The sequence below is a fragment of the Paraburkholderia fungorum genome, from assembly GCF_902833645.1.
Taxonomy (GTDB): domain Bacteria; phylum Pseudomonadota; class Gammaproteobacteria; order Burkholderiales; family Burkholderiaceae; genus Paraburkholderia; species Paraburkholderia fungorum.
The window spans coordinates 230,129-287,573 of the sequence record NZ_CADFGE010000011.1; the positions used below are offsets into that span (position 1 = coordinate 230,129).

The window sequence follows — 57,445 nt, forward strand, 5'->3', positions numbered from 1 at the left end:
CGGATTAGTTCGCTATGTCGTATCGCGCGCCGCTTCCGTGAATCTGCCGCGCACTACCGCCGACATGAGCGGTCGCGGCGAATCGATCGAACCGGATCAAATCGCACCGGGCGATCTGATTTTCTTCAACACGACCGGGCGGGCGCATTCGCACGTCGGTATTTATGTGGGCAAGCTGCGCTTTGTCAACGCGCCGTCGACGGGCGGCACCGTGCGGCTCGACTATCTGACCAATCCTTATTGGGCCAAACGCTTCGACGGCATTCGCCGCGTGGCGGCACCGGCTGTGACGCCTGCGCCGTTCGATACACCGAGCTATCAGGCGGCGGCGCCTCAGCCTGAACGTGTTGCGCCGGTGGCTCAGGCGGCGCCGGCTTATGCGGGCACTGCCCCGTTGGCGATGCAATCTGCGGCCGCTGTGCCGGCACCTCAGGCTGATCCATTCGAACCGCCACCGCCCGGCATGAGCGCCGCACAGATACAGGCGCGTGCCGCAGGCGCAGTGTCGCCGGTGCCGCAGCCGGCCGCGCAGGCGAGTACGTACGACGCCACAGCGAACGTAACCAGTCAGCAAACGGCAGCGGCGCGCACCCAATCGCCGGCAGTCGCAGCGCGAGCGCCGGATCCGATCGACGCCGCCGCCGATGCATTCGAGCCGCCTCCGCCGTCCGCTTCAATCGCCGCCCGCCAGGCGCGGCAGGCCCAGCAAGCCGACGGGAATGCAGAAGGTGTGCGGATCATGCGCGCTTCGACCGCATCGCGTGGCGTCCCCGCCCCCACGCAAACCACCGACGACCCGATCGCGCGCTTCGCCAACGGCAATTTCTAGGAGCGCTGGCGCCGGCTAATCGTCGCTCATGACGCGGGCCTCGATTTGTTGCTCCATGGCTCGCACCCACGACGAAGCCCAAACAGCGCACCTCAGCCCGGTCCATCCCCTCCTTGCTGCCGATCTGCTATCGTCATCGATATTCTTCCGACAGCAGGTGATGACGATGGATCTCGGGCTGAAAGACAAGGTGGTACTGATCACGGGCGGCAGCAAAGGGATCGGGTTCGCCTGCGCCCGGGCCTTCGCACTCGAGGGAGCGAAGGTGGCGATCGTTTCGCGCGACCCCGCCAATCTCGCGCGCGCTTACGAACAGTTGAAACAGGAAGGCCTGAACGTGCATCGGACCCGCGCCGATCTGCATGAACCGCACAGCGCGGCGGACGTCGTCGAGGAAGTCAGCACGGCGGTCGGCCCGATCGATGTGCTGATCAACAGCGCCGGCGCCGCCCGCCGCTACGACCCGGAAACGCTGGACGCCGACGCGTTCCGCGCGACCATGGAAGCCAAGTATTTCCCGTACATCTACCCTCAGCAGGAAGTACTGCGGCGCATGGCCGAGCGCGTCAAGGCGGGCGACGGTGCCGCACCCGGCACGATCGTCAACATCATCGGCATGGGCGGCAAGATCGCGAGCGACATCCATATCGCCGGGGGTGCCGCGAATGCCGCGCTGATGCTCGCCACCGTCGGCCTCGCCCACTACTACGCGCGCTACGGCATCCGCATCAACGCAATCAATCCGGGCTCGACGCTGACCGAGCGCGTCGAGGAAGCCGTCAAACTCGAAGCGTCGCAGCAAGGCATCGAAAGCGCGGAGGCGTTAGCGCGCGGGCAGGCTAAAGTGCCGCTCGGCCGTTATGCAAAACCGGAAGAAATCGCTGATGTCGCGCTGTTTCTGGCGAGCCGCCGCGCGAGCTATGTAACGGGCGCAATCGTCCCGATGGATGGAGGTAGCGCGCCGTTGATCTGAGCGATGCGCTTTGTCGACAGCTTTAGTTGCTTTGCCGCGCGCGGGCAGCCTCGCCGTCCGCGCGCCGCCTGCTTACAGGAACCGGTGGCCGAGCCACCAGGCAGCTGCGGAGAGCGCCGCCGAGGCTGGAATCGTCAGAATCCAGGCCCAGACGATGTTGCCGGCCACACCCCAGCGCACCGCGCTCAACTTCTGCGTGGCGCCCACCCCGACGATCGCGCCGGTAATCGTGTGCGTGGTGGACACCGGAATGCCGAGCCACGAAGCGGTAAACAGCGTAATCGCCCCACCCGTCTCGGCGCAAAAACCGCCGACCGGCTTCAGCTTGGTGATCTTCTGACCCATCGTGCGAACGATCCGCCAGCCGCCGAACAACGTGCCGACACCCATCGACAGATAGCAGCCGCCGATTACCCACAGCGGCGGAGCGTCCGCGATCGATGAGGCATAGCCTGTCGCGATCAGCAGCATCCAGATGATGCCGATGGTTTTCTGCGCGTCGTTACCGCCGTGACCCAGGCTGTACAAACCCGCGGAGACCAGTTGCAGACGCCGGAAACGCCGGTCGACCTTGCTCGGTGGCGTGCGGAAATAGATCCACGACACCGCCAGCATGAAGAACGAACCGAGTATGAAACCGAGCAGCGGGGAGATGAAAATGAAGGCAACCGTCTTCATCAAGCCGTCGATATTGAGCGACCCCCAGCCCGACTTGGCCAGCGCCGCGCCCACCAGGCCGCCGATCAGTGCATGCGACGAACTGGATGGAATGCCGTAATGCCACGTGATGATGTTCCAGCCGATCGCCCCGACCAGCGCACCAAAAATGACGTAATGATCGACGATATCCGGATCGATCGTGCCCTTGCCGACCGTCTGCGCCACTTTCAGGTGGAACACAAAATACGCGATGACGTTGAAAGCCGCCGCGAAGGCCACCGCCTGTTGCGGCTTCAGTACGCCGGTCGACACGACCGTGGCGATCGAATTCGCCGCGTCGTGAAAGCCGTTCATGAAGTCGAAAATCAGCGCGACGGCAACCAGGCCGGCGACGACCCAGATAGCGAGTTGTATCGATTGCATTATGCGTTTTCCAGCACGATGCCTTCGATGATGTTCGCCACGTCCTCACACTTGTCGGTGATCGTTTCGAGCAATTCGTAAATCGCCTTCAGCTTGATGAGCGTCTTGACGTTGTCTTCTTCGCGGAAAAGTTTCGACATGGCCGAGCGCAGCACGCGGTCGGCTTCCGATTCCAAACGGTCGATGTCCTCGCACGCCTTCAGAATCTGGCTCGCCTGCTTCATGTCCGACAGCAGGCTGACAGCGAACTGCACGCGCTCCGAGGTGGCCGTGCAGATGTGCGCCAACTGGCTCGCCTCGGAAGTCACTGCCTGCACGTCGTACAGCGAGATAGCGGTGGCGACGTCCTCCATCAGGTCGAGGATGTCGTCCATCGTGGTGATCAGCTTGTGGATTTCGTCGCGGTCGAGCGGCGTAATGAAAGTCTTGTGCAGCAGGTCGATCGCTTCGTGCGTGAGCTTGTCAGCGGCCTTTTCCGCCTTCTGCACATTCTGCTTATGAGTCTCGGCGTCCTGCAGGTTGTCGATCAGCAGCTCGAGTTCGCGGCTTGCCGAGACGATGCACGTTGCGTGTGCATTGAAAATTTCAAAGAACTTGCCCTCGGTGGGCATGAATCGACCGAACATTGGGATCCTGGAAATGGGTCACATTATGGCTGACATAAAACCGCCACATTGTACCGTTCCAGGATCGATGCCGCACTTTTGAAAGCGTCGTTACAACAGGCCGGACAGTTAGCCCTTTACTCGCTGTAAAAATTCTGCGCGCCGGCAAAATTATCGAACTTCGTGAATTGGCCGTGGAATGTGAGCCGAACAGGCCCGATCGGACCATTCCGCTGCTTACCAATGATGATCTCCGCAGTGCCCTTGTCCGGACTGTCCGGGTTGTACACCTCGTCGCGATAGATGAACAGAATCACGTCCGCGTCCTGTTCGATAGCGCCGGACTCCCGCAAGTCGGACATGATCGGCCGCTTGTTCGGGCGCTGTTCGAGACCACGGTTAAGCTGTGACAACGCGATCACCGGTACGTCCAGTTCCTTCGCGAGACTCTTCAGCGAACGTGAGATTTCCGAAATTTCGGTCGCGCGGTTTTCGCCCGACGACGAACCGCTCATCAGTTGCAAATAGTCGATGATGATGAGGCCAAGCTTGCCGCACTGACGCGACAGCCGACGCGCGCGCGAGCGCAATTCCATCGGATTCAAGCCGCCAGTTTCGTCGATGAAAATCTGCGCCTCGCTCATTTTCTGCACCGCGTGCGTGAGCTTCGGCCAATCCTCGTCCGTCAGACGCCCCGTGCGCATGCGGTGCTGGTCGAGCCGGCCGACCGACCCCAGCATACGCATGGTGAGTTGCGAGCCCGGCATTTCCATCGAGAACACGGCCACCGGCAAACCATACTCGACCGCCACGTATTCGCCGATGTTCATCGAAAACGCCGTTTTACCCATCGACGGGCGGCCCGCCACGATGATCAGCTCACCGCCGTGCATACCGGAGGTCATGCGATCCAGATCGACGAAGCCGGTCGGCGTACCGGTCACGTCGCTCGGATTGGCGGTGTGATACAGCGTATCGATCCGCTCGACCACCTCGGTCAGGAGGGGGCCGATTTCCAGGAAACCCTGCGTGCCACGCGCGCCGTCTTCAGCGATCGAAAACACCTTCGACTCGGCCTCGTCCAGCAACTGGCGGACTTCCTTACCTTGCGGATTAAACGCGTCGGCGGAAATCTCGTCGGCGACGGACACGAGGCGGCGCAATACCGCGCGATCGCGCACGATTTCCGCATAGCGGCGGATATTGGCGGCGCTCGGCGTGTTCTGCGCCAGCGCGTTCAGATACGCAAGACCACCGACCTCTTCCGCCTTGCCCGAGGTGCCGAGCGCCTCGTACACGGTAATCACGTCGGCCGGACGCGTCGCCGCGATCAGCTTGCCGATGTGCTCGAAGATGATACGGTGGTCGTATCGGTAAAAATCGCTTTGCGACAGGAAGTCGGCGATGCGGTCCCATGCCGCGTTGTCAAGCAGCAGGCCGCCCAGCACCGACTGCTCGGCTTCGATCGAATGCGGCGGGACTTTCAGCGACTCGATTTGGGGATCTTTGGACGGTGCGTTCATGGAGAGGAATTATCGGGGTAAATGCGCGCGGAGGGAAATCAAAAACCGATACTTCGATACATGGAAAACGAGCAATAAAAAAGGCAGGGGCCGGTCACCCGGCCCCTGCCTTTTGCCAGAAACGTCCTGGCAGATACGGCTAAATGCTTAGACGTGTTCGCCGATCACAGCGACCGTCACATCGACGAGAACGTCGGTGTGCAGCGAGATCTGAACAGCGTGCTCGCCAACCAGCTTCAGCGGGCCTTCCGGCAGACGCACTTGCGCCTTTTCCACTGCGAAGCCTTGTTTGACCAAAGCGTCAGCGATGTCGGCGTTCGTCACCGAGCCGAACAGACGACCGTCAACGCCGGCCTTCTGATTGATCTGAACCGTCGAGCCTGCCAGCTTTTCGCCTTGAGCTTGAGCGGCAGCCAGCTTTTCAGCGGCGATCTTTTCGAGTTCAGCGCGGCGAACTTCGAATTCAGCCAAAGCTTCCTTCGTTGCACGGCGAGCTTGCTTGTTCGGGATCAGGAAGTTACGTGCGTAACCGTCCTTGACCTTCACGATATCGCCCAGGTTACCCAGATTGACGACTTTTTCCAGAAGAATGATTTGCATTCGGATGCTCCTTATCGCGTCGTCGGGTTAGGCCTTGTGCTGGTCGGTGTACGGCACCAGCGCGAGGAAACGTGCGCGCTTGATTGCCGTATCCAGCTGGCGTTGATAGTGCGACTTCGTACCCGTGAGACGCGCCGGCGTGATCTTGCCGTTTTCGCCGATGAAGTCCTTCAGCGTTTCGAGGTCCTTGTAGTCGATGTGATCGACGCCAGCGGCCGTGAAACGGCAGAACTTCTTGCGCTTGAAGAGCGGATTTTGTTGCTGACGACGCTTGTCGAATTTCTTACCAGTCGGGCGGGGCATGTTCAGTCCTTTCCAATGTCCTGCAATTCTGTGATGTGAAATACCAGTGTTCTTGCGTTGCGGTGCTTTTTTGCCAGAAAGCCTGTGAAGAGCGTTTCCACGCCCATCTGACAGCCTTCGAGCTTACCGCTCGCCTCACCTGCGGCTACCGCCTGCATGGTCAGTTCGACTTGCCGGGCAATGCCGGCTTCGACGACTTCCGTGCGGTGGTGCAACGTGCAGCCTGCAATCGGAACGCCGGCGGGGGTATACCGCACCGGTTCGCGTTCGACGACGCTGGCCGTAAGTTGCAGCCGATTCATGTAACCTTTGGCGAGAGCGACGCTTTCGTCTGGTAGCTTAAATAGTGTGTCTTAAGCCTGCGCTTCGGACGGTTGCGTAGCAGCCGACTTCTTGGCTTCTTCGCGCTGCACTTCCTTCATCATCGGCGACGGGCCGGTTTCGGCCTTCTTCATCTTGACGATCAGGTGACGCAGAACCGCGTCATTGAACTTGAATGCGTGTTCCAGCTCGTCGAGCGTGGTCTGGTCGCATTCGATGTTCATGCAGACGTAGTGAGCCTTCGCGAGTTTCTCGATCATGTAGGCCAGTTGGCGACGGCCCCAGTCTTCGATACGGTGGATCTGGCCACCGTGCGAGGTGATCGTGGACTTGTAACGCTCGATCATTGCGGGCACTTGCTCGCTTTGATCCGGGTGCACGATAAATACGATTTCGTAATGACGCATATTCACTCCTTGTGGATTAAAGCCACCCGGGCGTCGGAACCGGTGCGGCAAGTGAGAAGCCAAAGAGTGTAACCCGATTAGGGCCGGGTTGCAAGATATCCCGTTAATCCGGCGCGTGAATCGGGTGTGTTTTCAAGGGTTTAGGGCTAGGCGGACCGACCGCCCTAGCCCATACACGCCCGGCAAGTTCGCCACCGGATGGCCCCCGAGAAACCCGCTCAGCCTCCCTCGGTCTGCTCGCTGCCGCCCGCCAGACGGGCTTTCAGCGCCGCTTCGAGGCCGCCGAGCGCATCCGGCGCGGCGTCGGTCACGGCCCACCAGGTCATCCCCTGCGCGTTCCAGTGCGCGAGCGAGTAACCCTCGCGGGTCTGCGTCATCGCAGCGCCAGCGGCCGCTGAGCGTGCCTCCGGAAACACGTAGACGTCGATGACGTGCTTCTGATACCGGTACACCAACACCGCCACCCGCTGATGCCCGATGTAATCCAGCCGGCCGCCTTCGAGCGGAAAACCGTTCGCCGCGAGATCCTCGACCGGTGGCGAATAATCGATCCGGCCGTTGAACCACGGCTTGACCGTGTGCCGATCAGTCGAAATGACGTCGATGTCGTGACCGGACATTTGCGCCCGCACATGGCTTTCGACCAGTTCATCGGCGAACAGGCCGGCTTGCGCGGGACGCTGCAGGTTCATCGTCACACCCACGGCCACCGCGCCGAGCGCGACCACCAGCGCGACGAGCCAACCCTGTCCGATCGTCGCGCCCGTGCCTGCGCCCCCGCCAGATAGCCCCAGCGTGCCTTGCGGACGCCACCAGCCGTTCAGCCAGGCACGCAGTCCGCCGCGCTTCGCCTTGGGCCGCGACTGAGACTCCGGCTGCTGAGTGCTCCGAGGGGTTTCAAGCGGTCCGTCGGACACGGTGTCGGCAGCCGGCAGTGCCGCAAGAATCCGCGCCCGCAGGGCATCCGGCGCCCGGTGATAAGGCTGCGCGCGCAGCGACTTGCTCAGCGCGTGCAGGTTTTCGCTTTCGCGCCGGCAAGCGTCGCACGTCTCGATATGCTGCTGGATGCGTTGGGCGTCCGGCGCGGACAATTCGTGGTCGGCGTTCGCATCGAGGAGCGGCCGCGCTTCGTTACAGTCCATCTGGCGTCTCCTGAGCGAGGCCGGCGGCACTTGCGCCGGGGTTGTTGGACGGACGGCCGTTGGCGGCTGCCCGCAGGGGTGTGACCGAAGCCGTGGGTGTCGTGCATGCGCCCGGCATCGTGGCGCGTGGCGAACCGCCTCCTCCTTGCATTTCGCCCAGAAGCGCGGCCAGCTTGCGCCTGCCGCGCGCGAGCCGCGACATCACGGTGCCGATCGGCACATCGGCCACCATCGCGATCTCGCGATAACCCATTTCTTCAAGCTCCCGCAGGATCAGCACCTCGCGGTACTCCACCGGCAACTTCGCGAGTGCGTCGTGCACCAGCCTCGTATCCTCGTCGCGGATCAGGAGCGTCTGCGGATCCGCGCCACCCGTGCTCCAGCCGTCGAAGGTCGCGTCGTCCATGGTGTCGTCGAACTCGACCATTTCATGCGAGGACGCGCGCCGCCGCCACTCCGTGTACCAGGTGCGGCGCACGATCGCGAGCAGCCACGGCCGCGCCGAATCGCCACGGAAGGTGTCGAAAAAACGGAACGCGCGCATAAACGCTTCCTGCACGACGTCGTCGGCGTCGTTGGTGTTGCCGCACAACCAGCGCGCAAGGTTGTATGCGGCGTCGAGGTGCGGCAAAGCCAGCTGCTGAAAGCGGCGGCTCCTTGCTGCATCGGCGTCGGCATTGACGTGCGCGCGGGCGGCGTCGGAATCGGTTTGGACCACCTGGGCCCTCCAGGGCATTGCGGCTAGGCTGTGTGACTCGTTTTCACTCGCATTCACTCGCTCATCACGCATAACCGGTCACACGCCGAGTTTATTCCCGCCTCCCCCCTGCATTCGACTATTTAAATGCGCAGGGCTCGCAGGGTTAATACGTCGGGCGATTCCAGTAATCCTCGCTGGCATACACCTCTTTCAGATAATCGATGAAGTAACGCACCTTGGCCGGCACATAACGCTGCTGCGGATAGACCGCCAGAATGTCGTAGTCGGGCAGCGCGAATTCATCCAGCACGGTTTCCAGTTCGCCGCGCGCCAGTTGCTGCTGGATTTCCCATGTTGAACGCCAGCCGAGCCCGAGCCCTTCGGACACCCAGCGGTGCAGCAATTCGCCGTCGTTGCAGTCGAGCGTGCCACCTACCCGCACCGTCGCCAGCTTGCCGTTGCGGCGGAAATACCAGCCGCGGTTCTGGCCGCCTTGCAGGTTGAACGCGAGGCAGTTGTGCTGCGGCAGATCTTCGAGCGTTTTCGGCTTGCCGTGCTTGCGGAAATATTCCGGCGTCCCGCAGACCACGCGCCGGTTCGACGCCAGCTTCACCGCGACGAAATTCGGATCGACCGCACCGCCGATCCGGATCGACAGGTCGTAGCCCTCGCGCACCAGGTCCACCACCCGGTCGGTCAGATTGAACGACACCTGCAATTCCGGCTTGTCGGCAAGAAAGACCGGCGCGAGCGGCGCGACGTGCTTGCGCCCGAACGCGGCCGGCGCCGACACGATCAGATGGCCGTTCACCGCGCGCCGCCCGGCGCTCAGTTCGTTTTCCGCCTGGTCCCATTCGGTGAGCAGGCCGCGGCAGCGCTCGAGAAACGCCGCGCCGTCTTCGCTGACCACGAGGCGCCGCGTCGAGCGGTACATCAGCTTCACGCCGAGACGCTTTTCCAGCGCGTCGATGCGGCGCCCGAGAATCACCGGCGACACGCCCTCTTCCAGCGCGGCCGCCGCGAGACTGCCCGCGTCGGCGACGCGCACGAAGGTTTCGATCTGTTTGAAGCGGTCCATGTTTGTCTCCTCTCCCATGCATCGCCGCGGCCCATGCGCCGCTCCGCAGGCTGCCGCGCCATGAAACCGGCGCATTCCATACTTTTTGTCTCGAAATAAGCGACCCGGACTGATCTTATCAAACCTTTAGGTGAAGCCTACAGTTCGATCAACACCTTTTGGTTTGCACATTCCGTCAGCGGATTCGTTACCCCAGCGATTCGCCCACCTCAGACATTCAGGAGACATTCATGGCCAAGATGAGAGCCGTCGACGCAGCCGTGCTGGTGCTCGAAAAAGAAGGCATCAACACCGCTTTCGGCGTTCCGGGCGCAGCCATCAACCCGTTCTACTCGGCCATGCGCAAGGCAGGCAGCATCAGCCACGTGCTGGCGCGTCACGTCGAAGGCGCATCGCATATGGCCGAAGGCTATACGCGTGCCCAACCGGGCAACATCGGCGTGTGTATCGGCACGTCGGGCCCTGCCGGCACCGACATGATCACCGGTTTGTACTCCGCTCAGGCCGACTCGATTCCTATTCTGGCTATCACGGGCCAGGCGCCGCGCGCCCGTCTGTACAAGGAAGACTTCCAGGCCGTCGATATCGAATCGATCGCCAAGCCGGTCACCAAGTGGGCCGTCACCGTGCGCGAACCGGCACTGGTGCCGCGCGTGTTCCAGCAGGCTTTCCACCTGATGCGCTCGGGCCGTCCGGGTCCGGTGCTGGTCGACCTGCCGATCGACGTGCAACTCGCCGAAATCGAATTCGACATCGACACCTACGAGCCGCTGCCGGTCTACAAGCCGAAGGCAACCCGCAAGCAGATCGAAGCCGCGCTCACGCTGCTGAACAACTCGGACAAGCCGTTGATCGTCTCGGGCGGCGGCGTGCTGAACGCGGCCGCTGAAGACCTGCTGGTCGAATTCGCCGAAACCGTCGGCGTGCCGGTGATCCCGACGCTGATGTCGTGGGGCGCGATTCCCGACGACCATCCGCTGATGGCCGGCATGGTCGGCTTGCAGACTTCGCACCGCTACGGCAACGCGACGATGCTCGCCTCCGACTTCGTGCTCGGCATCGGCAATCGTTGGGCGAACCGCCACACGGGCAGCGTCGAGGTTTATACGAAAGGCCGTAAGTTCGTGCACGTGGACATCGAGCCGACCCAGATCGGCCGCGTGTTCGGACCGGACCTCGGCATCGTGTCGGACGCGAAAGCCGCGCTCGAACTGTTCGTTGAAGTGGCGAAGGAATGGAAAGCCGCCGGCAAGCTGAAGGACCGCGGCGCATGGGTCGCCGATTGCCAGCAACGCAAGCAGACGATGCACCGCAAGACGCACTTCGACAACGTGCCGATGAAGCCGCAGCGCGTGTACGAAGAGATGAACCAGGTGTTCGGCCGCGATACGTGCTACGTGAGCACGATCGGTTTGTCGCAGATCGCCGGCGCGCAATTCCTGCACGTCTATAAGGCGCGCAACTGGATCAACTGCGGCCAGGCAGGCCCGCTCGGCTGGACGATTCCGGCGGCGCTCGGTGTGCGCGCAGCCGATCCGCAACGTCCGATCGTCGCACTCTCGGGCGACTACGACTTCCAGTTCATGATCGAAGAACTGGCAGCCGGCGCGCAATTCAAGCTGCCGTACGTGCACGTGGTGGTGAACAACTCGTACCTCGGCCTGATCCGTCAGGCACAGCGCGCGTTCGATATGGACTTCTGCGTGCAGCTCGGTTTCGAGAACATCAATTCGCCGGAAACGAACGGCTATGGCGTGGACCACGTCGCGGTTGCCGAAGGTCTGGGCTGCAAGGCGATCCGCGTATTCAAGCCGGAAGAACTGAAGCCCGCACTGTTGAAAGCGCAATCGATGCTCTCCGAGTTCAACGTGCCGGTGATCGTCGAGGTGATCCTCGAACGTGTGACCAACATTTCGATGGGCACCGAAATCGACGCGATCAACGAGTTCGAAGAGCTCGCCGAGAAGCGCGAAGACGCGCCGACGGCAATCAGCATGCTCGACTGAGCTTGCTGATGGTTCGACCCGCGCTCAACCCGCCCTGACCGGTGCGTTGCAGCGCGCCTCGAACCGATGAGCATCACCTGAGCGCGGTGCGGCACCCCGATGCCGCCTCATGAAGTTATTTCACTGACCGACCAGCGAGACACAAGCACCATGCCGAAATTTGCAGCGAATCTCACCATGCTGTTCAACGAAGTCCCGTTCCTCGACCGCTTCGCGGCAGCAGCGGACGCGGGCTTCAACGCCGTCGAATTCCTGTTTCCGTATCCGTACCAGATTGCCGAGTTGAGCGAACGTCTGCAGCAGAACCGTTTGAAACTCGTGTTGCACAACCTCCCCGCGGGCAACTGGGAAGCGGGTGAGCGCGGTATCGCGTGCCTGCCGGATCGCGTGAGCGAGTTTCAGGAAGGCGTCGGCCGCGCGATCGAATACGCAACGGCTTTGAAAGTGCCGCAACTGAACTGCCTCGTCGGCATTCCGACGGCGGGCGTCGATGCGGACAAGGCGCGCTCGACGATCGTCGACAACCTGCGCTTCGCCGCGGGCGAGTTGAAGAAAGCCGGCATCAGGCTGCTGGTCGAGCCGTGCAATTCGTACGACATCCCGGGCTTCGCGCTGAACCGTTCGGGCGAAGGCCTCGACGTGATTCGCGCAGTGGGTTCGGACAATCTGTTCCTGCAATACGACATCTATCACATGCAACGGATGGAAGGCGAACTCGCGGCGACCATCAAGAAGAATCTGCCGCAGATCGCGCACATCCAGCTCGCCGACAACCCGGGCCGCAACGAACCGGGCACTGGCGAAATCAACTACCCGTTCCTGTTCGACCTGCTCGATTCGCTCGGCTACGAAGGCTACGTCGGTTGCGAGTACAAGCCGCGCACGACCACCGCCGCCGGCCTCGGCTGGGTGCAAAGCGTGGCCGGGCAAACCCGCGGTGCAGCCCACGCCGCAGCCTGACCGATCCGTCGATCGCATCAGGCACACCACCCCAAACAACACTGGAGATTCAGACACATGGCAAAGATCGGTTTTATCGGCCTCGGCATCATGGGCGCGCACATGGCGCGCAACCTCATCAAGGGCGGCCACACGCTGTTCGTGAATGGCGCGTATCCGGTGCCGGAAGATCTGAGCAAGAGCGCGAGCGTGGTCGCCAATTCGACCGCCGTCGCGCAAGCTGCCGACATCGTCATCATCATGGTGCCGGACACGCCTGACGTCGCCAACGTGCTGTTCGCCGACGACGGCGTTGCCGCCGGCCTCACGCAAGGCAAGCTCGTGATCGACATGAGCTCGATCTCGCCGCTCGACACGCAGGCGTTCGCGAAGAAGATCAACGCGCTGGGCGTCGACTACCTCGATGCGCCGGTGTCCGGTGGTGAAGTCGGCGCGCGTGAAGCGTCGCTGACGATCATGGTCGGCGGCCCGGAAAAGGCTTTTGCGCTTGCCAAGCCGCTGTTCGAACTGATGGGCAAGAACATCTCGCTGATCGGCGATAACGGCGCGGGTCAAACCTGCAAGGTCGCGAACCAGATCATCGTCGCGCTGAACATCGAAGCCGTGGCCGAAGCCCTGCTGTTCGCTTCGCGCTCGGGCGCCGATCCGGAACGTGTGCGCAAGGCGCTGATGGGCGGCTTCGCTTCGTCGCGAATTCTCGAAGTGCATGGCGAGCGCATGACCAAGCGCACCTTCGATCCGGGCTTCCGCATCGAACTGCACCAGAAGGATCTGAACCTCGCCCTGGACGGCGCGCGCAAGCTCGGCATCGCCCTGCCGCATACGGCCAGCGCCCAGCAACTGTTCAGCGTGTGCGCAGCCAACGGCGGCAAGGCATGGGATCACTCGGCGATGGTGCGCGCACTGGAAATCATGGCGAACTACGAAGTCGCGCAAGCGCCGGGTAGCGAAGCCAAGGCGGCCTGATACATCTCCTGCGAAGGCCGGTTGCACGGGTCACGCACCAGTTCACACGCGTGACCCGCCGTATCGGAGCGAATTGCGACGGGCCAATCAGGGAGCAGGCAGCGGGCGTCAAACGCTGCACATAAAAACAACATCAAGCATGTCATACGGATTGCCGTGATGGTTGCATCGTCATCGTCATGGCAATCGCAGGTGGGGCGCCCGGTCCGTCGTGCTGTAACGGCGGCGGAACGGGCAAATCGTGCCGCTCTGGGCTGAGAGCGGCAAGTGGGGTCCGCAGCGGCACCCGGCGGCGCCGGGGAAGCCTTGGTCGGTCAGACGTCGTCGTCGGGTGTCCGGCTGTCGGATTTCAAACTTATGCGTTTTCCGCCATTCTCTCGCAGCGGCTGCATCATGCATGCCGCCTGCCAGTCCCTCTCTCTGCAAGTCTCCTCGCAGGTGTGCTCGCAAGTCCGCTTGCATTTGCTTGCAACTCTGCGTCCGCGGCACGACCTTTTTTGACACATCCCCAGGTACTTTTCTCCTACACTCTTTGAGTCTGGTTGCAGGCATATCAGCGATCACGTGTGGCTTGCCGATCACCGCAACGCATGTGCTCTGCGTCATTCGCCCGATTCGCAGCCAGTGTTCAACCCGTGAGCGGAATGTGCTTGCGCCGGTAACCCATCTTGCAAAGGATTCAGAATGAGCATCTTTGGTGACATCGTAAACAAGCTCTTCGGCAAAGCGAAGCCCGACCAGCCCGCACCTGCGGTCGAGCCGACACCGGATCCGGCAGCGGCACAAGCCGCCGCACCCGACGCGACACCGGCGCCCGCGCCGCTGGCCGATGTCGACGTTGCTGTTGTCATGGACCAGTTCGTGAGTGAGAGCGGGCAAACGTTGAACTGGCGCACGTCGATCGTTGACACGCTGAAAGCGCTCGGCGTCGACAGCAGCCTCGAGCATCGCAAGCAACTCGCCCAGGAACTGAAGTACAGCGGCGACACGAACGATTCGGCAAGCATGAACATCTGGCTGCACAAGCAGGTGATGCAAGCGCTGGCGGCGAACGGCGGGAAGTTGCCTCCGGATCTGGCGGGCTAACGGCTTGCCGGCGTCGACCGTTTTACATTGGTATCGGCATCGGTATCGGTAGCGACAACCCTTAAGCTGAAACGACAACGCGGCGCCCGGGTCGATGACCGGGGCGCCGCGTTGTCATTCAAGCTTCATGCGCGGGACACGGTTCTGACTTTGAACCGGACCACCCGCGCTAATTCAGTTAGTACGTGTCGAAAGTTTTCTGCAACGCAACCGGCCCCGTGCCGCCCGCGGCCAGTGCGAGCATCAGCAGGACCCGCGCCTTGTACGGATTCAGCGAGCCCGCGCTGACGAAACCGAGCGCGTCATCAGCGGCCGCGCCATTGCGCATGACATGGCCTGAGCCCACCCGCGACGAACGCACCACCGCCACACCCTGCGAGGCCGCATCCGCCAATGCCTGTTGCATCGAGGCGTGAATCGAGCCATTGCCCGTGCCCGCCACCACGATGCCGCGTACACCCGCTGCCACCAGCGCGTCCACAGCGATCCGCGAGACACCGGCATAGCTCGCGACAACTTCCACATGCGGCCACTTCGCGCCGATCACGAATTCGGTTGCAAGCGTATGCCCACGCACCACGCTGCGCTGGAACTCGACGCGGCCGTCCTGCACCCAGCCGAGCGCGCCGATCTCCGGAGACTGGAAAGCATCGACCGCATACGTGCTTGTCTTGACCACATCACGTGCGCTGTGAATCTTATTGTTGAATGCCACCAGCACGCCCTGCCCGCGCGACTGTGCGTTCGCCGCAACCGTCACGGCATTCAGCAGATTCAACGGACCGTCTGCCGACAACGCCGACGCCGGGCGCATAGCCGCGGTGAGCACGACCGGTTTATCCGACTTGATCGTCAGATGCAGCAGGTAAGCGGTTTCTTCAAGCGTATCGGTGCCATGCGTAATCACCACGCCGTCGACGTCATCGCCGGCGAGCAACGTGTTGATGCGCTGCGCGAGCGTGCTCCACAGCGACATTTCCATGTCTTTACTGTCGACGCTGGCAATCTGCTCGGGCGCGATCCGCGCGACCGTGGACAAAGCCGGCACCACGGCCAACAATTGATCGACGCCGACCACGCCCGCCTGGTAGCCGGACGTATTGGTGGCGTCCGCGGCCGCCCCGGCGATCGTGCCGCCCGTTGCCAGCACGGCGATGCGCGGCAGTTGGGGCGCTGCGCCCTGGTTGGAAGGCGTAGCGGAAGAAGAGGTCTGAGTATTCATGGCGGCGATTGTAAGCGATGTGCCGCGCGCCGCCATGCGTCAAAAAAACGGCTGCCCGTTCGCCTTGGGTGCAACGGCTTGCGCCCTCGCCTCAAACCGCTTCACGCAATTGTGCGGCGATTTCCGCTTCGTTCAGTTGCGGCGCGAACATTTCGATCAGCCGGTATGCATACGCGCGCAGGAACGCGCCCTTGCGCAAGCCGACCCGCGTGGTGCTCGCCTCGAACAGATGCTGCGTATCCAGCGCGACCAGTTCCGTGTCGCGCTTCGGATCGTAGGCCATGGCCGCGACCACGCCGATGCCCATGCCGAGTTCGACGTAAGTCTTGATCACGTCGGCATCGATGGCGGTCAGCACGACGTCCGGCAACGCACCCGCTTTCGCAAACGCCTGGTCGATATGCGAGCGGCCCGTGAAGTCCTGGTCATACGTGACGATCGGGAATTCGGCGATCTCATCGAGCGTCAGGTTTTCGCGGCCCACCAAGGGGTGATCCTTCGGCACCACCACGATGTGATGCCACGAATAGCACGGGAACGTGACGATATCCGGGAACCGGTCGAGCGCCTCGGTCGAGATGCCGATGTCCGCTTCGCCGTTGATGATCATCTGGGCGATCTGTTGCGGGCTGCCCTGGCGCAACGCCAGATGCACCTTCGGGAACACCTCGGTGAATTGACGAATCACCTTCGGCAGCGCATAACGCGCCTGCGTGTGGGTGGTCGCCACGACGAGGTGGCCACTGTCCTGATCGGCATACTGGCGCGCGACGCGGCGCAGATTCTCCGCATCGAGCAGCATCCTCTCGATCAACTGATGCACCGCCTTGCCCGGCTCGGTGAGGCCCGTGAGGCGTTTGCCGCGCCGGATGAAGATATCCACGCCGAGTTCGTCTTCCAGATCCTTGATCTGTTTCGATACGCCAGACTGCGACGTGTACAACACGTTCGCGACTTCGGTCAGATTCATGTTCTGACGGACGGCCTCGCGCACAAAGCGCAATTGCTGAAAATTCATCTGTATGTCTCCGGTTGAGCCAGAGTTGAGTTATTAGAGTTTGATTGAAACGCCGAGTGTTGTTGTGCTGCCAGCAGTACCGCTTATTGCGCCGGAAATACGCGCAACGCGCGCGGCACGGCGGTCACGCCGTCGCCGATCGCCAGTTGCAGATCGCGCCACGATTCGCGATCGAGTTCCGCCTCGAGCAGGTTGCCTTCACGACCCGCCAGTTCCACCCGCACCGAGCCGCCGAGCGTCACCACGCGCCGCACGTCGACCACGATGCCTTCGCGATGGCCGGACGCTTGCGGGTACAACTGCAGATCGTGCGGCCGCACATACGCGAATGCCGGCCCGCTGAAATCGGCTTTGATCGCGACCGGCAACGCCGCGCCGTCGACCACGAAGCCACTCGCATCCACGTTGCCATGCAGACGGTTCGCCGCGCCGAGAAACTCGTAGACGAACGAGGTTTGCGGATGGTCGTACACGTCCTGTGGACTGCCCACCTGCTCCACGTGCCCGCGATTGAGCACGACGATCCGGTCGGCCACTTCGAGCGCTTCTTCCTGATCGTGCGTGACGAAAATCGTCGAGATATGCAGATCGTCATGCAGACGACGCAGCCAGCTACGCAATTCCTTGCGCACCTTGGCATCCAGCGCGCCGAACGGTTCGTCGAGCAGCAAGACTTTCGGTTCGACCGCCAGCGCGCGCGCCAACGCAATCCGCTGCCGCTGGCCGCCAGATAATTCCGACGGATACCGTTGCGCGAGCCAGTCGAGTTGCACGAGCTTGAGCAGCTCATGCACCTTCTCGCGAATCACCGCTTCGGAAGGCCGCTCCTTACGGGGCTTCACACGCAAGCCGAACGCGACGTTCTCGAACACCGTCATATGGCGGAACAACGCGTAATGCTGGAACACAAAGCCGACTTCGCGTTCGCGTGCGCCGACCGTCGCGACGTCCTGGCCTTGCAGCACCACCTGCCCGCCGTCCGCGTATTCGAGACCGGCAATCACCCGCAGCAAGGTGGTCTTGCCACACCCCGAAGGCCCGAGCAGCGCAACCAGTTCGCCCGGCGGAAAGTCGAGCGAAACGTTATCGAGCGCGACGAAATCGCCGAAGCGCTTTTGCAGGTTACGAACGGTGATACCCATTACAGCTCTCCTTGCTTGAGCGGGTGCTTGACTACATTGTTCGGCGAACGGGCCGCCTTGACGGACGGTGCAGCGGCGCCCGGCGCGAGCGGCCCGGCATGGGCCGGCACGTCGCGCGCGGCGGACAGTTCCGCCGACATGTGGCGCTCGGCGAGCAGTTTCAAGCCGAGCGTCACGAGCGCCAGCAAGGCCAGCACCGATGCCACGGCGAACGCTGCCGAGAAGTTGTATTCGTTATAGAGAATTTCGACGTGCAAGGGCATCGTGTCGGTCTGACCGCGAATGTGGCCGGACACCACCGACACCGCGCCGAACTCGCCCATCGCCCGCGCATTACACAGAATCACGCCGTACAGCAGACCCCATTTGACGTTCGGCAGCGTGACCCGGCGGAAGATCTGCCATCCGGACGCGCCGAGCACGTGCGCGGCCTCTTCTTCGTCGTTGCCTTGCGCCTGCATCAGCGGAATCAGTTCACGCGCGACGAACGGGAACGTGACGAAAATCGTTGCCAGCACGATGCCCGGCACCGCGAAGATGATCTGCACGTTGTGGTCCTGCAACCACGGCCCGAACCAGCCCTGCGCGCCGAACATCAGCACGTAGATCAAACCGGAAATCACCGGCGAGACCGAGAACGGCAGATCAATCAACGTGGTCAGCAAGGCCTTGCCGCGAAACTCGAACTTGGCGATACACCAGGACGCGGCGAGGCCGAACACGAGATTCAACGGCACCGCGATCGCGGCTGTAATCACGGTGAGCTTGATGGCCGATAGCGCATCCGGATCGGCCAGGGATTCCAGATAGAAGCCCAGGCCCTTGTTCAGGGCCTGATAGAACACCGCGACGAGCGGCACGACCAGGAACAGCGCAAGAAACAGCAACGCGACGCTGGTCAGAATCCAGCGCACGACAGGCGATTCGGTGACCGGATCGGGCCGGCGCGCGACATTAAGCGGCGCGCGCGGCGCCACGGCAACAACCGCGGCATCCGCGTCATTCACGGAGTTGCGGCTCATTGCACACCTCCGCCAAGCGCCACGCTCGCGGCAGCAGGTGCCGGACCTGCGCCGCCACGGCTGGTGCGACGCTGCAAATACCATTGCAAGGTGTTGATGAGCAGCAGCATCAGGAACGACACCACCAGCATGACCACGGCCAGCGCGGTCGCGCCGGCGTAGTCGTATTGTTCGAGCTTGGTAATGATCAGCAGCGACGTGATTTCCGATTTCATCGGCACATTACCGGCGATGAAAATCACCGAACCGTATTCGCCGAGCGCCCGCGCGAATGCCAGCGCGAAACCCGTCAGCAAGGCTGGGAACACGGCCGGCAGCACGACGCGGCGAAACGTCAGCCAGCGCGAGGCGCCGAGGCAGGCAGCCGCTTCTTCCTGCTCGCGTTCGAACTCTTCGAGCACCGGCTGCACGGTCCGCACGACGAACGGCAAACCGATGAAGGTCAGCGCGACCAGCACACCGGCCGGCGTGAAAGCGATCTTGATGCCGAGCGGTTCGAGAAACTGGCCGATCCAGCCGTTGCCCGCGTACACCGCCGCGAGCGAAATGCCGGCCACGGAGGTCGGCAATGCAAACGGCAGATCGACCACCGCATCGACGATGCGCTTGAACGGGAACGTATAGCGCACCAGCACCCACGCGACCAGAAAACCGAACACCGCGTTGATCAGCGCGCCGCCGAGGGCCGAGAAAAACGTCAGGCGATACGACGCGAGCACGCGCGGCGACGTGACCGCGCGCACGAACTGAGGCCAGTCGAGCGTCGCGGTCTTGAGAAAGGTCGCCGCAAGCGGAATCAGCACCACGAGGCTCAGATAAGCCACCGTGATGCCGAGTGTCAGGCCAAAACCGGGCAACGCGCTCGGTTTTCGGAAGGTCAACGTCGTCATGCTCAGTACTCTTTCAGGGTTGAAACCGGCGGCTCTTTTCGGCCGCCTGGCTGGCCAGAAAGCGCGCCTTGCGGGCGCGCTTTCTGGCGAGGTGTCACTACGCGTTCAACCGCGCATGTCGTTGTGCCGGGTGCCCCTTACTGCGGCGAGTAAATCGAATCGAACACACCGCCGTCGGCAAAGTGCGTCTTCTGGGCATTGGCCCAACCGCCGAACGAATCGTCCACCGTGTACAGCTTCAGCTTCGGAAACTTCGAGGTCAGCTCGGCCGGCACCTTGCTCGAACGCGGACGGTAGAAGTTCTTCGCCGCGATTTCCTGACCCTGCTCGCTGTACAGGAAGTTCAGATACGCTTCGGCCAGCTTGCGCGTGCCGTGCTTGTCGACCACCTTGTCCACCACCGCAACCGGCGGCTCGGCCAGAATGCTCACCGACGGCACGACGATCTCGAACTTGTCCGGACCGAATTCCTTCAACGAAAGGAAGGCTTCGTTTTCCCACGCGATCAGCACGTCGCCGATGCCGCGTTGCACGAAGCTGGTGGTCGCGCCGCGCGCGCCCGAATCCAGCACGCCGGCATTCTTATAGAGCTTGCCGACGAATTCCTTCGCTTTCTGGTCGTTGCCGCCCGGCTGATGTTCGGCGTAAGCCCATGCAGCCAGATAGTTCCAGCGCGCGCCGCCCGAAGTCTTCGGATTCGGCGTGACGATCGACACGCCTGGCTTGATCAGATCGTCCCAATCCTTGATGTGCTTCGGGTTGCCCTTGCGCACCAGAAACACGATCGTCGACGTGTACGGCGACGCGTTGTCCGGCAGGCGCTTTTGCCAACCCTTGTCGATCAACCCCTTGTTGGCCAGCGCGTCGATGTCGTAGGCGAGCGCCAGCGTCACCACGTCCGCCTGCAAACCGTCCAGCACCGAACGCGCCTGCGCACCCGAGCCGCCGTGCGACTGCTTGAAGGTGATCGTCTCGCCCGTTTTCGCCTTCCATTCCTTGCCGAATGCCTGGTTGACGTCCTGGTACAACTCGCGTGTCGGGTCGTACGACACGTTCAGCAGCGTCGTGTCAGCTGCATGCGCCTGCGTCACGACGCCGGCCGCGGTCATCGTGCCGATTACGCCGAAAGCGAGCGCCGCAATCAATTTTCTGGTTTTGCCTGCCAGCCCCGTGCCTTGATGGTTCATGCCAACTTTCTCCGCGTGGTGGTCCGCTGAAACAGCGTGTGGTGTTGTTTTGCGTCGCGGTCACGTGCACATGAGCCCCAACTCGAAGGGCAGTCTATCGAAGAGCTTTCATCATTAAAAATAATGTTTCTTCATTCTTTAATACGCAAAAGTGGTAATGACGGCCGGATAAGGCGTTGCGGCACGAAAACGGGTGTTGTGGCGTCCGTTTGCGGCGCTGGAGCGGCAGCCCAGGGCACGAACTTAAAGTAAAGCTTGAATTGCGCGGAATACTGTATAAAAATACAGGCACCTGTTCATACATACAGTGGCGCCATGACCAAACTTACCGCACGTCAGCAGCAGGTTTTCGATTTGATCCGCCGGGCTATCGAACGCACCGGCTTCCCGCCCACACGGGCGGAAATCGCCGCCGAGCTGGGTTTCAGTTCGGCCAATTCGGCAGAAGAACATTTACGGGCGCTGGCTCGCAAGGGCGTGATCGAACTGGCGGCCGGCGCATCGCGGGGCATTCGCCTGCTGGGGGGCGCCGAAGATTCGCCGTACCAGTTCACGCTGCCGCACGCCAGCATCATGCAACTGTCGCTGCCGCTGATCGGTCGCGTTGCGGCGGGTAGCCCGATCCTCGCGCAGGAACATATCTCGCAGCATTACGCGTGCGACCCGGCACTGTTCTCGAGCAAGCCGGACTACCTGCTGAAAGTACGCGGGCTGTCCATGCGCGACGCGGGCATCTTCGACGGCGACCTGCTCGCGGTACAGAAGAAAAGCGAAGCCAAAGACGGTCAGATCATCATCGCGCGCCTTGGCGACGACGTAACGGTCAAGCGCCTGAAGCGCCGGCCGAACGGTATCGAGTTGATCGCCGAGAACCCCGATTACGACAACATCTTCGTTGAAACCGGCAGTGCGGAATTCGCGCTCGAGGGTATTGCCGTCGGGCTGATCCGCCCGGGCGAGTTCTAAGCCCTGCGCGTGCGCCAACCCAAAGCTGCCCCAACGTTGAATCGCCTGGAGAGACTCATGGAACGCCTTGCCCGCCTGCTGCCTTTTCGCCAGTTCGGTCGTCTGCGCCATCTGCGCAAGCTGGTGCCCTGTTCGCTAATCGATGCGTCCCCGGCCGGCACTCCATCGCTATCGCTGTTCGACGCACCGGGCGGAGAAGCAGGTTTGCCGTCCTCGTTGCCGGCTTTTGCGCGCGTGTCACTGAATTCCGGGCTGAATACGGCTGAACCCGCGCGCCGTGCGCCGGTGCGCGTCTATCATGGGCCGTCGCGGCTGATCATGGTCGGCACGGTAGACGCCGTGTGCCGCATGATCGATCGTTGCATCGCCGACGAAGCTAACGTGCACGGCGCGGTGTTCGAGGCATAAGCTGCACGGCGGGTGGGCTGCAACCGGCTGCCTCCATGCATCGCATGGGATCGTTTTTACGTGGCCGCGGTCCACGTTAGATGACACCTGATAGAGAGTCCCGCTCGATGGCAGTTTCAACTCGCACCAAACGTAGCGCCACCCGGCCGCTGATCGTCACTTTGATTGTGATTGTGGTGATCGCCGCATTGGGGTTCGGATATGCGTCGCCCTACATAGCGCTAAATAATCTCAAGCGCGCGGCGGACGCACGTGATGCGCAAACCGTCAATCAATACGTCGATTTTCCCGCGTTGCGCGAGAGCCTGAAACAGCAGGTCACCGGCCTGCTCACGCGCAGGCTCGACGGGCATGGCAACGGTAATCCGTTCGCAGCGATTGGCGCCATGATCGGCGTGGCCTTGATCGGTCCACTGGTCGACGCTTATGCGACACCCGACGGCGTGGCGGCCTTGCTGAACGGCATTCCGCCGCGCGGTAACCCGGGCGAACGGCCGCCGGTTCCTCCTGCCGCGTCTGGGTCTGCACCGGAACCAGCCCCGCCTGTTGCGGGTAGTACGGGCAACGACGCGGCCAACAGCACAACCAACGGCGCAACCCATAGCGAGAACAACGCGACGCCACCGCAACCGCCGCAAACCACGGCGGGCTATCGCGGCCTCAACGAGTTCGTCGTCACTTATCAGCATGGTGCCGGCGATGCGCGTTACTCGGCGATCTTGCAACGCGAAGGTTTATTCACCTGGAAGCTGGCCGCGGTCGATCTGAACGAGTGATCGTCCGGAGGGGGCGTCCGGCGAACGCAACCGGGCCGAACGAATCACAATCTGGCTGATGCGCTCGCCCTGAACAAGCGAGCGCTCGGCTCAAATGACCCGTTTGCCCCGCTCAGCCAGATTCACGGGCCTTACGTCATAATCCCGTCCTGCTTCAAGCCGCCTCTGCTTGCTGCTGCTCCTGTGCGGAAGAGCACGCCACCAGAATGCTGCACGAGATCCGATCGAGCAACGGCGTATTGCCCGCGCCCATCCACCATCGTGACAGACCGGTTCGGCAACGATGGCCGACCACCACGAGATCGACATGCAGTTCGTTGGCGAGGTTGGCGATCTCGTCGATCGGATGGCCAAACGCAAAATGCCCTTGCGCGGCCACGCCGCGTTCGGTGAGCCAGTCCACGCCTTCCTGCAGAATGTCGCGGGCCGTTTTCTCGAAACTGCCGCAGGCCACATCGGTCAGCAGGCCGGCGCTTTGCGCAATGCTCGAGCGCATGTCGACCACCGACAGCAAGTGCGTTTCCGCTTTCAGATCCAACGCCAGGTCGGCGCCGCAACGTAACGCTTTGCGGCCTTCGCGCGAGCCGTCGTAGCACAACAGGATTTTTCGGTAGCTCGCCATGATTTATCTCCCATCCCGCGAGGAACGCGGTCTGAATGAATCATGGTGCGCCGCAATTCAGGTTGCAAGGGATGGAAAACGCTAAGTGCGCCCTAAACCGGTGCGTGCTGGATTCGGGCCCGATCCGGGGCGCTCGCGCCCCTATGCGGCAGCGCAAGAAACACCATCGGGCCCATTCTGCGGCCGCCAACACCTCGCTGCCGATGCCATAGAATGGGCGGCCTTACCGGCTATTTGCCTCTTTTCCCGGAGCCTTGATCGATCCATGTCTGAAGCCGCCATTGAGTTCCACCAGGTCAAAAAAAGCTACGGCGAAAAGAGGGTCGTCGACGGACTGTCGTTTCATGTCAACAGAGGCGAATGTTTCGGCCTGCTGGGCCCGAACGGCGCGGGCAAGACCACCACGTTGCGCATGCTGCTCGGCATTGCCACACCGGACGCCGGCACGATTCGCCTGTGCGGCGAGCCGATTCCCGGCCGTGCGCGGATCGCGCGAGCGCGTGTTGGGGTCGTCCCACAGTTCGACAATCTCGATCCCGATTTCACGGTCCGCGAAAATCTGCTGGTATTTGGCCGTTACTTCGGTTTGAGCGCCGCGCAATGTCGCGCGATGGTGCCGTCGCTGCTTGAATTCGCGCGCCTCGAGAGCAAGGCGGATGCCCGCGTGAGCGAACTGTCGGGCGGCATGAAGCGGCGCCTCACGCTGGCGCGCGCGCTCGTCAACGATCCCGACGTGCTGATCATGGATGAGCCGACCACCGGCCTCGATCCGCAGGCGCGCCATCTGATCTGGGAACGGTTGCGTTCGCTGCTGGTACGCGGCAAGACCATCCTGCTGACCACGCACTTCATGGAAGAAGCCGAACGGCTGTGTCATCGCCTGTGCGTGATCGAGGAAGGACGCAAGATCGCCGAAGGCGCGCCGCGCGAGCTGATCGCATCCGAGATCGGCTGTGATGTGATCGAAATCTTCGGCCCCGATCCGGTGGCGTTGCGCGAAGAGCTGGCGCCGTTGGTGGAGCGCACCGAGATCAGTGGCGAGACGCTCTTCTGCTATGTGAACGACCCTCAGCCCGTGCATGCCCGCCTCAAGCAACGTGCCGATCTGCGCTATCTGCATCGTCCGGCGAATCTGGAAGATGTATTCCTGCGGCTGACCGGACGCGAGATGCAGGATTGACGCGCAGCTTGACGCCAGACGGCACCGGCCCGGCTCGCAACCTTCTACCGCTATAACGACACGGCAAGAGACACGCAATGGACGCACGCACTTACGAACCGCACGGCGAGACGCCGCCAGAACAGGACACCTTCGCCGCTTTCCCGGCCAACGCGGTCAACTGGATTGCGGTATGGCGGCGCAACTATCTGGTCTGGAAGAAGCTCGCGATTGCCTCGATGTTCGGCAATCTTGCCGACCCGATGATCTATCTGTTCGGCCTGGGTTTCGGGCTTGGACTGATGGTCGGCCATGTCGACGGCGTGTCGTATATCGCATTTCTCGCCGCGGGCACGGTCGCGTCGAGCGTGATGATGTCGGCCAGTTTCGAGTCGATGTATTCGGGTTTTTCGCGCATGCACGTACAGCGCACGTGGGAGGCGATCATGCATACGCCGCTGACGCTGGGCGACATCGTGCTTGGCGAGGTGGTGTGGGCGGGCAGCAAGTCGATGCTATCGGGCGCGGCGATCATGCTGGTCGCCGGGGCGTTGGGATACGCGAATTTTCCGTCGATGTTGCTGGCGTTGCCGGTGATTGTGCTGACGGGGTTGGCATTCGCGAGTATCGCGATGGTGGTGACGGCGCTTGCTCCGTCGTATGACTTTTTTATGTTTTATCAGACGTTGGTGTTGACGCCGATGTTGCTGTTGTCCGGGGTGTTTTTTCCTGCTTCGCAGTTGCCTGCCGCGGCGCGGGTTGTGACTGAGGTTTTGCCCCTGGCGCATGCTGTTGATCTGATTCGGCCGGCTATGCTGGGGCGGCCGGTTGAGGGGGTGGTGTTGCATGTTGCCGTGCTGGCGGCTTATGCGGTGAGTGGGTTTGTTGTTTCGGCGGTTTTGTTTCGGCGCAGGATGATGAAATAAGGGGGTGGGGTTTTGCCTGCTCGGCGGTTCTTGGTGTTTTTTTTGGCTTTGCCATGCTGGGGGGTTCGTGTTCTGTTCTGTTTGGTGGTCCTTTGGCCTTTCCTTGCTTTGTTAGTGGTCTATTGGCGTTGCCCCTGTGCGGGGCGGCACTTACTTTCTTTGCCGCCGCAAAGAAAGATAAGCAAAGAAAGCGGCTCAAACCGCTAATTCTTAAGCGGGTCCCCCCGCACAGTCGCGGTAGTGGTGCATCTGGAATCTGTCGCCTCGCACATTCCGCTTTAGTGACAAGGCAGTCATACCTCCGGCGGCGCTGCGCGCGCCGATACCCGGCTCATAGAACCGGCCGCCGAATTTTCGCTTCCGCGGTTTCGTCCATTCCCCGTCGCCGTTATATCGCTGTGACCTGGCTGCGGTTTGCTTCTCCCGTTTGCTCCGTTTCGTGATTCGCCGTTGCCTCGCTGCTCCCTCGATGCCGTTTCGCTCCCGCATTTGCCCCCGCGTCCTGACTCGCCGTTGCGTCGCTGCGGCAAGCACAACCGCGGCAGCGATCGGGATTGCACCGCGAATGCGACGCACAGACATCTTCTTTGAACTGGGTGTCGCCGATCATGGCGGGAGCGCCGCGCCGAGGCGAAGCCGACGGCCCCCGCTGCGCGAAACGAAGCCCCAGGTTTCCCAAGCAGACCCGTCCGCGACGCACGCAGTGCGGAGTGGGAGCTGATGAGCGCCTTGTCACTAGCGGGGAGTGTGCGGGGGCACGGATTCCAGATGCACCACTACCGTGGCTGTGCGGGGGACCCGCTTAAGAATTAGCGGTTTGAGCCGCTTTCTTTTGCCTACTTTTCTTTGCGGCAGGCAAAGAAAAGTAGGTGCCGCCCCGCACAGGGGCAACGCTAATAGACCACTAACACAACAAGGAAAGGCCAAACGACCAACAACAACCCAAGAAAATCCCACCACCAAAGGCAAAACAGATAAACCAACCGCCGCGCAAGCAAAAAAGAACCAGAACCTCAAACAACAACCTCCCTCAGCAATTCCCGAACAACCCTCCGGGCCTCCCCCCCTAACTCCTTGATATCAACCCCTTCAATCAGATCATCAACAACCACCCGCTTCCCAGCAGAAAAAAGCGCCATCACCGAAGGCCTCCCTCCAGAAGCAACCGGCCCGATCGCCGGATCATGCAACCCAAAATACCTCGGATCATCGAGCCGATAAACCGCAATATCCGCGGCATACCCCACAGCCACTTTCCCAACCTCATCAAGCCCCATCACCCGGGCGCCGCCCGCCGTCCCCCAATGAATCACCTCGGCAATGCTCGCCGCGCCCGCCCCGCCTTCGAAACTGCCGCCCCGATACGCCGGCTGCGCCAGCATCCCGAGGCGTGCCCGCTGCGCAAGCCAAGTCATGTGCACCTCGGAAATCATATCGGCCGCTTCGTTCGAGGCCGCGCCGTCGACGCCAATCGATACCGGCACCCCCGCGTCAGCCATTTCCCGCACCGGGCAAATACCGCTGCCCAGCCGCCCATTGCTCTGCGGACAATGCGCGACACCGGTGCCCGTCTGCGCAAGCAACGCGATTTCGTCGGCGTCGACCTTGACCAGATGCGCGTACCACACATCGCTGCCAAGCCAGTCGTGCTCGCCGCAAAAAGCCACCGGCGATTTCCCGTACATCGAATACGCACTGTCCTGATAGCCGACCGTCTCCGACAGGTGACTGTGCATGCGCAATCCAAGGCGGCGCGCAACCGCCGCCGTCTCACGCATCTCCCGAGGGGAAATCGAATACAACACCGTGGTCGGCGCCATCACGACCCGCCGCATCGCTCGCGGTGAAGCGTCGTGGTATCTGGCCGCGAGCCGCTCGATATCGGCGACGTAAGCGTCCAGCGTTTCAGGTCGCAACGCCGTCGGCAAGTCGGCCTCGAGTTGCCGTGTTTGCGTCGCGCCGCCGCGCAGCAACACGAAACGCAACCCGAGTTTCTCCGCCTCCTCGAACAGAATCGCCGAACTGTCGAACGGCATGCCCGGGTAGTACACGTAGTTGTGATCGGCCACGGTCGCACAGCCGGAGCGCGCGAGTTCGATCAGCCCAATGCGCGCGGCGAGCCGGAAGCGCCGCTCGTCGAATAGCGCACGAAACCGATAAGGCGTCGCGGCAAGCCACGGCGTAAGCGTGGCGTCGAGTCCGGCCGTGTCTCCCTTGAGCAGCGACTGGAACAGATGATGATGTGTATTGACCCACGCCGGATAAATCACGCAGTCAGTAGCGTCCACGATCGTCTCGCCAGGTCGCGGCGCGAGCGCACCGATCTCGTCGATCGTATCGCCCACAATGCGAATGTCGGGACCCGGCACGCGCGATGGATCGTCCGCGGTACCACGGCCACCTGTCATGATCGCGGCCGCGTTGCGGATCAGCGTGGAGGGTTGAGTGTCGTATGTCGTCATAAGCCTGAGCGCAAAGAATCAAAGTTGGCTATCGTGCCAGCCGCGCAAACCGATGCGCGACACCCACGCCGTGATGGCGAACAGTACGACGCCCGTCACGGTGATCAGCAGCAGCGCCGCAAAGAGCCGGGGAATATTCAGCTGAAAACCCGCTTGCAGAATCTGATAGGCCAGCCCCGCGCCGCTGCCGCCCGTTCCCGCGACGAACTCGGCGACCACCGCACCGATCAACGACAGCCCGCTTGAAATCCGCAGTCCGCCGAAGAAATACGGCAACGCGCTCGGAATGCGCAGGCGCACCAGCGTCTGCCAACGGGTTGCGCGATTGATCCTGAAAAGGTTGATCAATCCCGGATTCACACTGCGCAAGCCGAGCGCCGTGTTCGAGATGATCGGGAACAGGGCTACCAACGTCGCGCACAACACCAGCGCGACATTCATATCCTTGACCCAGATGATGATCAGCGGCGCGATCGCCACCACGGGGGTTACCTGCAACAGAATCGCATACGGAAACAGGCTCGCTTCGATCAGCGGACTCTGCACGAACAGCAACGCGATAATCACGCCAAGCACGGTGGCAAGCGCAAACGCCAGCAGCGTGATTTTCAGCGTCGCCAGCAAACTGCCGAACAATAGCGGTGCGTCCTGCACCAGTTCGGCCACGATCGCCAACGGCGACGGCACCAGATACGCCGGCACCTTCATCAGCACGCACCAGCCCTGCCACAACGCCAGCATCACCATGCCAACGACCCACGGCGCGATTGCCTTCGCCACGCCGGGACGATGCAGCCACGGACGGCGCGCGGCTTTCGCGGCCGCCGGGTTGCGCGCCGCGTTATGGTTGGCCGAATGACCCGCAAGCACTTCGCCCGTCATGATTGCACTCCTGTTTCTTCGTTCGCGAACGACGCGCGATGCGCATCGGTAATCAGCTCGGAAAGTGTCTTGCAGTGCTGCATGAACGGCTCGCTGACACGGAACGCATCGTCGCGTTCGAGCGGACCGTCAATCGGCACCTCGGCGATGATGCGGCCCGGCCGCGCCTGCATCACCACCACGCGGCTCGACAGATACACGGCTTCGTAAATGCTGTGCGTGACGAACACCACCGTCATGCCGCGCCGCTGCCACAGCGCGCGCAAATCGCCGTCGAGGCGGTTGCGGGTAAATTCGTCGAGCGCGCCGAACGGTTCGTCAAGCAACAGGAGGTCCGGCTCGGTGACGAGCGCACGCGCGAGCGACGCGCGCATCTGCATGCCGCCCGACAATTCGCGCGGCAGCACCTTGCCGAACTTCGCCAGCCCCACGCCATCGAGCGCTTCGGCAACACGCGCGTCGGCTTCGCGGCGCGGCACGCGTGCAAGATCGAGCGGCAGACGCACGTTATCGGCAACGGTCGCCCACGGCATCAAGGTCGCTTCCTGAAACACCATCGACATGCGCCGCCCCGGCGAGCCGACCGTCTCGAACGGTTGCCCCCACCAGCGCAGATGACCGTGCGTCGGCGTCTCGATGCCGGCGAACATTTTCAGCAAGGTGCTCTTGCCGCAGCCGGACGGCCCAAGTAAGGAAATGAACTCGCCGGATTCGATCGCGAGGCGCACGTCTTCGAGCGCGACCGTGCCGTTCGGATAGCGCTTGTCGACACGCTGCACCGAGAGCAGCGGCACAGGCGGGTTCGGGGAATAGGGTTCGGTCGAGGCCATGATCATTCCTCCACGTTGATGGGGAATACTTCGCGAAAGACTTCGGATTCACCGTTATCGTTCAGCAGCTTCAGCAACATGCGGCGCATCAGCAAACCGGGCTGGTCCGATTCCATGTGGCATTCCTGCTGACGGCGTACGTCGATACAGGCGTCGTAGTCGGTCGCTTCGAGAATGTCGCGGTCTTCGTCTGTAATCGGACGGTCCCAGTCGATCAGTTCCTGCGTCGAGCAGGCGTCCTCAGTATCGTTGCGATAGAGCCATTGCGAGAGCATCAGCGTGCGGTCGTCGATCGGCGTCGCGCAGTTATAGATGATGTGATGGATGCCGCTCGCCGGATACACGCAGCCGAAGCGGCGCGCGAACGGCATGTACCAGCGGTTGATCAGATGACGCTCGGTGACTTCCTCGGTCGTGCCCGTGATGCGATAGCTCGCTGGCGGATTGCGCACCGGCACATGCGTCTCCGCTTCGAAGCCCCACTCGTTCGGCCGGAATTCGTACTTCGACGGCTTCGGATTGTCGAACAGACCGAAGTTGCCTTTATGCACGAAACTGAAATGCGAGTTGTCGAACGAGTTCTCCATCATGCGCAGCGGGCTCGTTTCCCAGCGCTCGTAGAACTGCAGAATGCGGCGGTAACCGGCTGCGCCTTCTTCAGGAAACTCGGGAATCGGCTGCAGCGGATCTTCGAGCGCGACCCACGCGTAGCCGTAACGTTCTTCGCAATGGTACGACGGCACGATCGCGCGCGACGGAATCGCGCCGCCGTTGTTCTGCGGAATCTTCACGCATTGGCCGCTGCAATCGTAGGTCCAGCCGTGATATCCGCAAGCGATGTTGCCGTCGCCGTCGATGAAACCCTTCGACAGTTTCGCGGTGCGATGACAGCAGCGATCGCGCAAGGCGTGCGGCTTGCCGCCTGCGCCCTTCCACAACACGATGGGCTCACCCAGCAGGGTGAACGGCTGCGGACCGGCATCGAGTTGCGCCATCGGCATGATTGCGTACCAGAAGCGGCGCAAGACTTTTTGACGGGTGACCAGCATGGGAAAAACTCCTTCTTCGAGCGTTCAGGCGTATACGCGGTGCATGTACCTGGGATACCTCAGGGCATGACCTTCGCGTTCTGGATGTATTGCAGCGTGTAGGCCGAGTGATAGTCGGTCGAGGGCTTGAGCAGCTTCGCGTCGACCATGTATTCGAAGGTCTTCTTCCACCGCGCGTCGGTCATCGTGCCGATGCCTTGCGTCGCTGCGTCGCCGCCCGTCACGAGCTTGAGTTTCTTCAGTTGCGCCACGCCGTACGCGAGTTGACCATCGCTCATCTGCGGGTTGTCTTTCTTGATCAGTGCATTGGCGGGCGCCGGATCGTTCAGATAGCTCTTCCAGCCTTCCATTGAAGCCTTCACGAAACGCGCCACCACATCCGGCTTGTTCTTCAACGTATCGCGCATCGTGACGATCGTCGTGTTGTAGGGCGGATAGCCATCGTCGGCGAACAGGAAGAAGTGCGCGTTTGCGTGGGCCTGTTCGGCCTGATAGGTTTCGGACGACGGATACGCCTGCATCGCCACGTTCGGGTCGGCAAAGAACGGTTGCAGGTTGAAGGTGTACGGACGCGCTTGCGCCTCGGTGTAGCCGTACTTCGCCTTCAGCCACGGCCACCAGGTCGTGCGGCCCGAACCGGCGACGAGAATCGTCTTGTTCTTCAGTCCGCCGAGACTGGTCACGTCGGCATGCGTCATCATGCCTTGCGGGTCGTACTGGAACGCCGCGGCAACCGTGGTGACAGGAATGCCGGCTTCGACGCTCGAGAGCACCTGGAAGTCGTAGCCGAGCAGGAAGTCGGCCTGGCCGCCGGCGAGCAACTGCATGCTGTTGACTTGCGGCCCACCCATTTTGATCGTGACATCCAGACCGTACTTCTTGTAGATGCCGGTGGCGATCGCCTGATAGAAGCCGCCGTGCTCGGCTTGCGCATACCAGTTGGTCAGCAAGGTCACGTGATCTTCCGCGTGGACCAGCGGCGCGGCAAGTGCGGCACCGGCGAGCGCGGCGGCGCTGACGGTGCGTGCCACGAATGAGCGGACGCACGAGCCAATTCGTGCATAAGCTGAGAGAAGACGCGGAACGCGCATAGCTGAACTCCGTGTGAACGTAGGGATAGTTGTGAGAATGGGAAAGCCGGACGATAAGGAACGGGCGACGCGGCCCATGCGGCGCCAGCGCACGAGATCAGGCAGACGCGCACAGGTATGCACATGAGCGAACGCATGCGGCTCGCCGCGCGTGGCCGCACGACTCGCACTGACGCCTGACTGTTGGATGAAAATTTGGGGCAACTGCATCGCACGCTCCTTGTTGGCGGAACCGGACGGTTCCGTTCAAACGCCGAATTGCTTCGACGTGGGCGCACGATGCGCCCCAAGAGCAATGCCCCACGGTGACCGGCACTCGCGTGCCGGCTCGCTAGCCGCTTCTACTCTGGTTTTCCATTAAGCGAATGTTGTGCCAGTTGTTGAGAAACGCCCCGATGACGCGCGCCCATCGAACGTTTGGGTATCTCGCGCCCTGCGGTTGCGGTGGTGACTTTGCACTCGCGCGAAGCGGCGCGGCACCGCGTGGGTGCATGCGGTGCCCCTTTGGCGCACCCCACGCGGTGAGCGACGCGGGGCAAACTGCAGCCGCGCGAAGACGCCGATCAAGGGTGCAATCAGTCTCCGCCTAACTGCCCGCACAAAAAAATCGGCCGGGGCGGGTCTCGGTCAAGGGCTGACGCCAGACGCCAGCCCAAGCGGCTTTGCTGCGATTTGCCCGCAAAAGACGCATAGATTTTCCCCTTCGAACCGCTTTCACAGCGTGGACATTTTTTCCGATTTATTACTGATTATTTTTTTCCTGTAATCACCTATTTTGCTGCATGCAGCAAAGTGTGCGCAAAGCGAACCGGCTGCCGCCCCTTAACGGATAAGAAAGGAGACACCTGTGTTCACCTTCTCCACCCCCTCCCCCACAGCCCAGTCCGCTCCCAAAGTTTCCATTTGCCTGCCGACCTGCAATCGGCCTGAGTTGATCGCGGAGTGCATCGATTCGTGCCTCGCGCAAACCTATGGCGATCTGGAGATCGTTATCGGCGACGATTCAAAGGACGGCCGCACCCAGCAGTTGATCGAGCAACGCTATCCGAACGAACCGCGCATCCGCTATGTGATGAATCAGCCGCCGCTCGGTCAGGCGCGCAATGTCGCAAGCCTGTTCGAGCGTGCTCGCGGCGACAAGATTCTGCTGATTCACGACGACGATCTGCTCACCACCGACGGCATCGAAAAACTCGTGTCGCTATGGGCACTTCATCCACACCTGGAAGTGGCGTTCGCCAATCAGTACGAGGCCGATCACAATGGCATAGTCGACCTCGACGCGAGCATGCGCCTGAACATCGCGTTTCATCGCACGAGAGACGCCGAAGGCCTGCAGCCTTTGCCCGGCAGAACCGGCTTGATCCAGATGTTCCCGAACAACGGCTGGATGGCCAACGCGGACCTGGTCAAGCGGATCGGTTACACGGATCAGTACGGCACGTGCTGCGATTTCGTGTTCGGCACCGAACTCTGTCTCGCCGCGCGCGAGGTGTTCTATCTGCACGAATACGTGTCGGTCTACCGGAAGACGGCGACCTCGATCTCGCATAGCACGCGCGGCACGACAAGCTCCGCGCCCGTTAGTGCGTATGCGTTCGTCAAGGCGCTGAGGCTGCCGCCGCAACTGGAACCGTCACGCAAGCTGGCATTGCGCCGGCTCGCGCCGATTGTCGTCTCGGTTCACGCGAAGAACCAGCAGGTGGCGCCTGGCTTGAAGATCCTGTTCACGCATCTGTTTGCCTACAACTACGGTTTGAGTATGCGGTTCTGTTACCACCTGCTGATGCTCTCACGCGCGGCTGTGAACCTGCGGCAGCACGCAGCGGTGACGAGCGTAGCCGCGGCAGCGTCAGGCGTGGCCGCGGCAGCGTCGGGGGTAGCCGCAGCAGCATCGGCTGTCGTTGCCGAGCCGGGGGCCGCTGTGACCGAACTCGTTACCGACATCGTGACCGATCGATCCGAACTGATCTGACCAATGCCGCTCTAGCCAGGCGCGGCCGTTAGTCGCCAGACAATGCCTGTGTGGTGGCCGGCGTGAGCGGCTGTACGATGCGCTTGCGCCGCGTCAACGCATACGTCGCGATGCGGTCTAGCGCCGTGCACAGCACCAGATAGATGAAGCCGACGAACAGGAATATCTGTGCGGGATACACCATCAGCCGGTTGCTGACCTGCGTCGCGACGAACGACAACTCGCCGACGCCGACGATGTACGCGAGCGAAGTGTCTTTCACCAGCGACACCCATTGATTGACGAACGAAGGCGCCATGATGCGCATCGCCTGAGGCAGCAACACGTAGCGCAGTGCTTGCATCCGTGTGAGGCCGAGCGACAGGCCGGCTTGCCACTGACCGTCGCCGACAGCGCGAATGCCTGCGTGCACCGAGTGCGCAAGGTACGCACCGCCGATCAGCGAGAGCGCGCAAACGACCGTCGCAAGTCCCGGCACGTCGACATGAAAAACCATCGGCAGCAGGAAATAAGTCCAGAAGATCAGCATCAGCACCGGAATCGCGCGAAAGAAACCGATCACGAGCAGCAAGGGCACACGGGCGATGCGCCCCGCCATCGCCAGCGCAATCCCGCCCGCGAGCCCGAGCACCGCCGAAGCCAGCGCGGAACACACTGCCAGCACCAGCGTAAGCGCCGCGCCGCCGAGCGGCCCTTGCGGAAATGCACCGACCAGCAAATACGGCAAATTATTGGCGAACAATGACCATGTCATGCTAAGCGCCTCGCGAATGAGCGCTCGCGCGCATGTGCAAGCGTGTGCGAAACAGCTTCGATCAACGCGACGGCGGCGATATACAACACGGTGGCCACACCAAATGCCTCGAAAGTTTTAAAGGTTTCCGTCTCGACCTGACGCGACGCGTACGACAATTCGGCAAGACCGATTGCCATAGTCAGCGATGAATTTTTCACGAGATTCATGTATTGGCCGAACAGCGGCGGCAGCGAAATGCGTACGGCTTGCGGCAATACGACGTAGCGGAACGCCTGCAGCGGCGTGAGACCCAGAGCCGCGGCCGCGGCATGCTGACCTGCCGGCACGCCGCGCAAACCCGCCTGGAATTCCTCGGCGATGAAAGCCGCCGTATAGCACGTGAGTCCGACCCACCCGGCGACAAATTCGAACGACGGCCAACGCAGCGCATACGCGCCGAGCTGCACGCCATGCGGTGTGTTCAGCCACTGCATCAGTGCGTCCGGCATCAGCGTGGCCGCGCCGAAGTACCAGAAGAACAGTTGCACCAGCAACGGTGTATTGCGAAACACCAGCACATACGCGGCCGTTGCACGACGCAGCCAGCCGTAGCGGGCATGACGCGCGATGGCCAGCACGAGGCCGGCCACGGTGGCCGCGAGCGCCACCGTCAACGCGAGACCGACGGTGACGCCGAAGCCTTGCCACAGCCACGTCAGATACTTTGGAGCGAGCCACGCTTGCATCGTTAAACCTGCTTCTTTGAATCCGCTCTTGCGAAAACGCCGACGGGCACGCTGCGAGCGTGCCCGTTCATTCCTGAGTACTAAAGCAGCATGGAACTCAGGTCTTGTCGCCGATCTTGAAGATGCGCGCAAGCGGCGTCTTCGTTTGCGGACCGAACCAGCGGTTGTAGATCTTCGCGGCCGAGCCGTCGGCTTCCAGTCCCTTCAGCGTGTCGTTCACGAAACCGACCAGACGCGTCTCGCCCTTGGGAATGCCCACGCCCATGTAGTCGTTCGAAATCGTGAACGCCGGAATCTCGTAGTTCTGCTTGTCCGGTACGTTGGCGAGCAGACCGACCAGCTTCGGACCGTCCTGCGTGATCGCCTGTACATTGCCCGCGCGCAAAGCCGCGAATGCGAACGGCGTGTCGTCGTACGCGACGATCGTGGCTTGCGGGAATTTCTCGCGCAGTGTGATTTCGTTGGTGGTGCCCTTGTCGGCGCCCACGCGCAGGCTGTTGATCTGATCCGGCGATTTCAGCACGCCCTTCTTCGCCAGAAACTGCTGGCCTGATGAGAAATACGGAATGCTGAAGTCGACCTGTTTGGCGCGCTCGTCGGTGATCGTGAAGTTGGCGAGTACCAGGTCCACTTTCTTCGACGTGAGGAACGGAATGCGGTTAGCCGGATTGGTCGGCTGCAGTTCGAGCTTCACGCCGAGTTTGTCGGCAAGCGCCTTCGCGTAGTCGACATCGAGGCCGACGATGTGATTGCTGCTTGCGTCGACGTAACCGAACGGCGGATTGCTGTCGAAGGTCGCGACGCGTAGCACGCCCGCCTTCTTGATGTCGTCGAGACGATCGGCGTGGGCAAGGCCCGGCACCGTCATCGTCAGCCCCGTCATGGTCACTAGCCAGGCAGCGAGTAATTTCGATTTCATTTTTATGGATCTCTTTGTTTGTGTGCGACGCAGATGCGATGTTTCTGAAAACAGATGCGGGTCGGCACGATCCGTCGCAAATCCGCTGCGAATCCGCTGGGAAGCTCTCGCCAGCGCGAAGTGCAACCGACGGCCACGCATGGGCGTCACCTTAGCAGCGCCGCCGCGCGCACCGAACCAAGAAATGCTCCTGTAATAAGCGTGTTTTCTGCTAAGCATCCGCTCATTAGCAAACGCGTATTTGTCGCTTGGTCTCACGCGTGCGGCTGATTAGGATGGGTCTTGAACCGTCATCCGCCTCGAGGTGATTTGCCATGTCCGACAGTGCCTGTTTCAAGCCGCGTGTGATCGAGCCGGTCGTCGTCAATCAGCCGGAAGGATTGGGCTTGGCCGTGGAGTTATGGCTTGCGCATCCGGTCGATGGCATTGCAGGACGAGCCGTGCAGATTCATTTGCGCAGCGATGCGAAGATGGCGCAAGCCGAGACGCTGCGCGATCTGCTGCACGCGCTGGGAACGGAGATCGTGGTGGCTTGAGCATGGGCATCGACGTGGGCCGGGGCGCCGCTTGCCGTGCCTGCCGATGGGATAAAAAAACGGCGGCCGGGTTCCCCCTGGCCGCCGTTTTCAAAGAGCACTTACGCGCACTGTTTGCGCGTGTCGTCCTCGTTCAAGGCTCGTGACGCAAGTACCCTTCTTTCGAAGGATCGCGCATGCGCAGCGACACGATGCCGGCGATCGCGCACAGTGCGGTGACATACCAGTAGAACGTCGACTCGCTGCCCACGGACTTCAGCCACAGCGCGACGTATTCCGCCGAACCGCCGAAGATCGCATTGGCCACCGCATACGACAGCCCCACGCCAAGCGCGCGCACTTCCGGCGGGAACATTTCGGCCTTGATCAGGCCGCTGATCGACGTATAGAAGCTAACGATCGCCAGCGCCACGACCACGAGGCCGAAGGCCGCGTACGGGCTCGTTACGTCTTTCAACGCGTGCAGCAGCGGCACGGTGCCGATGGTCGCGAAAAAGCCGAAGAAAATCATCGAACGACGACGTCCGATACGATCCGACAAAGCGCCGAACGCCGGCTGCATGATCATGTAGACGAACAGCGCCGCGGTCATCACGTTGCTTGCCGTCTTGGCGTGCATACCGGCTGTGTTGACCAGGTACTTCTGCATATACGTGGTGAACGTGTAGAAAATCAGCGAGCCGCCTGCCGTGAAGCCGAGCACGGTCAGAAACGCGCCCTTGTGCTGCCACAAGCCGCGCAGCGTGCCGGCTTCCTTGCGTTGACGCGTTTCAGCCGTGGTCGTTTCTTCAAGCGATTTACGCAGATACAGCGCGACGAGTGCCGCCAGCGCGCCGATCACGAACGGCACGCGCCAGCCCCACGCTTTCAGTTCTTCGGTGGAGAGGGTTTGCTGGAGGATCACCAGCACGAGCAGCGCGCACAACTGACCGCCGATCAGCGTGACGTACTGGAACGACGCGAAGAAGCCGCGGCGGCCCTTCAGCGCGACTTCACTCATATAGGTCGCGCTGGTGCCGTACTCGCCGCCCACCGACAGGCCCTGGAACAGGCGTGCGACCAGCAGCAGCGCCGGCGCCAGTGCGCCGATCTGCGCGTACGTGGGGAGCACCGCGATCACCAGCGAGCCGCCGCACATCATGAACACCGATACCATCATCGCGGTCTTGCGGCCGTGTTTGTCGGCAAGCCGGCCGAAGAACCAGCCGCCGATCGGGCGCATCAGGAAGCCCGCGGCGAAGACGCCCGCCGTGTTAAGCAATTGCGTGGTGGTATTGCCGCTCGGGAAGAAGGCCGGCGCGAAATAGAGCGCGCAGAACGAATACACGTAAAAGTCGAACCATTCGACTAGGTTGCCTGATGAAGCGCCAACGATCGCGAAGATGCGGCGCCGGGTGTCGCGTGCGTCGTGAACCGTGGCCACGGTTTGGTCGGTTAGGTCGGTCATGCTGTTGTCTTTCCTTGTCTTTAAACGGAGGTGGCGGTCGTGGCGCCGCCTTCCTGGCGCGCGCATCGCGGTGGGAGGGTTCGGAGTGCCTCCGGGGTGCCCCGCGGGGTGCCCGTTGCGCGCGTGCGCGAATTTTACAGAATTGCAAGGAGGAGATGGGGGTTTGTTAGGGATCAACGCAAGGTTTTTGCCTGCCCGGCAGATGCAGGCCCTTCGCGGCGCTTTTCGTTGTTGATCCGGGGCGCTGGCCTTTTCTTGCTGGGTTCGGGGTTGGGGCTTTTGGTTTGTTGTTGGTCTTCTGGTCTTTCGATCTCTTGCTGGGCTTTTGGCCTTTCCTTGATTTGTTAGTGGTCTATTAGCGTTGCCCCTGTGCGGGGCGGCACCTACTTTTCTTTGCCTGCCGCAAAGAAAAGTAGGCAAAAGAAAGCGGCTCACACCGCTAATTTTTAAGCGGGTCCCCTGGCTTGGAGGGGGTAGTGGTGCATCTGGAATCTGTGCCCCCGCACACTCCGCGCTAGTGACAAGGCGCTCATCAGCTCCCACTCCGCACTGCGTGCGTCGCGGACGGGTCTGCAAGGGAAACCGTCGGGTTTGCTTCGCGCAGCGGGAGCCTTCGGCTTCGCCTCGGCGAGACGCACCCGCTCTGGTCGGCCCCCCCCGAATTCAGAGGAAATGTCTGTGCATTGCATTGGCGATCGCGACCACGGCCGCGGTTGTGCTTGTGCTTGTGCTTGTGCTTGTGCTTGTGCTTGTGCTTGTGCTTGTGCTTGTGCTTGTGCTTGTGCTTGTGCTTGTGCTTGCAGCAGCGAGGCAACGGCGAACCGGACACGGGATAAATCGGGGCAGCAAAAACTTGGCGGGCGGTGTTATGAACTGGGTATCAGCGCGCGCAGCGCCGCCGGAGGTATGACTGCCTTGTCACTAGAGCGGAATGTGCGAGGCCACAGATTCCAGATGCACCACTACCGTGGCTGCGCGGGGGACCCGCTTATGAGCTGGCGGTGTAAAGCCGCTTTCTTTTGCCTACTTTTCTTTGCGGCAGGCAAAGAAAAGTAGGTGCCGCCCCGCACAGGGGCAACGCTAATACACCACTAACAAAGCAAGGAAAGGCCAAAGGACCAACCCAAACAAACCAAACCCCAAAAGCACCAAACTCAACAACAAAAAAGCGCCGCAAAGGCCCTGCACCTGCCGGGCAGGCAAAAAAAACCAAACCCTCAAACCCTCACAGCCGGAGGCACATACTTACATTCATACCGCTTCCTGACAGTGCCATTCTCATCAACGCTTTCCAGATAAACATCAAACTGCCACAACCGCGCCATGTGCTTAAGCACCTCATCGCTATCATTAGACAGATGCCGGTTATCGCTCATGAAATGCCGCAACGTCAGACTCCGGTCCCCACGCGTATTCACAGCCCAAACCTGAATGTTCGGCTCCCGGTGATGCATGTCGTACTGCCGCGACAACGCCTGCCGCACATACTGATACCCGCTGTCATCATGAATCGCGGACACTTCCAGCGCATCGCGCATATCGTCATCGAGCACGGAAAATAGACGCATCTCGCGGATCAGATGCGGCGACAGATACTGCGCGACAAAACTCTCGTCCTTGAAATTGCGCATCGCGTAGTGCATCGCCGGCAGCCACGGGCTGCCCGCCAGCTCAGGGAACCACTTGCGATCTTCCTCCGTCGGCGATTCGCAAATCCGGCGGATATCGCTCATCATCGAAAAACCCAGCGCGTAAGGGTTAATGCCGCTGTAGTAAGGCTTCGTGACCGGCGGCTGGTAGACCACATTGCTGTGCGAATGGAGAAACTCCATCATGAAGCCGTCTTCCAGCTTGCCCTGGTTGTACATCGTGTTGAGCAAGGTGTAGTGCCAGAACGTGGCCCAGCCCTCATTCATGACCTGGGTTTGCCGCTGTGGATAGAAATACTGCCCGACCTTGCGCACAATGCGGATCACTTCCCGCTCCCACGGCTCCAGCAACGGCGCATTCTTCTCCGCGAAATACAACAGGTTTTCTTGTGGCTCCGGCGGGTAACGCTCCTCGATTTCCTCGGGCAACGGCGTGTGCCGGCTCGGCAAGGTGCGCCACAACTCATTCACCTGCGATTGCAAATAAGCCTCGCGTTCGCGGCGCGCCGCAAACTCCTTTTCCAGCGACAGCTTCTGCGGACGTTTGTAACGGTCCACACCGTAATTCATCAATGCATGGCACGAGTCGAGCAATTCCTCCACCCGGTCGAGCCCGAAGCGCTCCTCGCACTCCGCGATGTAATTCTTCGCGTAGACGAGGTAATCGATGATCGCGTGCGCATCCGTCCAGAGCCGGAACAGATAATTGCCCTTGAAGAACGAGTTGTGGCCATAGGCCGCGTGCGCGATGACGAGCGCCTGCATCGTCATCGTGTTCTCTTCCATCAGATACGCGATGCAAGGGTTTGAATTGATGACGATTTCGTACGCCAGCCCCATCTGCCCGCGGCGATAGCTCTTCTCGGTGGAAAGAAAGTGTTTGCCGAACGACCAGTGACGGTAGTTCACCGGCATGCCGACGGACGCGTAAGCGTCCATCATCTGTTCGGCGCTGATGAGTTCGAGCTGGATCGGATACACGTCGAGTTCATATTGCTCTGCAACACGGGCAATATGCGTGTCGTACTCTTCGATCAATTCGAAGGTCCAGTCGGACGGGCACGGCAAAGGCCGCCTATCTGCTACGTTCATACGGACTTCCCTTTGCCCCACAGTGGGCGTTCCGGTGTGTCCCCGTGCTGCAGCGGTGTCGACTGCTCCGGCTGCGGCGGCTCCCGTATCGTCCGCCTTCGCCTCGGCATGCCCGGCTTGACCCTGCTGCGGCACGCCTTTCCCGCGCTCCGGCTGGTAGCCGCGCGCTTCGTTGTGCAGGTGTTTTGTCATGAAGACGCCACCTGCTTTTCAAACAGTTCCCGGAACACCGGATAGATATCCGCCGCGGTCTCGACCTTCTTCATCGCCATATGCGGCTGGCTCAGCGCCAGCTGTGCATACTCGAGCCACAGGTTCTGCTCTTCCGGCGTAACCTGGATATACGCAAAATAGCGCACCTTCTCCAGGATGTCATCCGAAAGTATCTTGCGGCACTTGGGCGAATCGTCGGTCCAATTGTCGCCGTCAGACGCCTGAGCGCCATAAATGTTCCATTCAGTCGGCGAGTAGCGCTCTTCCATCACCTTACGCATCAGCTCCAGCGCGCTCGACACCACCGTGCCGCCGCTTTCCGTCGAATGAAAGAACGTATCTTCGTCGACTTCCTCGGCGCGCGTATGGTGACGGATAAACACCACCTCGATCTTTTCGTAGTTACGCTTGAGGAACAGGTACAGCAGGATGAAAAAGCGCTTGGCGAGATCCTTGCGCTGCTCGTCCATCGAACCGGACACATCCATCAGACAGAACATGACCGCCTGGCTCGACGGCGTGGGCTGCTTCACCCGGTTCACGTAGCGCAGATCGAACGGGTCGATAAACGGAATGCGCCAGATGCGCCCGCGCAAATGGTGAATCTCCTCTTCGAGCAGCTTGATTTCCTCGCGACGGTCGGCCGGATCGGCCTTGATCTCTTCCAGTTGCCGTTCCATCTCGTGCAACTGATTGACGAGCGGCGCGCCGAGCGCAATACGGCGGCCAAGCGCGCTTCTGAGCGAGCGGACCACGTCGATATTGTTCGGGGTGCCTTCGGCCGCCCAGCCGGCGCGGATGCTCTTCCACGTAGGCACGGCCATCAGATGGGTTTTGACGAGACGCGGGAGTTCGAGGTCGTCGAAGAAGTACTGCATGAATTCTTCACGGCTGAGTTCGAACACAAAGTCGTCCTGACCCTCGCCTTCGTTGCTCGCCTGGTTGCCCCCGCCTCCGCCGCCGCCCCCTTGCGGGCGCTGAATCTTGTCGCCGCGGATGTAGTCCGAGTTGCCCGGATGCACCATTTCCCGCTTACCGCCGGGGCCGTGCCGGAACGACGGCTCGGCAATGTCCTTGCGCGGAATCGTGATGCTCTGGGTGTTCTGGATATCCTTGATGCTGCGATCGCGTACCGCTTCCGAAACGGCGCGACGAATGTAGTTCTTGACGCGACGCAAAAAACGCTCGCGATTCGCAATACTCTTGTTCTTACCAGCTAACCTGCGGTCGATGATTTGATGAAGCACGCCCGGTCTCCCGTGTCCCATGCAACTGCACTAATTCGAGTGCGCGAGACGCAAACTGCATAGGCATGTCCGCAAACGCAACGCTATGTCCATGCAACTTGCGCTTCGCAAGGTGCCCGCGCGGCCGGACCGCGCGGGCGGCACGCAATGCGTATCATGACGACTTGCGCACGCGCAGATACCAGTCACACAGCAAGCGCACCTGCTTTGGCGTATAGCCCTTCGTCACCATCCGGTTGACGAAGTCTTCGTGCTTGCGTTGCTCTTCCGCCGAGCCCTTGGCGTTGAACGAGATCACCGGCAACAGTTCCTCCGTATTCGAGAACATCTTCTTTTCGATCACGACGCGCAGCTTCTCGTAGCTGATCCATGCGGGATTCTTCCCCGCATTCGCAGCCCGCGCACGCAGCACGAAGTTGACGATCTCGTTGCGGAAGTCCTTCGGGTTGCTGATGCCCGCAGGTTTCTCGATCTTTTCCAGTTCGGCGTTCAGCGCCGCGCGGTCGAAACTCTCGCCGGTGTCGTGGTCGCGGAATTCCTGGTCCTGAATCCAGAAGTCCGCATACGTCACATAGCGATCGAAAATATTCTGGCCATACTCGGAATACGACTCCAGATACGCGGTCTGAATCTCCTTGCCGATGAACTCGGCATAGCGCGAGGCGAGCACGTCCTTGATGAACGACAGGTACTTCTGTTCGGTTTCCGGCGGGAACTGCTCGCGCTCGATCTGCTGTTCGAGCACATACATCAGGTGGACCGGGTTCGCGGCGACTTCGGTCGAATCGAAGTTGAATACACGCGACAGGATCTTGAACGCGAAGCGGGTCGACACGCCGGTCATCCCTTCATCCACGCCCGCGAAATCGCGATACTCCTGATACGACTTGGCCTTCGGATCGGTGTCCTTGAGGTTTTCGCCGTCGTACACCTGCATCTTCGAGAACAGGCTGGAGTTTTCCGGCTCCTGCAAGCGCGTGAGCACCGACATCTGCGCCATCATCTTCAGCGTACCCGGCGCGCATACCGCGTTGGCGAGCGACGAATTACGCAGCAGCTTCTCGTAGATCTTGATCTCTTCGCCATAGCGCAGGCAATACGGCACCTTCACGACGAAGATGCGGTCGAGCAGTGCCTCGTTGTTGCGATTATTGCGGAAGGCCTTCCATTCCGACTCGTTCGAGTGGGCGAGAATCACGCCGTCGAACGGGATCGCGCCGAAACCTTCGGTGCCTTTGAAGTTGCCTTCCTGAGTCGCGGTGAGCAACGGGTGCAAGACCTTGATCGGCGCCTTGAACATTTCGACGAACTCGAGCAAGCCCTGATTCGCGAGGCACAGGCCACCGGAGTAGCTGTATGCGTCCGCATCGTCCTGGGCGTACTGCTCGAGCTTGCGGATGTCGACCTTACCGACCAGCGACGAAATATCCTGATTGTTTTCGTCACCCGGCTCGGTCTTGGCGATACCGATCTGACGAAGGATCGACGGGTAGCGGCGCACCACGCGAAACTTGCGGATGTCGCCGTTGTATTCGTGGAGGCGCTTGACCGCCCACGGACTCAGAATATTTTTCAGGTAGCGGCGTGGAATCCCGTATTGCTCTTCGAGGATCGGACCGTCCTCGTCGTAATCGAACAGACCCAGTGGCGACTCGTTGACGGGCGAACCCTTGATCGCATAGAACGGCACCCGTTCCATGAGTTGCTTCAGACGCTCCGCGATCGACGATTTACCGCCGCCGACCGGTCCCAACAGATACAGAATCTGCTTCTTTTCCTCAAGCCCCTGGGCCGAGTGCCGGAAGTAGGCGACCACCTGCTCGATCACTTCTTCCATTCCGTAGAACTCACGGAATGCGGGGTATACCTTGATGACCTTGTTCGCAAAGATACGCGACAGGCGCGGATCGTTGCGAGTGTCGATCTGTTCTGGTTCACCGATTGCCGTCAACATGCGTTCGCCGGCTGTAGCGTACGCGGCGGGATTGTCTTTGCAGAGCGCGAGATACTCCTCGAGCGAGAGTTCATCTTCTCGCGTTTTCTCGAAGCGGGTCGCGAAACTGCTGTAGATATCCATGCTACCTCCTCGCCAAAGTCTAGACCGATGTCGTGCGCGGCGCGCTATTCGGAAACGACATCGCTCGAATTCATCCTAAACCCTTTTAAATTTTTTTTCACGGACTACGTGATGAAAATCGTGCCGTGTTGCCCCTCCTGCAATCCTCACTTGGAAACACAGATTCGGTCACCTACAATCTTCCGCTCATCTCGCACTCATCCCGCACTCACGCACAACGACTGCCGGACCGCATTACTGCCTCTCCAACACCTCTGCTCGCCGTGCTGATCAACACCGCTGGCGGTGTGCCATGGCACGAATCGTCCTGTTCATCGAACAATCCCACTGCTGCGCCGGACAGCCTGTCTGCATGCGCACACTTTGTCGTCTCTAACGCGGACGTCATGCCATTTCCAGTGCCCGGTACTTTTTTTCATAACGCATCGCATCGCGATTCGGTCTACAGCGAAGAGCACTGTGTTACATGTTCGTTCGCGATGCCGACCAGCAGCGCCGTTCATCGGCGCATCGTGTAACGGTTCGTCAACGCACTGAAGGTTTCGTTCCACGCAATCGCGCATGGCGTGCGGCAGTCTTCGTGCGCTTGCCGCTTTTACCTGGCCCTCGTATTAACCGCGTTGGCGACATGGTTAGCCGTGTGTATAACTGGATCACGGCCATGCGATGGCTTGCTTCATAGGTGTATACGGCAAAACGTTCGATGCGGATGCTGTAAATGTAAAACGGCCGCCCGCGGGCAGCCGTTGTTTTGATGCTTCGTCTTTGTAATGGGTATCACAAGCCGCCGGTTACAAATACACCGTGCCACGCTCAGGTCAGTTCAATCTCCACTTCGCCGAGACCGTCGATGTGGCCGCGCACAATGCCCGGTTTGCCCACATTGTGCGCACCTACATACGAACCGGTGGTGATCGTCCATTCGGGCTCGATCGTAATGCCCATAGCGGCGCAATGGTTGACGAACCACACCAGCAGTTCGCGCGGATCGCCAGCCGGATTGCCGGTGGCGTCCGGCACCAGCGAGTCGCCGTCGAACGTCAATTCCAGTTCGGGCGACACGAAGTCGAAGCCCCGCGCGAGGCCCGCATAGGCAACCGGATGACCGGTAATCAACGCGCCGTTGTTCTGCGCATCCGCCAACTGTGCAAGCGGCGCGACATTGGGCCACTCGGAAAAGCGGCTGTCCACAATCTCGATGGTCGGCAGCACGACGCCGAGCTTCGCGAGCACCTCGTCGCGCGCATAAGCCCGGCCCCGCGGCTCGATGGCCTCGGCGAAGCGAAAGGCAATTTCCAGTTCCACCAACACCCGGAAAAAACCGTCATGGGCCACCCGCGCGGGCGACGGCAGCACCAGCGAAGCCGGGATCGGCGCGCCCGCGGCGGCCCCGCCCGGCGCTCTGGCGCCGATCTTCCACGCGCCCGTCGAATCGCCGAGGCCCGTGATGACAGCCTGCTGGATTGCGTAGGCGGTGGCTGCGTCAGGCGGCAGGCTGTCGGGTGGCGGCGCATCGATCGGGCGATGCTGCCGGCGTGCTTCGACGAGGCGGTGCGCGAGGTCGTATTGCGTCATGTCGGTCCTTTATGGCTGGCGCGTTGAGCGGTGGGCCGCTGCGCCGGGTGCGGCAGCGGAATAGCGGGCTCACGGTCCGCGCGCTAACGGGCTGAAACGGCACTGTTGCCGATGCGAGCCGTAGTCGCGCCCGTCAATGTACCGGATCGCGACGCTTACCAGGGTGCAGACATCGATTGTGAACGCTGCTTAGTCCACAAAACATGAAAAAAGACCGCGGTTGCATGCGCAATCGCGGTCTTTATCGTCATGCGGCGCGCTTGATCCGCTCGAGCATGGTTCTGTCTACTGCTTCATCAGGAACGAATGTTGCGGCACAGCGGCAGCGCCGATCAGAACGTTTCCCAATCCTGATCGCTGCCGGCGCTCGCCATCGCCTTGGCCGGCGTCTTCATGGGTGCAGCCGCTGCCGCGGGTGCGGTGGGTGCTCGTGCGGCCGCAGTGGACTGCGCAGCCGCTTGTGATGACGGGTGCGACACCGGTTGCAACGCGGCTTGTGACACCTTGCGTGGCGCCGTCGCGCGAACCGGCGCAGCCGTACGCTTCGGCGCCGCGCTCACGGGCGCCTTGTAACCGCCTTCTTCGAGCTGGAACACCGCGACCGCGGCACGCAGCTTGCCGGCCTGATCTTCGAGCGAAGAAGCCGCCGCAGCCGCCTCTTCGACCAGCGCGGCATTCTGCTGCGTCACCTCGTCCATCTGGGTGACCGCGCGCGCCACCTGATCGATGCCGCTGCTTTGCTCTTCCGAAGCCGCGGCGATCTCGCCCATGATGTCGGTCACACGCTGCACCGCACCGATGATCTCGGTCATAGTGCGGCCCGCTTCGTCGACCAGCGCGGAGCCGGACTGCACGCGCTCCACCGAGGTATCGATCAGCTCCTTGATTTCCTTGGCCGCCGCCGAGGAACGCTGTGCAAGGCTGCGCACCTCGCCCGCCACCACCGCGAATCCGCGCCCTTCTTCGCCGGCCCGCGCCGCTTCCACGGCCGCATTCAGGGCCAGGATGTTGGTCTGGAACGCAATCCCTTCGATGATCGAAATGATGTCCGCGATCTTCGCCGAACTCTGATTGATGTCGCCCATCGTGCCGACCACCTGGCCGACCACCGCGCTGCCCTTATTCGCGATCTCGGACGCATTGGCCGCCAGCGAGCTCGCCTGGCGGGCGTTGTCGGCGTTCTGCTTGACGGTGCCGGTCAGCTCTTCCATGCTCGACGCGGTTTCCTGCAGCGCCGAGGCCTGCTCTTCCGTACGTGAGGACAGATCGATATTGCCGGCCGCGATCTGACGCGTGGCGGTCGCAATCGATTCACTACCACTGCGTACCGTGCGCACCGTTTCGGTGAGATTACGCTGCATTTTGGCGATGCCTTCGAGCAACTGCCCCATTTCGTCACGTGAGGTGACCACGACCGGGCGGCGCAGATCGCCCGCGGAGATGGCGTCGAAATGTCCGAGGGCTGCGTCGAGCGGCCGGGCAATCGCGCGGCTCAGCGTCAGGTAGGACAGCGCGGCGGCGATCACGCCGATCAGCAGCGCTGCGATGCTCACCATGCGGAACACTTCGAAATTGCCTTGCGCCGAGTCGTAACCCTGCTTCGCCAGCGTGAACTGGAACTTGCGCAGCGCGTCATCGGCGCTGGCGAGTTCGTTGTACGACGCCTGAATGCGTTTGGCGCTCTCGACCAACTTGCCCTGGTCGTTCGCCGTGAGGATCGTCACAAACGTGTCCAGTTGCTGATGCAGCGCCTCGCGCCTTGCGACCACGTCCTGCGCGAGACGGTCTTCTTCAGCGTCGCGCGGCAAGTCCATGTATTTTTTCCACCACGTGTCGGACGTCGCGCGCATCGTACGCGCCCGCTCGATCGTCTGCGCCACCTCCGGCGTGCCCATCATGAACGCCGCCCGGTCGAGCGCCAGCCGCTCGCGTGCCGCATACAGCTCGGCGTTGCCGATATCGACGGCGCTCGGCATGGCGTTAGTGAAAGTGTCCCGATAAGCGTCGTTCGAACGACTCATCCCGAACAGACCGAAAACGCCGATGGCAACCAGCAGCGCGGCAAGAAAAGCCATCGTGAGGCCAATCCGCGCCTTGATCGTGATGCCTTTGTTCAACATGCTTGTTCCTGTACTTAGCAAATGAGAAGCTGCGTGCGCAGCGCGGGGTAGCGTGTCGCGTCTGCCTGCATGGCGCTGTTCTGTAGCCGCGCTCTTAATATTTGGGTTTACGGCATTCGATCTGCATACTTGAAGGATTTATATAGTATGAAGAAAGACGTTGTAAGCAAATGGAAGAAATTACAAACAACTGACAGGCCGTGTCCGGGCTAAGGTCACACGGCGTTTTTTTGACGTTCGGGAAAGCAGGTTCAGTTGGCCCGGGAGCCGGATGCGCACAGGCGGGGGGGTTCGAGTGGAGCCTGGACGCGAGTCGGCCACACAGATCAAGCGGAGTTCAAGCAGAATCAGACGGAACTCGAGCGGAACTCGAGCGGCACAAAAAACTGGACGCGAAGCCTGTCGGCTCGCGTCCGGCAACGCCATCCCGCACGGTGTCAGATATCAGGCGGCCAGATCGCGCCTCGCCACGCCGGCCCATGTCGCGGTCGACTCACGCACGATCAGACGCGGCGACACGACACGCCGGCGGCCCGGCGCACGCGGAGGATTGCCCGACGCCGTCCCGGCGATGCGTTCGATCAGCGTCTGCGCGGCCATATCGCCGAGCGCGCGAACCGACTGCCCCACCGTTGAAAGCGACGGATAGGTGAATCGTCCCAGCTCGATATCGTCGAAACCAATGATCGAGCAATCGCGCGGCACGCTGATGTTGCGCTCCGCCGCGGCGCGCAGCGCGCCGATGCCCATCATGTCGTTACCGGCAAAAATCGCCGACGGTCTCACGGTGTCGAACAGTTGCCCCGCCGCGCGATGGCCGCCCATCCCCGAAAAATCGCCTTCGACGATCGCGCCCGCTGGAATCTCGATGCCGCGCTCCGTCATGGCGCGGATAAAGCCGTGCAAACGCATGGCGCTCACCGCCGTCTTCACGGGTCCGGTAATGCAGCCGATTCGCACATGCCCCAGTTCGAGCAGATGACGCGTCGCGAGGTAGCCGCCCTTCTCGTGGTCGATCTGCACCAGATCCGCGTTCACGCCTTCGATGTTGCGATCGACCACCACCAGCGGCTCCCGGGCGTCGGCGAGCGTCTGCGCCAGCACCGCGTCGTCGCCCGCGGAGGCAACGATCAGGCCGTCGATACGCTTTTCCTGCAGCACGCGCAGATAGTTTCGCTGCTTGGCCGGATCGTCGTCGGAATTGCAGAAGAACAGGCAATAGCCGTTGCGCGCGCAACCGTCCTCGATACCGCGCGCCATCTCCGCGAAATACGGGTTCGTGCTGTTCGGCACCACCAGACCGATCGTCGCCGTCGCCCGCGCCTTGAGTGAGCGGGCCACCGCCGACGGCACATAGTGAAGCTGACGGATCGCGTGTTCGACCTTCGCGCGCACATCGGCCGACACCGGCCGTGAGTTGTTCACCACGTGGGATACCGTAGTGAACGACACGCCTGCCACGGCCGCTACATCCTTGATCGTCGCCATAACCTGTTGCTCTCCTGCCTGTTGTTCCCGCCGGCCGCGCCATCTGGCGACCCACCGGACGTCTTCATCGACGCGCGCCAGGTGTGCCCGAGATGCCGCCCGCGGCCTCGCTTGCCGGTCGATCGGTCATGCCAGACTCCCTGCTTCATGGGTGTCGACGGTATGCAGCAACGCTGCGCGCCTGCGGCGGCCGGCAAAAGCGGCGGCCAGCAACGCGTCCTGCGACCATTTGTCGCGCCCGCACCCACCCGTCATGCTTCCCGCGGACAACTCGCGCCGATCCGGTCGCAGATCGGCATCAGCCCGCGCAGGTCGCTCGACACCACAATAAGCGCGCCCTTCACGCTCCAGGACCCCCAAGGCCACCGATTATTTTGGATAGCGTACTCTTGCCGGCGCCGCTCCTGCCCGTGAGCGCTAATGCCTATTCGCCGTGCAATTACCTTCGTGACGCTTACCTCTGAATTAACGGCGGGCCGCCCGGTTTCTTGAGCGTTTATTGAATTGGCGCGGATTCGCACGTTTTTGCCACGCATTCAAGCCACGCATTCAATATGCTACGGCGGGCGGGCGAACAACCCGCGGCACCCGATTTGCTGCAGTGCTACTCGCGATGCCCGATCCAGTCGTTCCGGCTTCGTAGTGGTACGTAGTGGTCCTTTGCTGGCGGTACTTTCCGGTATGCGATGCTCGATGCTTATTACCGGGTCACCAGATCACATGGCGTTTCCACCACACCGGACAACTGCGACTGCTTCTTGTGCTCGCTGATCGCCTTGAGCGCCGTATCGATCCCGAACACGGCCTGCTTGGCCGCGTACTGGTCGGCGGTGGCGAGGACGCGGCCGTCCTTCAGCATCGGCCTGATCGCATTGATGTTGTCGTAACCGACCACGAGCACCTTGCCCTGCCGGCCCGCCGCGCGGACGGCCGAGACCGCGCCGATCGCCATATTGTCGTTGCCGGCGAGGAGCGCCTTCAGATTCGGATACTCATTGAGCATGGCGGAGGCCACCGCGTTGCCTTTGTCGATTTCCCATTCGCCCGATTGCACCGATACGACCTTGGCGCCGACCGCTTGCATCGCGTCCTTGAAGCCCGCGGTGCGTTGTTGCGCGTTGGTCGTCGTCGACACGCCTTCGATAATGCCCACTTCGTCGCCCGCCTTCAGCTTTTTGGCCAGGTAATCGCCGACCTTCTGTGCGCCCTTGCGGTTATCCGGGCCGACAAACGGCACGTTCAGATCCTTCGACTTGAGCACGTCCGGGTCGAGCCGGTTGTCGATATTCACGACGATGATGCCCGCGTCGATGGCCTTCTTGACCACCGGCACCAGCGCCTTCGAATCGGCCGGAGCCAGCACGATCGCGTCGACTTTCGAGACGATCATCTGCTCGACGATCCTGATCTGGTTCGCGGTGTCGGTCTCGTCCTTGATGCCGTTGGTGATCAGATCGAATTGGGAGGCGTTGTGCTTCTGATAGTCCTTCGCGCCGTTTTCCATGGTCAGGAAAAACTCGTTCGCGAGAGACTTCATCACTAGCGCGACCCTCGGTTTATGGGCAGCCGCGCTTTGCGCATTGGCAGAAGAAAACGGTAAAGCGGCGGTGGCGGTGACGAGAACAGCGGCCGCCAATAAGCGGCGGCGAATGCGATGGCTCATGCCTATCTCCAGAAAACCTTCTTGAGGCTCGCGATCGAGCCGTGTTTTTTTTAGTCTCGCGCAAACGTTTGCGAGGCCTATTCTCAGCGCGCCCGGTTCGGACTGTCAACGATTCGTGGTGGTGCGAGGCGCCGGCACGCGAAACGCGCGCGGATCAGGCGCGCCCGCCGGATTCGATCCGGCGCGGCGCTTAAGTCCACCATCAGGCTGCAGGTCGGCAAGGGTTCCTCGTTTGATCCGTGCGTGGCAAATTTGCCGCCGGCTGCAAACTCCACAGACGGCGGGCCGTCTATGCTGGACTTTTATTGCGCACCATGCAAGCGGGAACCCCGCGAGAACGCTCGCGGGACGACCGGTCAACCGCCTGTCAAAGCCAGTCGGCCTTGCGAAAACGCCAGTACAGGACCACATCCACCGCCAGCATCACGAGGAGGCAGATCGGATAGCCGTACTTGCTGTGCAGCCCGGGGATGCTCTCGAAGTTCATCCCGTAGATGCCGGCGATCATGGTCGGCACCGCGAACAGCGCGGCGAACGAGCCGAGCCGCTTGGTCACTTCGCTCTCGGCAAGCGAGATCATCCCCAGGTTGACCTGCACCGCGGTCACGACCATTTCGCGCCGGCCGTCGATGGTTTTGACGATCCGCTGGAGATGATCGTAGACGTCGCGGAAATAGGCCTGCATGCCCTCGCAGACACTCGGAATGCGGCCGCCGGTCAGCTTGCCGATCCCTTCCTGCAACGGGGCAATATGGTGCTGCAAGATGACGAGACGGCGTTTCAACGAGTACAGGTCCTCGATGATCGCCCGCGAGGCCGCCGAATTATTGCGTTCGAAGATGCGGTCTTCGAGTGCTTCGATTTCCGTGTTCATGGCCTCCACGATCGGAAAATAACGATCGACGATGTCGTCGGCCAGTGCGTACAACACGAACGCCGAACCCTCCTTGAGCAGTTGCGGCTCGCGCTCGCAACGGGCGCGAACGTTCTGGAACCCGGCGCGCGTGCCGCGGCGCACCGACAGCACATAGTTGTGCCCCACGAACACGTCGACCTCGCCGATCAGCAGTTCGCCCGCCTCATCCATTTCCACGGTATGCATGACGGCGAACAGCGACTCGTCGTACTCCTCGATTTTCGGACGTTGATGGCCGTTTCGCACGTCCTCGATTGCGAGTTCGTGCAGGCCGAACTCGTGCTGCATCACAGCCAGTTCTTCCGGCTCCGGGTCTTTCAGTGCGACCCAAACAAAGCACTCGGGCCGCGCCACGTAGTCGCTGATGCTCTCGATATCGATGTCGCCCAGCTTCCTGCCGTCCTGATAGGCGGCGCAATTGATCAGCATGTTGGATTACCTTGAAAACGGAGCAGACCGGCCGGCCTGGCGCCGTAGCCAGGCGCGGTGGCCAATCCGCGTGAACGAATACACGACAGCCGCCATGTTAAGGGCTCTGCGTGAACATCATGTAGGCAATTGTTAAACCCGCGGAGCAGCGGGGGCAGGCGCCGGCCGACGTGGCGCGGCCGGGTGCCGGCCGGCGCCGCCACGGCCCTGCGCCATGCTACCGGGCAACCCTGCGCAAAACGATGCGGTGATCGTCGCCGAAGCTGACCGACGCGTGGTTCGTGTAACGCGTATCCGCAGTGACCGTAAAGCGCATCTCCACGACCGGATCGAATTGGGTGGAGACGCCGATGCGATGCACGCCCGGACTCAGATAGAAGACCACGTGTTCACCGTTCATCAGATCGGTGACCTGTTCGCCGTCGATATACACAAGGGCATCGCGGAACCGGACAATCACGTCGCGGGAACGTTCGCGCCGCACGTCCACGGCGACCAGCCCGGTTCCGGGCTGCGTGTAACCGGGCTGGACGATGCGCGTTTGCGGCACCTCCTTGAACGCCACGGGTTCGGCCGGAGTCGACGCGCAACCGGCGAGCGACGCGACAGCCAGCGCGAGCAGCGCGGCTTTGCAGTGGAAGTGCTGGCGCATCGGCATGCTGGGTCTCCCGGGTCGCTGATCGTGTTATTGGTCGTTTGCGCGTGATGCTGTTCCTGTTACAGGCGCATTGCGCCTTGCTGGCTGCAGCGCCTGGCCACAGATCCTGGCTGAGGCGCCGAAGCGCAAAACGCCTTGCCCCTCTTGCACCAGACCGCGTTCTTCTTCATGATCGCTGCAAAGCGCGGCGCTGTGGGCGCCGCGCGCTGCGGATTTACCCTCGGATCCGCCGCGTGTTACCTTTGTTTGCCCTCAAGTTTGCTTCTCTGTACCGGCTATGCGTAACGCTTCATCGTCCGCCACGTCGGACCTGCGATCAAGGAGACTGCAATGTGGTATTTCACCTGGATTCTCGGCATTGGCGTGGCGTTGGGCTTCGGCATCATCAATGTGATGTGGCTGGAAGCCAGCGGCAAATTCGCGCGTGATCCGCAAGTCGCCGGCACCCCGCCCGCCGCGCCCGAGGACAGGTCTTCGTGACGCATCTGGTTTTCTTCTGCGGTCACGCAGGCACCGGCAAAACCACGCTGGCGAAGAAACTGATCGGCCCACTCATGCAGGCAAGTTCGTCGCCCTTCTGCCTGCTCGACAAAGATACGTTGTTCGGCGGCTACAGCGCAGCCGCCATGAGCATGCTGACCGGCGACCCGAACGACCGCGACAGCCCGCTTTTCCTCCAGCACCTGCGCGAGCCCGAGTATCGCGGCCTGCTCGACACCGCCCGCGACAATCTCGAGATCGGTGTCAGCGCGCTGGTGGTCGGGCCGCTGTCGCGCGAAGTGCGCGAGCGGCGCCTGTTCGATCGCGCCTGGCTCGGCATCGGCACGGACGTCACACTGCGGGTGGTGTGGATCACCACATCGGAAGAGACTGCCCATCAGCGTATCGTCGAGCGCGGCAATCCGAACGATGCCTACAAACTCGCGCATTGGGACGAATATCGGCAGCGCTGCTTCGTGCCGAGCGGCGAGATTTGCGACGACCTGTTGATGTTCGATAACACCGCGCCCACCCGCGCGGATTACGAAGCATTGCTCGCACAGCTGGTGGGCGAGCCGCATGCGTCGTCGGGGATGCCACCGTTACCTGTGTAGCGGCCGGTGCAGCCGCCCGGTTAATACCGTCGTTTCAAACGCACAACGCCCCGCAATGCGGGGCGTTGGCGTTCATAACATGGCCTTCTATGAGGCGTTTTTCGTTGCTTGCGTTGGTGTGCTACTCGCGTTGCTCGCGGCAGTCACTGCCGCGGTGTCGCACGGCCCCCGGTATTGAGCCTTTATCTGAAATCTCAGTGCGGTGATTGCGACTTACACCGTTGCCATCGCATCCAACGACTGCCCTTCGTACAACTGGCCAAAGCGGTTCGCGAGGAAGTCTCGCAGCGATACCTGTTCCTGACGCACGAAGCCGCTTTGCGGCAGCTTCTTCTCACGGAACAGATCGAGCACCGCGCACATCGCGCCGGCCGTAGTGATCTGGATCGCGCTCATCGGCACACCGCACACCGTCTTCGCGAAAATCTTGCGGGTGAAGACTTCCTGCACCAGTTGACCATCGCGCATGCCGCTCACGGTGATGAACACCAGCACGACGTCTTGCGCGGTCGCAGGCACCGAACGGCGCATGATGGTCTTGAGCGTATCGCGGTCGCTCGCCAGACGCAGGTCTTCCAGCAGGAACTGCATCAGGTTGCGGTGGCCCGGATAGCGCACCGACTTGTAGTCGAGCGACTCGACCCGGCCCGCCAGCGTTTCGCATAGCGTGCCCAGACCGCCCGAGGTATTGAAGGCTTCGTATTCGGTGCCGTCGAGCGAGAAATGTTCGAGGCCTTCGAGCGGCTGCACCCACTGCGTGCGGCTGTCGCGGATCGCCTCGCAGGGCTGGCAGTACTCGTTGATCAGGCCGTCGACGCTCCACGTCAGGTTGTACTTCAGCGCATTGGTCGGGAACTCCGGCAGCGCGCCGACGCGCATCTTGACGTCGCGGATTTCGCTGAAGCGGTTCGCCAGTTCATGCGCGGCGATGCCGATGAAACCCGGCGCCAGACCGCACTGCGGCATGAACGCGTGATCGGCGGAGTCGGCGATCTCACGGATCGCGTGAGTGGCGCGCACGTCTTCGGTCAGATCGAAGTAATGGACACCCGCGCCCCTGGCGGCCGAAGCCACGTTCACCGCGAGGTAATACGGCAGCGCGTTGATGAGCGTATCGAAGCCTTGAATGGCGGCACGCAGGGCGGCGGCGTCGGCGGAATCGACGCGGCGGGTCGGAATACCCTGGGCGGCGAGCTTATCGAGCGCATGTTGATCGCGGTCGAACGCGACAACGTCGTAGTCGCCAGTTTCGCGCAACATATGGGCGATGGTGTGACCGATCAAACCTGCGCCAACAATGGCTACTTTCATGCGCTTCTCCTTATTCTCTGTCTGCTGTCTCCAGCTTGGGAAGTGCGCTGCGCTTAGGCGCGGCGCCCGGCGGGCTGAACCCTCGAGACACAGTTTAGGGAGAAGCAAAAACAGTTCATACGCGCAAAATGCTGCGCTATGACCATGATTTTCGACGTTATGACGAGACAATTAGTCGATATGTCGAAAACATGTCAAAACGGCGTAAAAATCGGGCAGCGGATCACACCATGCCGCGGTCAATCTTGCGCGCCAGAATGATCGACGTAGTAGTCCGCTCCACGCCTTCCAGGCCACCGATCTCATCGAGCAGATCGTTGAGGCGGTCGGGCGAATCGGCGCGCAGCCACGCGACATAATCGAACTCGCCGCTCACCGCGCAGAGCAATTGCACCTCGGGCATCTTGCCGAGACGCTTCTGCACGGCAGGTCCGTACTTCGGCGCGATGATGATGCCGACGTAGGCCTGAATGCTCGAGTCGAGCACATCCTGGCCGAGCCGCACGCTATAGCCGCCGATCACATTGCTGCGTTCGAGCCGAGCGATGCGGGCGATCACGGTGGTACGCGCCACATCCAGCTGGCGCGCGAGATTGGCGACGCTTTCACGGGCGTTGGCTTGCAGCGCCGCCACGAGGCTGCGGTCGAGTTCGTCGAGTTGGTCGAGGCGCGGAGGTCTCATCGGAGGCTAAAGTTGGTCAGGCGTGGAGCGGATTATCGCGCGTATTGTGGGCATCGGGCATCGGGTGGCCGGCAGAAGAACCCGGAAGGATCACACGCCGAATCGCTCGATCACGAAGTCGATGAAGCTGGTGAGCTTCGGCGTGGCACGGCGATCACGCGGATAGACCAGATGAACGGGCGCGCCCTCGGGCAAATAGTCTTCCAGCACCGACACCAGTTCGCCGCTGGCGATCTCTCTCGCGAGCAGCGCCTCCGGCTGCAACACCAGCCCGAAGCCGCGCAAGGCGGCCACTTTGAGCGCCTGACCGTTGTTGGCCCGGAACCGTCCGGCCCGCAACTGGTTTTCGTCCGCACTCTCGCCGCCTAGCCGCCACAGGCCCTCGCGGCCCCAATGCAGAAAGCCCAGACATTCGTGCCGCGTCAGGTCGGCCGGCGTGCGCGGTATGCCGGCTCGCGCCAGATAGGCCGGTGAAGCGCAGGCGCGCATCCGGTAAGGCTTCAACGGCCGCGCGACGAAACTGGAATCCGGCAAATGACCGATTCGCACCGACGCGTCGAAGCCCTCCTCCACCAGATCGATCACGCGATTCGACAAATCCAGTTCAAGGCTCACGTCTGGCCAAGCGCTCAGGTAGT

53 protein-coding genes and 1 pseudogene (2 of these 54 cut by a window edge) are annotated in these 57,445 nt (G+C 61.6%); 15 read left to right on the forward strand and 39 right to left on the reverse strand.

Going from position 1 to position 57,445, the window contains the following annotated elements; translation table 11 throughout:
• Together HWX91_RS29440 and HWX91_RS29445 are read left to right on the forward strand one after the other, a co-directional pair.
• Positions 1-829: the 3' portion of a C40 family peptidase gene (locus HWX91_RS29440; protein WP_028196676.1), read on the forward strand. Its footprint begins 254 nt before the window's first position; 829 of the gene's 1,083 nt are visible here — the last part of the coding sequence; its start codon lies beyond the left edge, outside the window; it ends in the stop codon at positions 827-829.
• A gap of 166 nt (positions 830-995) precedes the next feature.
• Positions 996-1,802: an SDR family oxidoreductase gene (locus HWX91_RS29445; protein WP_028196677.1), complete on the forward strand. Its 807-nt coding sequence runs from the start codon at positions 996-998 to the stop codon at positions 1,800-1,802.
• Positions 1,803-1,874: 72 nt separating this feature from the next.
• Here the strand turns inward: HWX91_RS29445 and HWX91_RS29450 are convergent, their stop codons facing one another.
• The 10 genes from HWX91_RS29450 to HWX91_RS29495 all read right to left on the reverse strand — a co-directional run bounded on the left by HWX91_RS29450 (position 1,875) and on the right by HWX91_RS29495 (position 9,564).
• Positions 1,875-2,885 carry an inorganic phosphate transporter gene (locus HWX91_RS29450; protein WP_028196678.1) on the reverse strand — a complete coding sequence of 337 codons (1,011 nt, stop codon included), beginning with the start codon at positions 2,883-2,885 and terminating at the stop codon, positions 1,875-1,877.
• A complete protein-coding gene (locus HWX91_RS29455; RefSeq protein WP_028196679.1) occupies positions 2,885-3,511 on the reverse strand; it encodes a DUF47 domain-containing protein in 627 nt (208 codons plus the stop codon). Before HWX91_RS29455 ends, HWX91_RS29450 begins: the two co-directional genes overlap by 1 nt.
• A gap of 116 nt (positions 3,512-3,627) precedes the next feature.
• Positions 3,628-5,013: a replicative DNA helicase gene (locus HWX91_RS29460; RefSeq protein WP_028196680.1), complete on the reverse strand. Its 1,386-nt coding sequence runs from the start codon at positions 5,011-5,013 to the stop codon at positions 3,628-3,630.
• A 147-nt stretch (positions 5,014-5,160) separates the two neighbouring features.
• Positions 5,161-5,613, reverse strand: a complete 453-nt coding sequence (gene rplI, locus HWX91_RS29465) for a 50S ribosomal protein L9 (protein WP_028196681.1) — start codon at positions 5,611-5,613, stop codon at positions 5,161-5,163.
• A gap of 27 nt (positions 5,614-5,640) precedes the next feature.
• Entirely contained in the window at positions 5,641-5,916 is a 276-nt protein-coding gene (rpsR, locus tag HWX91_RS29470) for a 30S ribosomal protein S18 (protein ID WP_007182109.1), read from the reverse strand.
• Between the two features lie 2 nt (positions 5,917-5,918).
• Positions 5,919-6,218, reverse strand: coding sequence for a primosomal replication protein N (gene priB / locus HWX91_RS29475; RefSeq protein ID WP_028196682.1), 300 nt, complete (start codon positions 6,216-6,218; stop codon positions 5,919-5,921).
• A gap of 51 nt (positions 6,219-6,269) precedes the next feature.
• A complete protein-coding gene (gene rpsF, locus HWX91_RS29480) occupies positions 6,270-6,644 on the reverse strand; it encodes a 30S ribosomal protein S6 (protein WP_006048823.1) in 375 nt (124 codons plus the stop codon).
• A 218-nt stretch (positions 6,645-6,862) separates the two neighbouring features.
• Positions 6,863-7,786 (reverse strand): anti-sigma factor family protein, encoded by a 924-nt coding sequence (locus HWX91_RS29485; protein ID WP_028196683.1) that lies wholly within the window; start codon positions 7,784-7,786, stop codon positions 6,863-6,865.
• Positions 7,776-8,504: an RNA polymerase sigma factor gene (locus HWX91_RS29490; RefSeq protein WP_028196684.1), complete on the reverse strand. Its 729-nt coding sequence runs from the start codon at positions 8,502-8,504 to the stop codon at positions 7,776-7,778. The genes HWX91_RS29485 and HWX91_RS29490 overlap by 11 nt, the downstream gene beginning before the upstream one ends.
• Before the next feature lie 145 nt (positions 8,505-8,649).
• Positions 8,650-9,564, reverse strand: coding sequence for a LysR family transcriptional regulator (locus tag HWX91_RS29495; protein ID WP_028196685.1), 915 nt, complete (start codon positions 9,562-9,564; stop codon positions 8,650-8,652).
• 230 nt (positions 9,565-9,794) lie between these two features.
• On the opposite strand from HWX91_RS29495, the gene gcl reads away from it, so the two are divergent.
• The 4 genes from gcl to HWX91_RS29515 all read left to right on the forward strand — a co-directional run bounded on the left by gcl (position 9,795) and on the right by HWX91_RS29515 (position 14,582).
• Positions 9,795-11,570 (forward strand): glyoxylate carboligase, encoded by a 1,776-nt coding sequence (gene gcl / locus HWX91_RS29500; protein ID WP_028196686.1) that lies wholly within the window; start codon positions 9,795-9,797, stop codon positions 11,568-11,570.
• Positions 11,571-11,720: 150 nt separating this feature from the next.
• A complete protein-coding gene (gene hyi / locus HWX91_RS29505) occupies positions 11,721-12,530 on the forward strand; it encodes a hydroxypyruvate isomerase (protein WP_028196687.1) in 810 nt (269 codons plus the stop codon).
• 57 nt (positions 12,531-12,587) lie between these two features.
• Positions 12,588-13,496, forward strand: coding sequence for a 2-hydroxy-3-oxopropionate reductase (locus HWX91_RS29510; protein WP_028196688.1), 909 nt, complete (start codon positions 12,588-12,590; stop codon positions 13,494-13,496).
• Between the two features lie 684 nt (positions 13,497-14,180).
• Positions 14,181-14,582 (forward strand): DUF3597 domain-containing protein, encoded by a 402-nt coding sequence (locus HWX91_RS29515; protein ID WP_028196689.1) that lies wholly within the window; start codon positions 14,181-14,183, stop codon positions 14,580-14,582.
• 178 nt (positions 14,583-14,760) lie between these two features.
• Here the strand turns inward: HWX91_RS29515 and HWX91_RS29520 are convergent, their stop codons facing one another.
• The 6 genes from HWX91_RS29520 to HWX91_RS29545 all read right to left on the reverse strand — a co-directional run bounded on the left by HWX91_RS29520 (position 14,761) and on the right by HWX91_RS29545 (position 21,063).
• Positions 14,761-15,804 (reverse strand): asparaginase, encoded by a 1,044-nt coding sequence (locus tag HWX91_RS29520; RefSeq protein WP_028196690.1) that lies wholly within the window; start codon positions 15,802-15,804, stop codon positions 14,761-14,763.
• A gap of 91 nt (positions 15,805-15,895) precedes the next feature.
• Positions 15,896-16,822 carry a CysB family HTH-type transcriptional regulator gene (locus HWX91_RS29525; protein ID WP_028196691.1) on the reverse strand — a complete coding sequence of 309 codons (927 nt, stop codon included), beginning with the start codon at positions 16,820-16,822 and terminating at the stop codon, positions 15,896-15,898.
• Positions 16,823-16,905: 83 nt separating this feature from the next.
• Positions 16,906-17,964 (reverse strand): sulfate/molybdate ABC transporter ATP-binding protein, encoded by a 1,059-nt coding sequence (locus HWX91_RS29530; RefSeq protein WP_028196692.1) that lies wholly within the window; start codon positions 17,962-17,964, stop codon positions 16,906-16,908.
• A complete protein-coding gene (gene cysW / locus HWX91_RS29535; protein ID WP_028196693.1) occupies positions 17,964-18,986 on the reverse strand; it encodes a sulfate ABC transporter permease subunit CysW in 1,023 nt (340 codons plus the stop codon). The genes HWX91_RS29530 and cysW overlap by 1 nt, the downstream gene beginning before the upstream one ends.
• Entirely contained in the window at positions 18,983-19,876 is an 894-nt protein-coding gene (gene cysT / locus HWX91_RS29540; protein ID WP_028196694.1) for a sulfate ABC transporter permease subunit CysT, read from the reverse strand. Before cysT ends, cysW begins: the two co-directional genes overlap by 4 nt.
• 137 nt (positions 19,877-20,013) lie before the next feature.
• Positions 20,014-21,063 carry a sulfate ABC transporter substrate-binding protein gene (locus HWX91_RS29545; protein WP_028196695.1) on the reverse strand — a complete coding sequence of 350 codons (1,050 nt, stop codon included), beginning with the start codon at positions 21,061-21,063 and terminating at the stop codon, positions 20,014-20,016.
• A gap of 315 nt (positions 21,064-21,378) precedes the next feature.
• On the opposite strand from HWX91_RS29545, the gene lexA reads away from it, so the two are divergent.
• From lexA to HWX91_RS29560, 3 genes are all read left to right on the forward strand, one after another.
• A complete protein-coding gene (gene lexA, locus HWX91_RS29550) occupies positions 21,379-22,029 on the forward strand; it encodes a transcriptional repressor LexA (protein WP_028196696.1) in 651 nt (216 codons plus the stop codon).
• 57 nt (positions 22,030-22,086) lie between these two features.
• Positions 22,087-22,437, forward strand: coding sequence for a hypothetical protein (locus HWX91_RS29555; protein ID WP_028196697.1), 351 nt, complete (start codon positions 22,087-22,089; stop codon positions 22,435-22,437).
• Positions 22,438-22,544: 107 nt separating this feature from the next.
• Complete coding sequence (locus tag HWX91_RS29560) at positions 22,545-23,213, forward strand: DUF2939 domain-containing protein (RefSeq protein WP_028196698.1); 669 nt, start codon at positions 22,545-22,547, stop codon at positions 23,211-23,213.
• A gap of 154 nt (positions 23,214-23,367) precedes the next feature.
• On the opposite strand, the gene HWX91_RS29565 is transcribed toward HWX91_RS29560, so the two are convergent.
• Entirely contained in the window at positions 23,368-23,835 is a 468-nt protein-coding gene (locus tag HWX91_RS29565; RefSeq protein ID WP_025496734.1) for a universal stress protein, read from the reverse strand.
• Between the two features lie 265 nt (positions 23,836-24,100).
• On the opposite strand from HWX91_RS29565, the gene nodI reads away from it, so the two are divergent.
• Together nodI and HWX91_RS29575 are read left to right on the forward strand one after the other, a co-directional pair.
• Positions 24,101-25,015 (forward strand): nodulation factor ABC transporter ATP-binding protein NodI, encoded by a 915-nt coding sequence (gene nodI, locus HWX91_RS29570; RefSeq protein WP_025496733.1) that lies wholly within the window; start codon positions 24,101-24,103, stop codon positions 25,013-25,015.
• Positions 25,016-25,092: 77 nt separating this feature from the next.
• The gene (locus HWX91_RS29575; RefSeq protein ID WP_028196699.1) at positions 25,093-25,920 is read left to right on the forward strand and encodes an ABC transporter permease; all 828 of its coding nucleotides are present in this window, start codon (positions 25,093-25,095) and stop codon (positions 25,918-25,920) included.
• A gap of 1,013 nt (positions 25,921-26,933) precedes the next feature.
• Here HWX91_RS29575 and HWX91_RS29580 read toward each other — a convergent pair.
• From HWX91_RS29580 to HWX91_RS29600, 5 genes are all read right to left on the reverse strand, one after another.
• Complete coding sequence (locus tag HWX91_RS29580) at positions 26,934-28,382, reverse strand: isoxanthopterin deaminase (RefSeq protein WP_028196700.1); 1,449 nt, start codon at positions 28,380-28,382, stop codon at positions 26,934-26,936.
• Positions 28,383-28,400: 18 nt separating this feature from the next.
• Positions 28,401-29,129: an ABC transporter permease gene (locus tag HWX91_RS29585; protein WP_244144163.1), complete on the reverse strand. Its 729-nt coding sequence runs from the start codon at positions 29,127-29,129 to the stop codon at positions 28,401-28,403.
• A gap of 131 nt (positions 29,130-29,260) precedes the next feature.
• Positions 29,261-30,094: an ABC transporter ATP-binding protein gene (locus tag HWX91_RS29590; protein ID WP_028196702.1), complete on the reverse strand. Its 834-nt coding sequence runs from the start codon at positions 30,092-30,094 to the stop codon at positions 29,261-29,263.
• Positions 30,095-30,096: 2 nt separating this feature from the next.
• On the reverse strand, positions 30,097-31,143 hold the full coding sequence (locus HWX91_RS29595; protein ID WP_028196703.1) for an aromatic ring-hydroxylating dioxygenase subunit alpha: 1,047 nt from the start codon (positions 31,141-31,143) through the stop codon (positions 30,097-30,099).
• Between the two features lie 59 nt (positions 31,144-31,202).
• Positions 31,203-32,234 (reverse strand): ABC transporter substrate-binding protein, encoded by a 1,032-nt coding sequence (locus tag HWX91_RS29600; protein ID WP_042274995.1) that lies wholly within the window; start codon positions 32,232-32,234, stop codon positions 31,203-31,205.
• Between the two features lie 847 nt (positions 32,235-33,081).
• On the opposite strand from HWX91_RS29600, the gene HWX91_RS29605 reads away from it, so the two are divergent.
• Positions 33,082-34,209 (forward strand): glycosyltransferase family 2 protein, encoded by a 1,128-nt coding sequence (locus HWX91_RS29605; protein WP_028196705.1) that lies wholly within the window; start codon positions 33,082-33,084, stop codon positions 34,207-34,209.
• Between the two features lie 28 nt (positions 34,210-34,237).
• Here the strand turns inward: HWX91_RS29605 and HWX91_RS29610 are convergent, their stop codons facing one another.
• The 3 genes from HWX91_RS29610 to HWX91_RS29620 all read right to left on the reverse strand — a co-directional run bounded on the left by HWX91_RS29610 (position 34,238) and on the right by HWX91_RS29620 (position 36,610).
• Positions 34,238-34,963, reverse strand: coding sequence for an amino acid ABC transporter permease (locus HWX91_RS29610; protein ID WP_025496304.1), 726 nt, complete (start codon positions 34,961-34,963; stop codon positions 34,238-34,240).
• A complete protein-coding gene (locus tag HWX91_RS29615; RefSeq protein ID WP_028196706.1) occupies positions 34,960-35,691 on the reverse strand; it encodes an amino acid ABC transporter permease in 732 nt (243 codons plus the stop codon). The genes HWX91_RS29610 and HWX91_RS29615 overlap by 4 nt, the downstream gene beginning before the upstream one ends.
• 97 nt (positions 35,692-35,788) lie before the next feature.
• Positions 35,789-36,610 carry an ABC transporter substrate-binding protein gene (locus HWX91_RS29620; RefSeq protein WP_025496302.1) on the reverse strand — a complete coding sequence of 274 codons (822 nt, stop codon included), beginning with the start codon at positions 36,608-36,610 and terminating at the stop codon, positions 35,789-35,791.
• A 314-nt stretch (positions 36,611-36,924) separates the two neighbouring features.
• Between HWX91_RS29620 and HWX91_RS29625 the strand changes: the two genes are divergently transcribed.
• A complete protein-coding gene (locus HWX91_RS29625) occupies positions 36,925-37,146 on the forward strand; it encodes a hypothetical protein (RefSeq protein ID WP_025496301.1) in 222 nt (73 codons plus the stop codon).
• Positions 37,147-37,279: 133 nt separating this feature from the next.
• Here the strand turns inward: HWX91_RS29625 and HWX91_RS29630 are convergent, their stop codons facing one another.
• The 11 genes and pseudogenes from HWX91_RS29630 to HWX91_RS29675 form a co-directional block, all read right to left on the reverse strand.
• Positions 37,280-38,593 (reverse strand): MFS family transporter, encoded by a 1,314-nt coding sequence (locus tag HWX91_RS29630; protein ID WP_028196707.1) that lies wholly within the window; start codon positions 38,591-38,593, stop codon positions 37,280-37,282.
• Between the two features lie 1,217 nt (positions 38,594-39,810).
• Positions 39,811-41,526, reverse strand: coding sequence for a SpoVR family protein (locus HWX91_RS29635; RefSeq protein ID WP_028196708.1), 1,716 nt, complete (start codon positions 41,524-41,526; stop codon positions 39,811-39,813).
• Positions 41,523-42,794: a YeaH/YhbH family protein gene (locus tag HWX91_RS29640; protein ID WP_025496686.1), complete on the reverse strand. Its 1,272-nt coding sequence runs from the start codon at positions 42,792-42,794 to the stop codon at positions 41,523-41,525. Before HWX91_RS29640 ends, HWX91_RS29635 begins: the two co-directional genes overlap by 4 nt.
• A 154-nt stretch (positions 42,795-42,948) precedes the next feature.
• Positions 42,949-44,871, reverse strand: coding sequence for a PrkA family serine protein kinase (locus HWX91_RS29645; RefSeq protein ID WP_025496687.1), 1,923 nt, complete (start codon positions 44,869-44,871; stop codon positions 42,949-42,951).
• A gap of 813 nt (positions 44,872-45,684) precedes the next feature.
• The gene (locus HWX91_RS29650) at positions 45,685-46,446 is read right to left on the reverse strand and encodes a hydratase (protein WP_028196709.1); all 762 of its coding nucleotides are present in this window, start codon (positions 46,444-46,446) and stop codon (positions 45,685-45,687) included.
• 332 nt (positions 46,447-46,778) lie between these two features.
• Positions 46,779-48,566: a methyl-accepting chemotaxis protein gene (locus tag HWX91_RS29655; protein ID WP_028196710.1), complete on the reverse strand. Its 1,788-nt coding sequence runs from the start codon at positions 48,564-48,566 to the stop codon at positions 46,779-46,781.
• 444 nt (positions 48,567-49,010) lie between these two features.
• Positions 49,011-50,054, reverse strand: coding sequence for a LacI family DNA-binding transcriptional regulator (locus tag HWX91_RS29660; RefSeq protein ID WP_028196711.1), 1,044 nt, complete (start codon positions 50,052-50,054; stop codon positions 49,011-49,013).
• A 126-nt stretch (positions 50,055-50,180) separates the two neighbouring features.
• Positions 50,181-50,414, reverse strand: a pseudogene (locus HWX91_RS40930) (sugar ABC transporter ATP-binding protein); the annotation flags it as partial.
• Between the two features lie 340 nt (positions 50,415-50,754).
• Positions 50,755-51,717, reverse strand: coding sequence for a sugar ABC transporter substrate-binding protein (locus tag HWX91_RS29665; protein ID WP_028196712.1), 963 nt, complete (start codon positions 51,715-51,717; stop codon positions 50,755-50,757).
• A gap of 367 nt (positions 51,718-52,084) precedes the next feature.
• The gene (gene corA, locus HWX91_RS29670) at positions 52,085-53,062 is read right to left on the reverse strand and encodes a magnesium/cobalt transporter CorA (protein ID WP_028196713.1); all 978 of its coding nucleotides are present in this window, start codon (positions 53,060-53,062) and stop codon (positions 52,085-52,087) included.
• Between the two features lie 217 nt (positions 53,063-53,279).
• Positions 53,280-53,720, reverse strand: a complete 441-nt coding sequence (locus tag HWX91_RS29675) for a hypothetical protein (protein ID WP_028196714.1) — start codon at positions 53,718-53,720, stop codon at positions 53,280-53,282.
• A 330-nt stretch (positions 53,721-54,050) separates the two neighbouring features.
• On the opposite strand from HWX91_RS29675, the gene cydX reads away from it, so the two are divergent.
• Together cydX and HWX91_RS29685 are read left to right on the forward strand one after the other, a co-directional pair.
• A complete protein-coding gene (gene cydX, locus HWX91_RS29680) occupies positions 54,051-54,200 on the forward strand; it encodes a cytochrome bd-I oxidase subunit CydX (protein ID WP_028196715.1) in 150 nt (49 codons plus the stop codon).
• Positions 54,197-54,814 (forward strand): P-loop nucleotide/nucleoside kinase family protein, encoded by a 618-nt coding sequence (locus HWX91_RS29685; RefSeq protein ID WP_028196716.1) that lies wholly within the window; start codon positions 54,197-54,199, stop codon positions 54,812-54,814. The genes cydX and HWX91_RS29685 overlap by 4 nt, the downstream gene beginning before the upstream one ends.
• Before the next feature lie 213 nt (positions 54,815-55,027).
• Here the strand turns inward: HWX91_RS29685 and HWX91_RS29690 are convergent, their stop codons facing one another.
• From HWX91_RS29690 to HWX91_RS29700, 3 genes are all read right to left on the reverse strand, one after another.
• Positions 55,028-56,125, reverse strand: a complete 1,098-nt coding sequence (locus tag HWX91_RS29690; protein ID WP_028196717.1) for a saccharopine dehydrogenase family protein — start codon at positions 56,123-56,125, stop codon at positions 55,028-55,030.
• A gap of 223 nt (positions 56,126-56,348) precedes the next feature.
• Complete coding sequence (locus tag HWX91_RS29695) at positions 56,349-56,807, reverse strand: Lrp/AsnC family transcriptional regulator (protein WP_028196718.1); 459 nt, start codon at positions 56,805-56,807, stop codon at positions 56,349-56,351.
• 90 nt (positions 56,808-56,897) lie between these two features.
• A protein-coding gene (locus tag HWX91_RS29700) for a LysR family transcriptional regulator (RefSeq protein WP_028196719.1) crosses the window boundary here: on the reverse strand, positions 56,898-57,445 show its 3' portion. 337 nt of this gene lie beyond the right edge of the window; the window shows 548 of its 885 coding nt (coding positions 338-885); its start codon lies off the right edge, out of view — the gene reads right to left on this strand; the stop codon is at positions 56,898-56,900.

Coding starts and splice junctions, on each gene's coding strand:
- cysW (WP_028196693.1), bottom strand. CDS start 18,986: ATGAGCCGCAACTCCGTGAATGACGCGGATGCCGCGGTTGTTGCCGTG.
- rpsR (WP_007182109.1), bottom strand. CDS start 5,916: ATGCCCCGCCCGACTGGTAAGAAATTCGACAAGCGTCGTCAGCAACAA.
- HWX91_RS29595 (WP_028196703.1), bottom strand. CDS start 31,143: ATGCTGGTCACCCGTCAAAAAGTCTTGCGCCGCTTCTGGTACGCAATC.
- HWX91_RS29525 (WP_028196691.1), bottom strand. CDS start 16,822: ATGAATTTTCAGCAATTGCGCTTTGTGCGCGAGGCCGTCCGTCAGAAC.
- HWX91_RS29635 (WP_028196708.1), bottom strand. CDS start 41,526: ATGACAAAACACCTGCACAACGAAGCGCGCGGCTACCAGCCGGAGCGC.
- HWX91_RS29545 (WP_028196695.1), bottom strand. CDS start 21,063: ATGAACCATCAAGGCACGGGGCTGGCAGGCAAAACCAGAAAATTGATT.
- HWX91_RS29660 (WP_028196711.1), bottom strand. CDS start 50,054: ATGGCGACGATCAAGGATGTAGCGGCCGTGGCAGGCGTGTCGTTCACT.
- HWX91_RS29585 (WP_244144163.1), bottom strand. CDS start 29,129: ATGGTGATGCTGGCGTTGTGGCAGGGCTGGTGCGTGCTGATGAAGGTG.
- HWX91_RS29580 (WP_028196700.1), bottom strand. CDS start 28,382: ATGACGACATACGACACTCAACCCTCCACGCTGATCCGCAACGCGGCC.
- HWX91_RS29695 (WP_028196718.1), bottom strand. CDS start 56,807: ATGAGACCTCCGCGCCTCGACCAACTCGACGAACTCGACCGCAGCCTC.
- HWX91_RS29625 (WP_025496301.1), top strand. CDS start 36,925: ATGTCCGACAGTGCCTGTTTCAAGCCGCGTGTGATCGAGCCGGTCGTC.
- HWX91_RS29450 (WP_028196678.1), bottom strand. CDS start 2,885: ATGCAATCGATACAACTCGCTATCTGGGTCGTCGCCGGCCTGGTTGCC.
- HWX91_RS29575 (WP_028196699.1), top strand. CDS start 25,093: ATGGACGCACGCACTTACGAACCGCACGGCGAGACGCCGCCAGAACAG.
- HWX91_RS29600 (WP_042274995.1), bottom strand. CDS start 32,234: ATGCGCGTTCCGCGTCTTCTCTCAGCTTATGCACGAATTGGCTCGTGC.
- HWX91_RS29495 (WP_028196685.1), bottom strand. CDS start 9,564: ATGGACCGCTTCAAACAGATCGAAACCTTCGTGCGCGTCGCCGACGCG.
- rplI (WP_028196681.1), bottom strand. CDS start 5,613: ATGCAAATCATTCTTCTGGAAAAAGTCGTCAATCTGGGTAACCTGGGC.
- cydX (WP_028196715.1), top strand. CDS start 54,051: ATGTGGTATTTCACCTGGATTCTCGGCATTGGCGTGGCGTTGGGCTTC.
- HWX91_RS29515 (WP_028196689.1), top strand. CDS start 14,181: ATGAGCATCTTTGGTGACATCGTAAACAAGCTCTTCGGCAAAGCGAAG.
- HWX91_RS29590 (WP_028196702.1), bottom strand. CDS start 30,094: ATGGCCTCGACCGAACCCTATTCCCCGAACCCGCCTGTGCCGCTGCTC.
- HWX91_RS29620 (WP_025496302.1), bottom strand. CDS start 36,610: ATGAAATCGAAATTACTCGCTGCCTGGCTAGTGACCATGACGGGGCTG.
- HWX91_RS29455 (WP_028196679.1), bottom strand. CDS start 3,511: ATGTTCGGTCGATTCATGCCCACCGAGGGCAAGTTCTTTGAAATTTTC.
- cysT (WP_028196694.1), bottom strand. CDS start 19,876: ATGACGACGTTGACCTTCCGAAAACCGAGCGCGTTGCCCGGTTTTGGC.
- HWX91_RS29650 (WP_028196709.1), bottom strand. CDS start 46,446: ATGACGCAATACGACCTCGCGCACCGCCTCGTCGAAGCACGCCGGCAG.
- HWX91_RS29655 (WP_028196710.1), bottom strand. CDS start 48,566: ATGTTGAACAAAGGCATCACGATCAAGGCGCGGATTGGCCTCACGATG.
- HWX91_RS29460 (WP_028196680.1), bottom strand. CDS start 5,013: ATGAACGCACCGTCCAAAGATCCCCAAATCGAGTCGCTGAAAGTCCCG.
- HWX91_RS29645 (WP_025496687.1), bottom strand. CDS start 44,871: ATGGATATCTACAGCAGTTTCGCGACCCGCTTCGAGAAAACGCGAGAA.
- priB (WP_028196682.1), bottom strand. CDS start 6,218: ATGAATCGGCTGCAACTTACGGCCAGCGTCGTCGAACGCGAACCGGTG.
- HWX91_RS29445 (WP_028196677.1), top strand. CDS start 996: ATGGATCTCGGGCTGAAAGACAAGGTGGTACTGATCACGGGCGGCAGC.
- HWX91_RS29610 (WP_025496304.1), bottom strand. CDS start 34,963: ATGACATGGTCATTGTTCGCCAATAATTTGCCGTATTTGCTGGTCGGT.
- HWX91_RS29485 (WP_028196683.1), bottom strand. CDS start 7,786: ATGGACTGTAACGAAGCGCGGCCGCTCCTCGATGCGAACGCCGACCAC.
- HWX91_RS29520 (WP_028196690.1), bottom strand. CDS start 15,804: ATGAATACTCAGACCTCTTCTTCCGCTACGCCTTCCAACCAGGGCGCA.
- HWX91_RS29565 (WP_025496734.1), bottom strand. CDS start 23,835: ATGGCGAGCTACCGAAAAATCCTGTTGTGCTACGACGGCTCGCGCGAA.
- rpsF (WP_006048823.1), bottom strand. CDS start 6,644: ATGCGTCATTACGAAATCGTATTTATCGTGCACCCGGATCAAAGCGAG.
- HWX91_RS29560 (WP_028196698.1), top strand. CDS start 22,545: ATGGCAGTTTCAACTCGCACCAAACGTAGCGCCACCCGGCCGCTGATC.
- nodI (WP_025496733.1), top strand. CDS start 24,101: ATGTCTGAAGCCGCCATTGAGTTCCACCAGGTCAAAAAAAGCTACGGC.
- HWX91_RS29510 (WP_028196688.1), top strand. CDS start 12,588: ATGGCAAAGATCGGTTTTATCGGCCTCGGCATCATGGGCGCGCACATG.
- HWX91_RS29530 (WP_028196692.1), bottom strand. CDS start 17,964: ATGGGTATCACCGTTCGTAACCTGCAAAAGCGCTTCGGCGATTTCGTC.
- HWX91_RS29555 (WP_028196697.1), top strand. CDS start 22,087: ATGGAACGCCTTGCCCGCCTGCTGCCTTTTCGCCAGTTCGGTCGTCTG.
- HWX91_RS29690 (WP_028196717.1), bottom strand. CDS start 56,125: ATGAAAGTAGCCATTGTTGGCGCAGGTTTGATCGGTCACACCATCGCC.
- gcl (WP_028196686.1), top strand. CDS start 9,795: ATGGCCAAGATGAGAGCCGTCGACGCAGCCGTGCTGGTGCTCGAAAAA.
- lexA (WP_028196696.1), top strand. CDS start 21,379: ATGACCAAACTTACCGCACGTCAGCAGCAGGTTTTCGATTTGATCCGC.
- HWX91_RS29630 (WP_028196707.1), bottom strand. CDS start 38,593: ATGACCGACCTAACCGACCAAACCGTGGCCACGGTTCACGACGCACGC.
- HWX91_RS29665 (WP_028196712.1), bottom strand. CDS start 51,717: ATGAGCCATCGCATTCGCCGCCGCTTATTGGCGGCCGCTGTTCTCGTC.
- HWX91_RS29675 (WP_028196714.1), bottom strand. CDS start 53,720: ATGCCGATGCGCCAGCACTTCCACTGCAAAGCCGCGCTGCTCGCGCTG.
- HWX91_RS29615 (WP_028196706.1), bottom strand. CDS start 35,691: ATGCAAGCGTGGCTCGCTCCAAAGTATCTGACGTGGCTGTGGCAAGGC.
- corA (WP_028196713.1), bottom strand. CDS start 53,062: ATGCTGATCAATTGCGCCGCCTATCAGGACGGCAGGAAGCTGGGCGAC.
- hyi (WP_028196687.1), top strand. CDS start 11,721: ATGCCGAAATTTGCAGCGAATCTCACCATGCTGTTCAACGAAGTCCCG.